The sequence below is a fragment of the Pseudomonas koreensis genome (assembly GCF_025447595.1).
Lineage (GTDB): Bacteria > Pseudomonadota > Gammaproteobacteria > Pseudomonadales > Pseudomonadaceae > Aquipseudomonas > Aquipseudomonas koreensis_H.
In genome coordinates this window covers 1-56,913 of sequence record NZ_JAOEJU010000013.1, presented here as the reverse complement: position 1 = coordinate 56,913, position 56,913 = coordinate 1, and the positions used below count along the sequence as shown (strand labels likewise).

Sequence of the window (56,913 nt, the reverse complement as noted above, 5' to 3'; positions counted from 1 at the left end):
GCTGGGCTTTGGCCTGGCGTTGATGCGTCTGTCGCGCTTCAAGTCGGTCAGCTGGCTGGCCCGCATCTACGTGTCGTTCTTTCGCGGCACGCCGTTGCTGGTGCAACTGTTTGTGATCTATTACGGCTTGCCGCAATTGGGCATGGAACTCGACCCGCTGCCGGCGGCGCTGATCGGCTTCTCGCTGAACATGGCCGCCTACGCCTGCGAAATCCTGCGCGCCGCGATCGGTTCGATCGAACGCGGCCAGTGGGAAGCCGCTGCGAGCATTGGCATGACCCGCGCGCAGACCCTGCGCCGGGCCATCCTGCCGCAGGCGATGCGCACAGCCTTGCCGCCACTGGGCAACAGCTTCATTTCGCTGGTCAAGGACACCGCCCTGGCCGCCACCATTCAGGTGCCGGAGCTGTTCCGTCAGGCACAGCTGATTACCGCCCGGACTTTCGAAGTCTTCACCATGTATCTTGCCGCCGCGCTGATCTACTGGATTCTGGCCACGGTGCTGTCGCACTTCCAGAACAAGTTGGAAGAGCGGGTCAATCGGCACGACCAGGAGTCCTGACCCCATGATTGTCGTGGAAAAACTGACAAAGCAGTTCAAGGGTCAAGTCGTGCTCAACGGCATTGATCTGGAGGTGAAGGAAGGCGAGGTCGTGGCAATCATCGGCCCCAGCGGCTCGGGCAAGACCACGTTCCTGCGCTGCCTGAACTTCCTCGAGCAACCCACCAGCGGCCGGATCAAGGTCGGCGATATCGAAATCGATACCAGCCGCCCGCTGAACCAGCAGCAGAGCCTGGTGCGCAACCTGCGCCAGCATGTGGGCTTCGTGTTTCAGAACTTCAACCTGTTCCCCCACCGCACCGCCCTGGAAAACGTCATCGAAGGCCCGATCGTGGTCAAGAAGACGCCCCGCGATGCAGCCGTTGCCCTGGGCAAGAAGCTGCTGGCCAAGGTCGGCCTGGCGGGCAAGGAAGACGCCTACCCACGGCGCCTGTCCGGTGGCCAGCAACAGCGCGTGGCAATTGCCCGGGCGCTGGCGATGGAGCCGGAAGTGATTCTGTTCGACGAGCCGACCTCGGCCCTCGATCCGGAACTGGTGGGTGAAGTGCTGGCGACCATCCGCGGCCTCGCCGAGGAGAAACGCACCATGGTGATCGTCACCCACGAAATGGCGTTCGCCCGTGACGTGGCCAACCGCGTGGTGTTTTTCGACAAGGGCGTGATCGTCGAACAAGGTGAAGCGAAAGCGTTGTTTGCCAATCCGAAAGAAGAACGCACTCGACAGTTTCTCAGCAAGTTCAGAAACAACGGCTGACCTGCAAACTTCCCCGAATAGAAACTTCCATGGATGGAAGTTTTACTTACACCCTCCCCACCAAAAACTTAATCAATCGATTGCAGTGCATATATATGTCCTGCAACAGAATCGACATGATTAAAGTGCGCCCCATCGAATCTCCAGCTGCACGATCAAATAGACGTCAAAACGAGCAAAGCCCGGCAGATCCCGTGGCTCAATTCGCCGCTCCAGATAGGTAGAGTGCCTTATCGATGTAGGAGCTTTCTGATAAATCCGTAATTCTGCAATTAACTAATCGCATCCATTGACATGTCTTCCGGCGAACTTTTATCTAGTCACTCGCCGCACCCAACTACATCACCAATTCCATATAACGAATGGCAGAAAGGCCCTGTTTTACGACCAGGCAATTCTGGCCATTTGAACTTTCAGAAACGGATTTCGCTGCAAGGCTTCAAGGAGAGGATTTCATGACCCGAACTTCGCACATCCCCGAACTGGCCGCGCCGAGCCTGGCGCCATCCCAAAACCACGGCATCAACCTCGCAGCAGCGGCTCATCTGCTGGTCGATGTGCCGCCCTACCCGGACATGGACACCGGCGATCTGATCGAACTGTTCTGGGACAACTGCTACGTCGCCTCTCACGTGCTGACAGCACAGGACGTCGCAACCCCAGTCAGCCTGCGAGTGCCGGAAAGCTTCATCGCCAGCGGCTCGTCACGCATCCACTATCGGGTCATGCGGGTGGGTCACGGACCATCGCTGTCGGCAGCGGCGCGAATCACGGTCAAACTCGACTGCCCAGGTAGACAGCCTCCAGCGCTGTGTGGCGACGAAAATCAGCAACTCGCCCCCGTGACCCTGCCCGACACCATTCGCCGTCAAGGCGTCAACGCGAGCCAGATCAAACGCGGCGTACCGCTGACCATCGAGCCCTATCTGAACATGGCCGAAGGCGACGCCATCACCCTGCGCTGGGGCGACGTACGGATGGATCTGGCGCGCATCACCCCGGTCGATATCGGCAAGCCGATTCAGGTCTGGGTGCCACCGGCGATCATCACCGAGGCCGGCGAGGACCTGCGGCTGGACGTGACCTATTGCATTCTCGACCGGGTCGGCAACAACTCGCGCTGGGCACCGCCGCGAACGCTGAAGATCGGTTGCGTGAATCCCTATCTCAAGGTGCCGCTCAAAGAAACGCTGAAGGCAGCGGAGCCGCAAAAAAAATGAGCATCGATGGTCGGCGAGGGACGACTTCCTTCGCCGCCGCACGCTTAACCAACCGGACCACGCCCCCCTTCTATACATATTCCTAAAAGTTAGTTTATTTAAATTTTATACGCGCTTAGGGTATATAAACCGGACCACCGGACATTCTTTCGTTCGCCGCACTTTTGCGGCGTTTTTCATGAGATGTGAGGTAGGTAACATGGTCCGGAACACAATCACCCCAGTGCAATTCGCCAGGGCATTGCGTGCAGCCAAGGAGCGGCACTGATGTCCAGTCTGGCAGACGCAAACGTCCAGAGTAACCTGGACATCGCCCCGTTGTTGTTGCCCGCGCAAGTGCTGCGCAACGACACTCAAGCCATCAAGGCCGCCCATGAGCTGGCGCAGGTCGCCCGCGTGCAGGCCGCCAAACGCGATCGCCAGCGCAAGCTGCCGTGGTCGGAAATCGAACAGTTCACCCGCAGCGGCCTCGGCAGCATTGCCATCCCGCGCGAGTACGGCGGCCCGCAGGTTTCCTTTGTAACCCTGGCCGAGGTGTTCGCGATCATTTCCGCAGCCGACCCGGCGTTGGGACAGATCCCGCAGAACCAGTTCGGCATCATCAACCTGATCCTCGGCAGCGCGACCGAACAGCAGAAAAAACAGCTGTTGCAGAGCGTGCTCGAAGGCTGGCGCATCGGTAACGCCGGGCCTGAACGCGGTACCAAAGACACCCTGGAACTGAAAGCGCGCATCACCGCCGACGGCGATGACTACGTGATCAACGGCCAGAAGTTCTACTCCACCGGCGCCCTGTTCGCCCACTGGGTGGCGGTCAAGGCGCTGAATGATGACGGCAAGCAAGTCCTGGCTTTCGTTCGTCGCGGCACGCCAGGTCTGCGCATCGTCGATGATTGGTCGGGTTTCGGCCAGCGCACCACCGCCAGCGGCACGATCCTGTTGAACAACGTGCGGGTCGATGCCGGCCTCGTGGTGGACAACTGGAAGATCAACGAAAAGCCCAATACCCAGGGCGCGGTGTCGCAGCTGATTCAAGCGGCGATCGACGCCGGCATCGCCCGTGGCGCCATCGATGACGCCATCGAATTCGTCAAGACTCGCGCCCGGCCGTGGATCGACGCCAACGTCGAGCGGGCCAGCGATGACCTCTACGTGATCGCTGACATCGGCAAGCTGAAAATCGAACTGCACGCCGCCGAGGCGCTGTTGCGCAAGGCCGGGCAGGTGCTGGATCAGGTGCATGCCGCGCCACTCACCGCCGAATCCGCTGCCCGCGCTTCGATTGCCGTGGCCGAAGCCAAAGTGCTGACCACCGAGATCTCGCTGCTGGCCAGCGAAAAACTCTTCGAACTGGCTGGCAGCCGCGCCACCCTCGCCGAATTCAACCTCGACCGTCACTGGCGCAACGCCCGGGTGCACACCCTGCACGACCCGGTGCGCTGGAAGTACCACGCGGTCGGCGCCTATCGCCTCAACGGCAAGTTGCCGGCTCGCCATTCCTGGATCTGACGACCAGAACACTTTTGACCAGATCTCTGGAGAAACACATGACTCTTTCCCATCCCGTCGCGGTCATCACCAGCGACGAGCAAGCCCTGATCGTCGCCAGCGACCTGGCCGAAGATTTCCAGCGCGACAGCAACCTGCGCGACCGCGAACGCCGCCTGCCGCTGCCGGAACTCGACGTGTTTTCCCGCTCCGGCCTGTGGGGCATCAGCGTGCCCAAGGAGTACGGCGGCGCCGGCGTGTCCAACGTGACCCTGGCCAAAGTCATCGCCCTGATTGCCCGGGCCGATGGCTCGCTCGGGCAGATTCCACAGAATCATTTCTATGCCCTCGAAGTGCTGCGGGTGAACGGCAGCCACGAGCAGAAACAACGCCTGTACGCCGAAGTCCTCGCCGGCCAGCGCTTCGGCAATGCCCTGGCAGAGCTGGGCACCAAGACCGCCCATGACCGTGTCACCGGCCTGAAACGTGAAGGTAGTGGCTATCGCATCAACGGCCGCAAGTTCTACGCGACCGGTGCGATCTACGCCCAACGGATTCCAACGTCCGTGGTCGATGAAAACGGCGTGCAGCAACTGGCGTTCGTCCCGCGCGACAGCAAGGGCCTGACCGTGATCGACGACTGGAGCGGCTTCGGCCAGCGCACCACCGGCAGCGGTTCGGTGGTGTTCGAAGACGTGTACGTCTCTGCCGAAAATGTCATCCCGTTCCAGAGTGCTTTCGAACGCCCGACCCCGGTAGGCCCGCTGGCGCAGATCCTTCACGCCGCCATCGACACCGGCATCGCCCGCGCCGCCTACGAAGATGCGCTGCACTTCGTACGCAGCAAAACCCGGCCATGGATCGATTCGGGCAACGACAAAGCCACCGAAGACCCGCTGACCCTCAAGAGTTTCGGCCACCTGAGCATCCGCCTGCATGCCACCGAAGCCCTGCTCGAACGCGCCGGCGAATTCCTCGACGCGGCCCAGGCCGAGACCAATGCCGAGACGGTTGCGGCGGCGTCGATTGCCGTCGCCGAAGCACGGGCGATCAGCACCGAAATCTCCCTGGCCGCCGGCAGCACCCTGTTCGAACTCGCCGGCAGCCAGGCCACCCTGATCGAGCACGGCCTCGACCGTCACTGGCGCAACGCCCGGGTGCACACCCTGCATGACCCGGTGCGCTGGAAGTATCACGCGGTGGGCAATTACTACCTCAACGATGAAAACCCTCCGCTGCGAGGGACCATCTGATGAGCAAGAAAAAGATCCTGCTCAATGCGTTCAACATGAACTGCATCGGCCACATCAACCACGGGCTGTGGACGCATCCTCGCGACACCTCGACCCGGTACAAGACCATCGAGTACTGGACCGAACTGGCGCAACTGCTGGAGCGCGGGCTGTTCGACGGGCTGTTCATCGCTGACATCGTCGGCGTGTACGACGTCTATCAGAACTCGGTGGACGTCACCCTGAAAGAGTCGATCCAGTTGCCGGTCAACGATCCACTATTGCTGGTATCGGCCATGTCCGCGGTGACCAAAAATCTCGGATTCGGCCTGACCGCCAACCTCACCTACGAGCCGCCGTATCTGTTCGCCCGGCGCATGTCGACCCTCGATCACCTGAGCGGTGGACGGGTGGGCTGGAACATCGTCACCGGTTATCTGGACAGCGCCGCCAAGGCCATGGGCCTCAGTGAACAGGTCGAGCACGACCGGCGTTACGACCAGGCCGACGAGTACCTCGAAGTGCTCTACAAACTCTGGGAAGGCAGCTGGGAAAACGGCGCGGTACTCAACGATCCGCAACAGCGGATCTACGCGCAGCCAGACAAGGTGCACAAGGTCGAACACAAGGGCGAGTTCTATCAGGTCGAGGGTTATCACCTGTGCGAGCCGTCGCCGCAGCGTACGCCGGTGCTGTTCCAGGCCGGCAGTTCGGATCGCGGACTGCTGTTCGCCGGGCGTCATGCCGAGTGCGTGTTCATCAGCGGCCAGAACAAGCCGTCGACCAAGGTGCAGGTGGACAAGGTCCGCGCCAGCGCCGTCGAAGCGGGTCGCAACCCCGAGGACATCAAGGTGTTCATGGGCCTGAACGTGATCGTCGGCGAGACCGAGGAAGCGGCCTGGGCCAAGCACGCCGAATACCTGAGCTACGCCAGCGCCGAAGCCGGCGTGGCGCATTTTTCGGCGTCCACCGGGATCGATTTTTCCCAGTACGAAATCGACGAACCGATCCAGTACGTGAAGAGCAACGCGATCCAGTCCGCCACCAAAAACCTGCAGAACAACGACTGGACCCGGCGCAAGCTGCTCGACCAGCACGCCCTCGGCGGGCGCTACATCACCGTGGTCGGCTCGCCGCAGCAAGTGGCAGATGAACTGGAATCGTGGATCGCTGAAACCGGCCTCGACGGCTTCAACCTGACCCGCATCGTCACCCCGGAAAGCTATGTGGATTTCATCGATCTGGTGATTCCCGAACTGCAACGGCGCGGCTCGTACAAGACCGCGTACGACACCGGCAGCCTGCGGGAAAAACTGTTTCAAGGCGAAGCGCATCTGCCGCAGCAACACACCGGCGCAGCGTTCCGCCGCTAAGAGCATCGCCAGCAGGCTGGCTCCCACAAGTTGGAATGCATTTCCCTGTGGGAGCCAGCCTGCTGGCGATGAGGCCCGACCAGACACTAAAAAATCAATGCACTGACTGGACAACTTCCATGACCAAGAAACGACTCTCCCACCCAGTCAAAGCACTGGCCCTGGCCTTCGGCCTGTTCAGCTCGGCGGTGTTCGCCGCCGATGCCCCGTTGAAAATCGGCACCACCGCCGCCTTCGCGATTCCGCTGGAAGCCGCCGTCGAAGAGGCCTCCAAACAAGGCTTGAAAGTCGAGCTGGTGGAATTCACCGACTGGATCGCACCGAACGTCAGCCTCGCCGCCGGTGACATCGACGTGAACTACTTCCAGCACATCCCGTTCCTGGAAAACGCCAAGGCGGCTTCCGGTTTCGACCTGGTGCCGTTCGCTCCAGGCATCATCAACAACGTCGGCCTGTACTCGAAGAAATACAAAAGCTTCGACGAGCTGCCGGAAGGCGCCAGCGTCGCCATCGCCAACGACCCGATCAACAGCGGACGCGGCCTGCAACTGCTGGCCAAGGCCGGTCTGATCACCCTGAAACCGGGCGTCGGCTACAAGGCCACCGAAGACGACATTGTCGCCAACCCGAAGAAGATCAAGATCCTGCAGGTCGAAGCCGTGCAACTGGTGCGCGCCTACGATGACGCCGATCTGGTCCAGGGCTATCCGGCCTACATCCGTCTGGCGAAGACTTTCGACGCTGGCTCCGCGCTGCTGTTCGACGGCCTCGATCACAAGGAATACGTGATCCAGTTCGTGATCCAGCCGAAGAGCAAAACCGACCCGCGCCTGATCAAGTTCGTCGACATCTACCAGCATTCGCCGGCCGTTCGCGCCGCACTGGATAAGGCCCACGGCAAGCTGTACCAGGCCGGTTGGGAAAGCTGAGGATGACGGCAGCCATTCAACGGCGACTGGATCTTCCAGAGCCACCCGCGCTTGCGCAACGCACCGAACTGCATCCCGAACTGAACCGCGCCCATGTGCGCTTCGTCGGGCTCGGCAAAACCTACGACGGCAAACAAGGCCCGGTCGCCGCCCTGCAAGGCATCGACCTGGCGATCCAGCGCGGTGAAGTGTTCGGCATCATCGGTCGCAGCGGCGCCGGCAAGTCGTCGCTGATCCGCACCATCAACCGCCTCGAACAACCGACTTCGGGCCGGGTGCTGATCGATCAGGTGGACATCGGCGAGTACGACGAGGATCGCCTCGTCGCCCTGCGCCGGCGGATCGGCATGATCTTCCAGCACTTCAATCTGATGTCGGCGAAAACGGTGTGGCAGAACGTCGAACTGCCGCTGAAAGTCGCCGGTGTCCCGAAAGAACAACGGGAGAAAAAGGTTCGCGAACTGCTGGAACTGGTGGGCCTGCAAGCCAAGCACAAGGCGTATCCGGCGCAGTTGTCCGGCGGGCAGAAACAGCGTGTCGGCATCGCCCGCGCGCTGGTGCACGACCCGGACATTTTGCTCTGCGACGAAGCCACTTCCGCTCTTGATCCGGAAACCACCCAGTCGATCCTCGGCCTGCTGCGCGAGATCAACAAACGCCTGGGCCTGACCATCGTGCTGATCACTCACGAGATGGCGGTGATCCGCGAAATCTGCGACCGCGTCGTCGTGCTGGAACATGGCCACATCGTCGAACAAGGCCCGGTGTGGGAAGTGTTCGGCAACCCGCAGCACGAGGTCAGCCAGACGTTGCTTGCACCGTTGCAGCACGCTTTGCCCGAAGAATTGCAGAGCCGTTTGCAGGCGCAGCCGTCGTCGTCCGATGCGTCAGTTGTGCTGCGTTTGCAGTTCACCGGCAGCCAGCAGGATGAACCGGATCTGGCCGCGCTGTTCGCCGCACTCGGTGGTCGGGTGAAATTGCTGCAGGGCGGCGTGGAACGGATCCAGGGCCACGCGCTCGGTCAATTACTGCTGGCGGTGGCGGGATCAAAGCTGAACGCCGAGCAATTGCGTGAGCGTGCCGGCCAGTGGGCACAACGCACGGAGGTGCTGGGCTATGTGGTTTGATCGATTGCTGCAGGGTTTTATCGATACGTTTCTGATGGTCGGCGTTTCGTCGCTGATCGCTCTGCTGGCAGGTATTCCGATGGCAGTGATTCTGGTCACCAGCGACAAGGGCGGAATCTACGAAGCGCCGGTGCTCAATCGCGCCTTGGGTGCATTCGTGAACCTGTTTCGCTCGATCCCGTTTCTGATCCTGATGGTCGCGCTGATTCCGTTCACCCGCCTGATCGTCGGCACCACCTACGGCGTGTGGGCGGCAGTCGTGCCGTTGACCATTGCGGCCACGCCGTTCTTTGCGCGGATCGCCGAAGTGAGCCTGCGTGAAGTCGACTACGGCCTGATCGAAGCCGCGCAGGCCATGGGCTGCCGGCGCTGGCACATCGTCTGGCATGTGCTGTTGCCCGAAGCGCTGCCGGGGATTGTCGGCGGTTTCACCATCACCCTGGTGACGATGATCAACTCCTCGGCCATGGCCGGCGCAATTGGCGCCGGCGGTCTGGGCGACATCGCTTATCGCTACGGCTATCAGCGCTTCGACAGCCAGATCATGCTGACTGTGATCGTGCTGCTGGTAGCGCTGGTGGCGGTGATTCAGCTGGGCGGCGATCGCCTGGCACGAGGGTTGAACAAGCGCTGAATGGCATGGCGTATAGTCGGCAGATTCCTTTGCCGGCGCGGTTCGACCATGAAGCAGACCCCCACCGATCTTGAACAGATCACCTCTACTACCCTCGGCCACTACAACTCGGTGGCCGAGGACTTTCGTGAAGGCACCCGCGATCACGATGTCAGCCAGAACATCGACGCCCTGTTGCGGCACATCCAGGGTGACGCGCCGTTTTCCATCCTCGATTTCGGCTGCGGGCCGGGGCGGGATTTGCAGACGTTCACCCGGATGGGTCACGTCGCCGTCGGCCTCGACGGCGCGGAGAAGTTCGCGCAGATGGCTCGGGAAGACAGTGGCTGTGAGGTTTGGTGCCAGGACTTTCTGAAGCTGGATCTGCCGGCAGAGCGCTTCGACGGCATCTTCGCCAATGCGGTGCTGTTTCATGTGCCGTTGCAGGAATTGCCACGGGTCTTGAAGCAATTGCACGGGACATTGAAACCGGGCGGCGTGCTGTTCAGTTCCAATCCGCGCGGGGATAACCGTGAGGGCTGGAACGGGCCGCGTTATGGCTCGTATCACGACCTGGAAGCGTGGCGCGCGTTGTTGACCGCTGCCGGGTTTGTCGAGCTGGAGCATTACTACCGGCCGGCGGGGCTGCCGCGTGAGCAGCAGCCCTGGCTGGCGAGTGTCTGGCGCAAAACGGTGTAATGCATTCAGACGTCATCGCCAGCAGGCTGGCCCCCACAGGGGAACGCATTCCAAATGTGGGAGCCAGCCTGCTGGCGATGAGCGCAAGGCGCTCGACTTACTGCACCTCTTTCTTCGGCTCGCGAATCTTGTACCAGGCCACATACAGCGCCGGCAGAAACAGCAGTGTCAGCAGGGTCGCAATCACGATCCCGCCGATCATCGCGTAAGCCATCGGGCCCCAAAACACTTCCCGGGCAATCGGAATCATACCCATGCTCGCCGCTGCGGCGGTCAGAAGGATCGGGCGACGCCGGTGTTCGGTGGCTTCCACCACGGCATCCCACGGCGCGTAGCCTTTGCGCTCGAACTCGTCGATCTGGGTCACAAGAATCACCGAGTTGCGGATGATGATGCCGATCAACGCCAGAATCCCCAGGATCGCCACGAAGCCCATCGGCGTACCGGTCGGCACCAGCGCCAGCACCACGCCAATCAACCCCAGCGGCGCGACACTCGCTACCAGGAACAGCTTCTGCACGCTGTGCAACTGGATCATCAGGAAAGTCGCCATCAAGAACAGCATCAGTGGCAACACCTTGGCAATCGGCCCCTGCGCCTTGCCACTTTCCTCGACCGTACCACCGGTGGCGACCTTGTAGCCGACCGGCAGTTTTGCCGCAAACTCATCAATCGATGGCTTGAGGATTTTCACCAGATCGGTCGGCTGTATCTCGTCACGCACCGACGCCTTGATGGTGATGGTCGGCAAGCGGTCGCGACGCCACACCAACGGCTGCTCCAGCTCATAACGAACCGTGGCGAAGGCCAGCAGCGGAATCGACGTGCCGTTTGGCGTGACGATCTGCAGGTTTTGCAGGGTTTCCGGCGTACCGCGTTCCGAGCTCACCGCACGACCGACCACGTTGATCAGGTAGATGTCGTCGTTGACCTGGGTCAGCGGCGCGCCGCTGACGATGCTGTTCATCAGGTTCGCCACGTCTTCGGACGACAGCCCGAGCTGGCGCGCCTTGTCCTGGGCGATGTCGATACGCAGGACTTTTCCCGGCTCGTTCCAGTCGTAAATGATCTCGCCGATGTGTTCGTTCTTGTCCAGTTCAGTCGCCAGGTCGATGGCGTGTTTGCGCACCTGGTCGATGTCCTTGCCGCTGACCCGGTACTGGATCGGACGCCCCACCGGCGGGCCCATCTCCAGCGCCTGCACGTAACTGCCGATACCGACGAAATCCTTGTGCAGACGTTCGCGCAGGCGCTGACTCAGAGCCTCGCGGGCTTCGAAGTCCTTACTGACGATCACCAGTTGCGCGTAGTACGGGTTCTGCAATTGCTGGTCGAGTGGCAGGTAGAAACGGATCGCACCCTGACCGATGTAGGTGCTCCAGCGAACGATGTCCGCGTCGCCCTTGAGCGTGGCTTCGAGCTTGTCGACGGCCTTGCGCGTCTCGTCGATCGAGGCGTTTTGCGGCAGGTTGAGGTCGACCAGAATTTCCGGTCGATCGGAGGACGGGAAAAACTGATTCTGTACAAAGCGCATGCAGAACACCGCCAACACAAACATCAGTACCGTGAAGCCGATGGCCCACCAGCGATTGCGCATGCACCACAGCAAACCGCTGTTGAATGCGCGGCCGACACGCCCCGGCTCGGCCTCGTGGGGCTTTACGTTGGTGCTGAGGATGTGCACGCCGATCACCGGGGCGAAGAACACCGCCACGATCCAGGACACGATCATCGCCACGGCAATCACCGCGAACAGCGTGTAGGTGTACTCGCCGGCAGAACTGGCATTGAGACCGATGGGGACGAAACCGGCGACCGTCACCAGCGTACCGGTGAGCATCGGGAACGCGGTCGAGGTGTAGGCGAACGTCGCCGCCTGCTCCTTGCTCTCGCCCATTTCCAAGCGCGTGACCATCATTTCCACGGTGATCATCGCGTCGTCCACCAACAGGCCGAGGGCGATGATCAGAGCACCGAGGGAAATCCGCTGCATGGTGATGCCGCTGTATTCCATGAACACAAACACCATCGCCAGCACCAGCGGGATCGAGCACGCCACCACGAGCCCGGCGCGCACGCCGAGGCTGATGAAGCTGACCACCAGCACAATCACCACCGCCTCGAACAACGCGCTGGTGAAACCACCGACGGCCTCCTCCACCACCACGGCCTGATCGGACACCGTGTGCACGCCGACGCCGACCGGCAGATCCGCGGTCAGTTCGTCGATGCGCTGATGCAGGGCCTTGCCGAACGCCTGGACGTTACCGCCCTTCTGCATGGCAATCGCCAGACCGATCGCCGGTTTGCCGTCGAAACGGAATTCCGGCGTGGCCGGGTCGACGTAGCCACGGGTGATGTCGGCCACGTCCGCCAGACGATAGAAACGGTCGTTAAGTTTGAGGTTGACCTCGGCCAGGTCTTTCTCCGAAGCGAACTGCCCCGAAGTCCGCACGGAAATCCGCTCGGGGCCCGCCTCGATGACACCGGCCGGCGTCACGGCGTTCTGCGATTGCAGGCTCTGCACCACCTGACGCTGGTCGATGCCCAGCGCCGCGAGTTTGCGGGTAGAGAAGTTCAGGTAGAGCACTTCGTCCTGCTGACCGATCATCTCGATCTTGCCCAGCCCGGGCACATTGCGAATCTCGGCCCGCGCCTGTTCCACGTAATCGCGCAACTGGCGCATGGTCAGGCCGTCGGCGGTAAAGGCGTACACCGAGCCGAACACGTCACCGAATTCGTCGTTGAATCCCGGCCCCTGAATGCCTTGAGGAAACTGCCCGCGAATGTCGTTGATCTTCTTGCGCACCTGATACCAGATTTCCGGTATGTCCTTGGCACTGGTGGTGTCGCGCAGGTACACGTACACCGTCGATTCGCCGGGGCGCGTGTAGCTTTTCACGTAGTCGAGGGAGTCGAGTTCTTCGAGTTTTTTCTCGATGCGGTCGGTGACCTGCTTGAGGGTTTCTTCCTGGGTCGCGCCCGGCCATTTGCTCTGGATCACCATGGTCTTGATGGTGAACGACGGGTCTTCCTCGCGCCCCAGATTGAAGTAGGAGAACACCCCCATGAGCAATCCGACGAACATCAGATACCAGACGAACGACTGATGCTTGAGGGCCCATTCGGAGAGATTGAAAGAGCCTTTCATTGACTGTCCTCGTCAAGTTTCACGGTTTGTCCGGGTTTGAGACTGTTGACGCCGGCGCTGACCACGCGCTCGCCGTTCTTCACGCCCCCCGCGAGCACCACACTGTTTTCGGTGCGGCTGATCACGCTGACGTCGCGCGGGTTGACGGTTTTGCTTTGAGTGTCAATGACCCAGATCCGCGGTTTGCCGTCGACCTCCTGCAACGCTGTGACGGGCAATTCGATACGCGGCTTGATCGCCGAGCTGAGGGTGACGCTGATCGCGGTGCCGAGGCGGAAGCCGTCAGGCGTATTGGCCAGGGTCAACCGTGCGCGTCGGGTGCGCGTGGCACTTTGTGCCTGCGGTTCGATCTCGCGCAGGGTCGCTGTGGTGTTGATGCTCGGGTCGAGTTGCCCGGCCACCAGAAACACCACGTCGGAGGGGATCTCATCGACCAGGGTGTCCGGCAGATCGATCACGGCCTCCTTGATGTCCGGTTGCGCCAAGGTCACCACTTGCTGGCCCGCCGTCACCACTTGTCCGGCTTCGGCGTTCCACGCGGTCACCACGGCTTTGTGATCAGAGCGCAGCTCGGTGTAATCGAGTTGATCCTTGCTTTGATTGACCGCCGCCCGCGCCTGATCCAGCGAAGCCTGGGTGGTTTTCAGGTCCGTCATGGCAATGTCCAGCTGCGCTTGTGCCCCGACGCCACGATCAAATAGCGCTTGCTGACGGCGGGCATTGGCCTGGGCGTTGATCAGTTGTGCCTGTACCTTCGCCAGGTCGCCCTGGGCCGAACGCAGCTGGTTCTGCTGGTCTGACGGATCGAGGGTGGCGAGCAGCGTGCCCTTCTGCACCTCGGTACCGACATCGACGTTGCGGCTGGCAATGCGCCCGCCGACACGAAAACCGGTGTTGCTTTCATAGCGCGCCTGAATGCTGCCGGCGAAACGCCCGAGGTTTTCTTCGCTCAACGCTTCGACCTTGACCGACAACACCGGCCGTACCGGTTCCGGCGGTGGCTCGCTTTTCGAGCAGGCGGCCAGCAACACGCCAATGGATAACAGCACCAGACGCTTCATGGCTGTGCTCCCGGTTGCAGATCCTTGTAGGTGTTTTCGGCAATTTCGACCTTCATGCCCGGATGCAGCAATTGCCCTCCCGCGACAATGACTTTTTCCCCGCCCTTGAGGCCCTCGCTGATGATGACCTTGCCGATCAGGTAGCGGCTGACGGTGACGTTATACAACTGCGCTTCACCTTTATCGTCGACCATCCACACCGCCGGATCGCTGACGTTCTTGGTCAGCGCCGACCACGGCAATTCAACGGCCGACTTGCCGGTGCCCTTGGCCGTGGCGCTCACCACCGAGCCCAGTTGCATCCCTTGCGGCAGGCTGTCGAGGCTGACCTTGACCTGCACCGTGCCGGACTGCGCGGACACCGCCGGGGTGATTTCGCGCACGGTGCCGGTGGTCTTGATGGCGGGGTTGTCGAGCAGGCTGACGACGATCGACCGCTCCGCCGGCCGTTCAGCCAGCAGGGATTCGTAAACGTTGAATACGGCGTCGCGGTCACCGTCCCGGGCCAGGCTGAAAATCGGCGCCGTGGCCTGAACCACCTGGCCGACTTCGGCCTGACGCTCAGTGATGACCCCGGGCGCATCGGCGATCAGCGAGGTGTAGCTCAGTTGATCCTTGGCGTTGGCCAACTGCGCCTGAGCCGCGCTCAAGGCACTCTGGCTGCTGCGCAAGGCGGCCTGCGCCGAATCGTATTCGCTCTGGCTGGTGTAGCCCTTGGGCAACAGTTTCTGCTGGCGGACGAACGCGGCGGCGCTCTGTTTGACCCGAGCCTGCTCGGCCAGCACCTGGGCCTGGGCGGAATCGACATTGGTCTGCAAATCCTTCGGATCGAGCTTGGCCAACACTTGTTTGGCCGAGACGCGGTCACCGACATCGACCATGCGCTGGATGATCTTGCCCCCGACACGGAACGACAGTTCGGTCTGCACCCGCGCCTGAACGTCGCCGGTGAGGGTCACGGCGGCAGCGTAATTGGCGGGGTTCACCTCCTGCACAAAGACCCGGGGCAGGTATTCCTCCGGGGCCTTTTTCTCGCCGCATGCGCTCAGCAAAGCGAACAGACTCAGCATGAACGCTGTTTTCAATCCGGGACTCGCCATGCAGACTCCTTCCTGTGTACGAACGTGCAAGTGACGATACGACTGTGAGCTTAGAACAGGGTTCAACCTTCGTCCGGGCGATATATGCATTTCTGTGCAGCGAGTATCCTGACCCGGATTTCGGGGCACCCAAGAAGGATTTTCATGCTCAAGACTCTCGCGGTGGCCAATTACCGCTCGATCAATAAATTGGTAATCCCGCTGGGCCGCCTGAACCTGATCACCGGTCCCAACGGCAGCGGCAAGTCCAACCTGTACCGGGCGCTGCGGCTGCTGGCGGAAACCGCTCAGGGCGGCGTGGTCAATGCGCTGGCCCGTGAGGGCGGGCTGGACTCGACGTTCTGGGCCGGGCCGGAAACCATCAGCCGGCGCATGCGCAACGGTGAAGTGCCTATCCAGTCCACCGTGCGCCAAGGCGTGAAGCGCCTGCGCCTGGGCTTTGCCGGGGAAGACTTCAGCTATTCGATCGCCCTGGGATTGCCGGAACCGAGCCTCTCGTTCTTTTCCCTCGACCCGGAAATCAAAAAGGAATGCATCTGGGCCGGACCGCTCTATCGTCCGGCCAGCCTGCTGGTGGATCGCGACGGGCCGATGATCCGCACCCGTGAGGGTCGTGGCTGGGACGTACTGGCCCAGCACACGCCGAACTTCGACAGCCTGTTCGATCAGGTCGGCAGCCTGCGCACCTCGCCGGAAGTGTTCCAGATGCGCGAGTTCATCCGCCGCTGGCGCTTCTACGATCACTTTCGCAGCGACGCCGACGCCCCGGTGCGCCAGCCACAACTGGGCACGCGCACGCCGGTGCTGCATCACGACGGGCGGGATCTGGCGGCTGCGTTGCAGACCATCCGCGAGATCGGCGATCCCGAGGCGTTGCAGGCGGCGATCAGTGATGCGTTTCCCGGTGCACGGCTGAACATTGCACCGTTGGCGGGCGGACGCTTTGCCATCGAGTTTTTTCAGGAAGGATTGCTGCGGCCATTGTCGGCGGCGGAACTGTCGGATGGCACGTTGCGTTATCTGCTGCTGGTCGCCGCGTTGCTGACGCCGCGCCCGCCGTCGCTGATGGTGCTGAACGAGCCGGAAACCAGCCTGCATCCGGATCTGCTGCCGGCGCTGGCACGCTTGATCATCCGGGTGTCGGAGCAGTGTCAGGTGTGGGTGGTGTCCCATGCCCGACGATTGATTTCGGCGTTGCAGGAAGACCCGGAATGCAATTGCATCGTGCTGGAAAAAACCCTCGGCCAGACGGGGATCGTCGGGCAGAGGGTTCTGGATGAGCCGGCGTGGAACTGGCCTGATTAGCCCTGCCACTTCCCGCCTTCGACAATCACGCTCTCAGGCTTGGTGTCATCGCTCAGCTCTTTGCGCACATATTGGTCATACAGCTTGAGCAGGTATTTCTCTTCGCCCAGCTTGGCCAACTCCGCGTTCACCCAATCGCGCAATTCGATATTGCCCTTCTTCACCGCCGGCGCAATCGGTGCTTCGGCACCGAGCTTTTCATCCAGCACACGGTAGCCCGGGTTCTGCTTGGCCCAGCTGAACAGCACCAGATTGTCCTGCGCGTAAGCGTCGCCACGGCCGTTGGCCAAGGCTTGGAGGGACTCGGAGTTTTTCTCGAACTTCAGCAGTTTCCAGTCCGGGTGGTTCTTGGTCAGCCAGATATCGGCGGTAGTGCCGGTGGTGACGATGGTGGTGCGGGTCGCCAGATCATCCAGCTTTTTCACTTCGCTGCCCTGCGGCACCAGCGCCTGCACCGCGACCTTGAGGTTCGGGTTGGTGAATTCCACCGCCTCCTTGCGCTCCGGGGTCACGGTCATATTGGCGAGGATCAGGTCGACCTTGTCGCTTTGCAGGAATGGAATGCGACTCGCCGGTTCCACGGCCACGAACTCGACCTTGTTTTCATCGCCCAGCAGATCCTTGGCGAATTGACGGCCGATGTCGGTATCGAAGCCGACGTAGCGTCCCGCTTCGTTGACGAAACCGAACGGCGGCTTGTCGGTAAACACGCCGACGATCAGTTTGTCGCGGGCCTTGATCTTGTCCAGGTAACCGGCCGGCGCGGTGCTTTCGCTGGCGACTTTCGGCTTGGCCGGTTCTTCGGTCTTGTTGCAGCCGGCCAGCAGCGCGAGGCTGATCAGCGGGAGTGCGAATAGGGCTTTGGCAGTTTTCATGGCAGTTCCAGTTCCTTTGTTTGAGTCGTTGTAGGCGAAGTCGTTGAAGTCAGCGCTTCGACGTAGGAGAACTTCTCCAGGAACTGCTGCGCGCGTGCGGTTTGCGGGTTCGTAAAGAAAAGCTCGGGCGGGTTCTGTTCAAGGATGCGCCCGCCATCCATGAACACGATGCGATCGGCCACCGCGCGGGCGAAGGCCATTTCGTGGGTGACGATCAACAGGGTCATGCCTTCGCGAGCCAGGCCCTGAATCACTTCCAGCACTTCCTTGACCATCTCCGGATCCAGGGCGGCAGTGACTTCGTCGAAGAGCATGACCCGCGGGTTCATACACAACGAACGGACGATGGCGATGCGTTGCTGCTGGCCACCGGAGAGCTGGCGCGGGAAGGCGTCGCGCTTGTCCGACAGGCCCACGCGCTCAAGCAACGCTTCGGCTTGTTGCTGTGCTTCGCGGCGTTCGCGTTTCTGCACCTTGAGCGGGCCGAGCAGCAAATTGTCGAGCACGCTCATGTGCGGAAACAGGTGATAACTCTGAAACACCATGCCGATCTGCTGACGCACTTCGCGCCAGTCGGTGGCCTTGTCCAGCAATTCACGGCCGGCAAATTTCAGGTGGCCGCTGTGGGCGGTTTCCAGACCATTGAGGCAACGCAGCAGGGTGCTTTTGCCGCAGCCGCTGGGGCCGAGGATGACGATGACTTCACCGGATTTCACTTGCAGGTCGATGCCCTTGAGCACCTGCTGTTCGCCGAAGAATTTGTTGAAACCCTGAAACTCGATCAATGCGCTCATGCTTGCGTCCAGCGCCGCTCCAGCACGCGCGAGGCGGCCGACAGCGGGTAGCAGATGAAAAAGAAAAACAGGAACAGCGCGCCGTAGATCAGCACCGATTCGTAGGTGCGTTCGATGATCTGCTGGCCGACCTTGATCACATCGACAACGCCGATCAGCACCGCCAGCGAACTGGTCTTGATGATCCGCGTGTAGACGTTGATGGTCGGCGGCGTCATGCGTTTCAGCGCCTGGGGCAACAGCACGTAGCCGTAGAGCTGCGCCGCGTTCAGGCCGATCGACAGCCCCGCCTCACGCTGCCCGCGCGGCAACGAATGCAACGCACCGCGCGCCACTTCGCCAACCTCGCTGGCGCCCCACAGCGACAGCACCAACACCGCGCACCAGAAGCTCGGCAGGCTCAGACCGAAGAAAATCGGCAGACCGAAAAACAGCAGGTACAACCAGACCAGCACCGGGATCGCCCGGAACAGCTCCAGATAGATTCGCAGCAGCGCGTTCAGCCACCGCACGTTGAGCGTGCGCAGCACGCCGTAGAGCACGCCGCCGACGGTGCTGATGGCGATACTGAGGAACGAGATCGACAGGGTTTGCCCGGCGCCTTTGGCCAGTTGCGGCAACGACACCCAGAGCAGTTCAAGACCCGAACTGGCCATGCTGGAGCCTCCTTTCCAGACGGCTCAACAGCAGCGACAGCGGCAGGAACAGCAGCACGCAGATCAGCGTCAGCACGGCGAGCATTTCGTAGGTTTTGTAGTAGAGCGCGATGTAGCTTTTGGTGGTGTAGAGAATCTCCGGCACCGCCACGGCCGAGACCACGGTGGTCTCCTTGAGCAGGAAAATGAAATTGGCGAACAGCGAAGGCAGGCTGAGGATCCCCGCTTGCGGCAGGATCACGTAGCGCAGCAACTGGCCGTGGGACAAACCGATGGAGCGCCCGGATTCCAGTTGCGCCTGGGGCACCGCATCGACGCCGGCGCGCAGCACTTCGGTGAGGTAGGCGCCGCCGAGGAAAGTCATGGTGATGATCGCCGCAGTGAATCCGGAAACCTTGATCCCGAGGGCCGGCAGCGCGAAGTAGACGAAGAACAGCTGGATCAGCAGCGGCGTGTTGCGCGCCAGCTCCACATACAGCCCGACCAGTTTTTGCAGGTAAGGCGTGCGGAACACCAGAATCGTCGCATTGAGCAGCGCCACCAGCAGCGAGGTGCCAATGGCGATCAAACCGACCTGCAGCGTCACGCCCACGGCCTTGAGAAACGCCGGCAGGGTGCTGAGGATAAATGCGTAATCGAAGGTCATGAAACATCCTGACGCCGCTCGGTAAGCGACGGTGGTGCAGTCCATGGACAGCGGGTAATTGTCCGGCAGGCACCGACTTTAAAGGTATAAGAAAAAGAATTTAAATACCGTTAAAGCATATTGATATCACGCAAAAAACTATCCTGCGGGTTTGCCCCGACAGAATAAGAAGGCTATTTTTCCTTTCGCTGTAGGACGGATCTTTTTTTCATATAAGCCCTCCAAGGACGAACAGCTTTTGGCCAGACTCCCCCGGCCAACCCCATAACAAGGAAGAGAACATGGACGTAAAAGTGCCGCAGCGACCGGACCCGCAGGATTTCGTGAAATGGCTGGTGGCCTTGCGCAGGGCGCTGAAAACCAGCGCTGCCTGAGTTATCCACACGCAAGAAAAAACGCCGATAACCATCGCTGGTCATCGGCGTTTTTTTCAACCTTGAAGGGGGTTGCTGTTGCGTCGGATCAGAACGCCGGCAGTACCGCGCCGTTGTATTTCTTCTCGATGAACGCTTTGACTTCAGGGCTGGTCAGGGCAGCGGCCAGTTTCTTGATGGCGTCGCTGTTCTTGTTGTCTTCACGGGCAACCAGGAAGTTCACGTAAGGCGAATCAGCGCCTTCGATCACCAGGGCGTCCTTGGTCGGGTTCAGCTTGGCTTCCAGAGCGTAGTTGGTGTTGATCATGTCCAGATCGACTTCTTTCAGAACACGCGGCAACAGGGCCGACTCCAGTTCCTTGAACTTGAAGTTGTGCGGGTTCTTGGCGATGTCTTTTGGCGTCGCCAGGGCGTTCTTCGGATCTTTCAGTTCGATCAGGCCGGCCTTCTGCAGCAGGATCAGTGCGCGACCGCTGTTGCTGCCTTCGTTCGGAATGGCGATGGTGGCGCCGTCCGGCAGTTCGGCCAGGGTCTTGTACTTGCTCGAGTAGCCACCGAACGGTTCAACGTGAACACCTTGCACGGTCACCAGGTACTTGGCCTTGTCGTCCTTGTATTTGCCCTGGTTGAAGCTGTTCAGGTACGGCAGGGTCTGGAAGTAGTTGGCGTCCAGACGCTTCTCGCCCACCTGTACGTTTGGCTGTACGTAGTCGGTGAAGACCTTGATTTCCAGATCCACGCCTTCTTTGGCGAGGGTCGGCTTGATCAGTTCGAGGATTTCGGCGTGCGGCACCGGCGTCGCGGCAACCACCAGTTTCTCGCCGGCCTGGGCCAGGGAAGCAGTCAGAGCAGCCGCCAATGCGGTAAACAACAGAACCTTTTTCATGCAGTGTCCTTATCGAAAATCGGTCGTCATCGACGACGGCATTAATACGTGTGCCAGCGATGTGCTACTGCTGGCGTGAAGCGGACAATACCGGGATTTTTTATTCCCGGACAATAACGTTTATTCAGCTTCATATTCCATTTTGTTCATGCTGAACAAAATGGTTACAACGCCTCGCTCAGGCTCAACAGCAATTCTTTCAATGCCTTACGTTCTTCGACGGTGCCGTTGAGGCTCACGCTCGCCACCTGACGCTCGATCTGAACCTGCGGCCCAGACACCTCCGGCAGGTTCAGGTGCTCCGGCAGGATTTCGTCGCCGGTGCTCACCAGCAGCGCAAAATGAATGACGTTTTCCAGTTCCCGGGTGTTGCCCGGCCAGCTGTGCTGTTCCAGCACCTGTTGCGCCGCTTCGCTGATCAGCGGCACCGGCAGATCCAGGCGCTGGCTGTAGATGCCGAGGAAGTACTCGGCCAGCGACAGAATATCGCCGACCCGCGCGCGCAATGCCGGCAGTTCCAGATGCCCTTCGCTGAGATAGTGATAAAGCCGCTCATGGAATTTCCCCGCCGCCACCGCTTGCGCCAGATCGATGCTGGTCGCCGCCACCAGACGCACGTCCACCGGGCTCGGTTGATGCGCACCCACGCGGGTGACTTCGTGATTTTCCAGTGCGGATAGCAACTTGATCTGGATCGGCAGCGGCAGGTCGCCGATCTCGTCCAGGTACAAGGTGCCGCCATTGGCGGAACCGAACCAGCCGGCGCGACTGCTGGCCGAACCGCTGTAACTGCCGGCGGCGTAGCCGAACAATTCGGCATCTGCGTAGGTCGGGCTGATCGCGCCGCAATTGACCGAGACAAATAGCCCGCTGCGATCACTGGCACGGTGGATGTGGCGGGCGAGCAATTCCTTGCCGGTGCCGGTCTCGCCGCGAATCAACACCGAGATCGAGCGCGGTGCGAGCTGGGCCATTTCCTCGCGCAACTGGCGCGAACGTGGATCGACGAACACCAGCGCCTTGGCGCGAATGCTCAGGGGACTTTTTTCCGCATCGGGAAAGGTCAGCAACGGCTGACCGAAGGTTTCAAAACTCATGGCAGACTCCCGCCCCAAATCGCCGGGAGACGGGGGCGTTGAAAAAATAAAAATGGTCAGGCACGGCGCCGGGCGTGGTGTTCCATGCGGTTTTGCAGGCGATACAGATAAGCGAATCCCTGCTCCCAGCGTTGATGCCCGGACTTCACGTTGATATGGCCAGCGCCTGCGAGAATCCCCGCCTCGGCGCCCCAGTTGCGCGCCAGTTCCAGCGCACGCGGCGCACTGACGGCGGCGTCGTTGTCGGAACTGACGACCTGGCTCGGGAAGGGCAGCAGATCGGTCGGGATCGGCGCGAAATTGCGCAGTGCCGGCACGCAAGCCGGGCGCTCGACATCCGCCGGCGCAACCAGCAGCGCCCCGCGCACCTGACGCAAGTGGTGCAGCGGCGCGGTGGCCGCCCAGTGCGCCACGGTGATGCAGCCCAGGCTGTGCGCGATAAGAATCACCGGCGAGCTGTCGGCGGCAATCGCCTCGGCCAGTGCCGCGACCCAGTCTTCACGACGCGGCGTCAGCCAGTCGGCCTGCTCCACCCGCGCGCTGTTGGGCAGGCTGTTCTGCCAGTGGGTTTGCCAATGATCTTCTGGCGATCCTTGCCAGCCCGGCACAATCAGATAACGGATTGATTCGTTGCGCATGGGGGAGCTCTCCTGCGTCGTGTCTGTTCCTGAACGAGTATAGGGACGGGATTTATATTCGTTAAGGAATAAGAAGCTATTTATTAAGACCTGAAAAGAATATTAAGCAACGAACAAAAAAGGGGCCGCACCCTGCCAAGGAGACGGCCCCGGAAAAACGTGAAACCCTTATCGTGCAGTGATCACCGACAGCTTGGTGATGCCCGCCCGCTCAATCGAAGCCATGGCTCGCGCCACTTCGCCGTAGTTCACCCCGTCGTCTGCCTGCAATTGCACGCGCACTTCCGGGTCCTTGGCCTTGGCCGACTTGAGGTTGAACTCCAGCAGGTCCGGCTGGATTTCGTCCTTGTTGATAAACAGTTTTCCAGCACCGTCGATGCTCACCACCAACGGGTCTTTCTGCTCGACCGGCGCCACCGCTTCGGTCTTCGGCAGGTTGATCGGTATCGCGTTGGTCAGCAGCGGCGCGGTGACGATGAACACCACCAGCAGCACCAGCATCACGTCCACCAGCGGCGTCACGTTGATCTCGCTCAGCACCTCGTCGCTGTCTTGCGTGGAGAAGGCCATATCAGGACGCCTCCTTCACTTTCGTTGCGTTGCCCTGGGCGGCAGTCTTGTGCGCGGTCGGGTGGACCAGCACGCGGAACGCGCTCTTTTGCGCCAGGCTGTAGAAGTCGTGGGCAAAGTCGTCCAGGTCCGCCGCCGTCAGTTTCAGACGACGCAAAAAGTAGTTGTAAACCAGCACCGCCGGCACCGCGACCGCGATCCCCACACCGGTGGCGACCAGCGCTGCACCGATGGGCCCTGCGACCGTTTCCAGGCTCGCCGAGCCCGCCGCGCTGATGCCTTTCAACGCTTCCATGATTCCCCACACCGTGCCGAACAGACCAATGAACGGCGAGGTGCTGCCAATACTCGCGACCACCGCCAGACCGGTTTCCAGCGAACGGCGTTCGCGGACGATCTGCTGGCGCAAGGCACGTTCGAGGCGATCCTGATGGTTGATCGCCTGGCTCAGGTCATTGGCCTGCGGCGCCTCGCCCACTTGAATCGCCGCATAACCGGCCTGTGCCACCCGCGCTGCCGCGCCGGGCTGGGTTTCGCTCAACTCGGCGGCGGAGTCCAGACTCGACGCCGCCCAGAAGCGCTTGTGAAATTTGCGGTCCTGCGCCTTCAACCGGCCGAACTGCACAGCCTTGAGCAGTGCCAGGCCCCAGGTGGCGACAGAGAAGACCACCAGCAGCCAGATCACCGCGCTTTCAATGGATTCCAGTGGAGATGCCAGTAACGTCATGATGTGTTCCCTCGTGTGTGGGAGCCGAGCTTGCTCGCGATGACGGTTACAGACACACCGCGAGAATAAAGCCGGCTGATTACCAATTAATGAATCTTGAAATCGATGGGCACGCTGACCCAGCCGTCCTGGGCGACATCACCCTGCTTGGCCGGCACGAAACTCCAGCGCTTCACGGCGTCCAGCGCCGCGTCGTCGAGCTGTTGCCGGCCACTGCTTTTCTGAATCTGGATCTCGCCCGGTTTGCCGCTGGCCAACACGTGCACCCGCAGCAACACCGTGCCTTCCCAACCGCGACGCTGGGCTAGCGACGGATATTCCGGCGCCGGGTTCTTCAGGTACGCCGCGTTGGCCGAGGCCGGCGTCACCGGAGCAGGTGCCGGTGGTGCAGGTGGCGCCGGCGCGGCGACCGGAGCGGCCGGTTGTGGCGGAGCCGGTGGTTGCTCGACCGCTTTTGGCGCTGGTTTCGGTACAGGTTTGGCGACCGGTTTCGGTTTGGGGATCGGCTTCGGTTTCGGTGGTGGCTTGGTTGCCAGTTCGTCTTCCACTGGCGGCGGTGGCTCGACCACAGGTGCCGGTGGCGGCGGTACAACCACAGGTGGTGCCGGTGGTGCCGGGCGCGAAAACTCAATGGTCATCGGTGGAATTTCCGGCGGCACGATCGGCAGCGCCGGTGTCGGATGCTGGTTGATCCAGTAGATCACTGCGCCGTGCACCACCAGCGCCAGAACGCCGAGCAGAATCGTTTCGCGGCGGCTCAGAATGCCCTTGGGCGCGCGCTGCAAACGCAGCTGCCCCAACGGCACGCGATGGGGCCGGCCGAGATCGACCAACTCGCCGCTCGGCGCCTGGCGCCACAGCACCTCCTGTGCACTGGCGGCGGTCTGGACATTGCCCATTGATTTACTCCCTGCGGTCTCTTTGCGTTTTTTCGCGTAGCCGATTCGCCGCTTGTTGAATCCCCCACGGCAAGATCGATGGGTCAATCATTGGGCTAGACGCTTATCTCCGAAAGTAATCTTTTATGTTATGAATAGAGTTTTATGGAATATATAAAACGGTCATTTCCGCCAAAGCCACGGCCCGCAAGGCTTCCAGCGATTCGCCGAAATCGACATGCTTTGCCGGCATAAAAAGTATTCATCCAAGGCATCGGGTTATCGATGACCCGGGATTCAGTGACAACTAATACCAAGGTGATAGTTGACGAACTTTTTAAAAGACAAACAAAAAGGCCGATGCATGTTTAATACATCGGCCTTCGATTTACGGAATTTCTTATTGCTTCAGAAACTCACCACCCAAGTTCACAACTTCACCATCGAAGTTCACGCGCGAGCCGGTAGCCCGGAGTTTCGCGTAGTTGTGATCAGGCGAAAACAGCGTCCAGGTCTGATAACCACTATTTCCGTTCTGAGCCAGCACCGCGATTGTGGTCGGGTTGCCGGTACTGTTCTGGAAGTGGTAGTTCCCGTAACGGATGTCGTAATTCACGCCACCCTGGCTGAGGGTGCCGCTGAAGCTGCCATTGGAATCATTACCGTCGGTGATAACCAGCTTGGCGCCAGAGTTGGCATTTACATAAGTGCCATTAATGCTCGACATAACGAGATTTCCTTTATCGTTGGATAAGTGTCTTCCGATGAGAGCAAGTTTCCTCCTGGAAACTCACGACACACAGGATGGTTGGACATTCATTTGTTGTCCACGCGACTTTTCAACGAAATTGCTATATGCACTATTCAAGTCATTCATAACTTATTTCGATTGTGAACAGTCTTGATAACTAACGACTGGCATTGGTTTGTTGCACACCGATGGCCGGCGCAATCACTGCCGTTTCCGAGCGCGGCGTACCTGCCGGCACCCAGTCATAACTCACAGGAAGGGCCCGATAGACCCAGTTGCTGATCGCGTCGCTGCCCGGTGCCTTGCCCAGATAAGGGCTGACGTATTCCCAGACGTTTTCACCGCTGGCTGTCACCTGGAAGAACCGCCCGTTCATGCCTTCATCGATCAGCGTATTGCCGTTGGGCAAGCGCCGCGCGCTGCTGATGAACGAGCTGTAAAACGCCCACCCCGGCTGCTTTGAATTCGCCGCGCTGTACTGCCAGACGATTTCATTTTTCACCGGGTCGATCTCCAGCACCCGCGAACCGGAAATCAGCCCCAGCGTGACGTTCGGGTAACCCGCCGAACCCTGGTTGTCGAACACCAGCAGATTGCCCGCACCGGGCAGTCCGGCCGGGATAATGTGCGCGTCATGCTGGCCGACGAACTGGTCCACCGGGCGCGGGATTTTTTGCGCGGTTTTCGGATTGGCCAACGGCAGATTCGGCCCCAGGCGCCAGACCACTTTGCCGTTCTGCCTGTCGATGATCGCGATGAAGTTGGCGTTGCGCGAATCGATCAGCAGGTTGTCCGGATTGAAGCGCTTGTCGCCGGCATCGAACCACTTGTTCGGCCCGACCAGGCTGAGGTTGTTGATGTGCAGGTAATCCGGATTTTCACTGGCGCGCACCAGCTTCAACTGCTCGGCGGTGAAGCCGAATTCGTCCAAGTGATCCGACGCCAGCCACTGCCATTTCACCTCGCCACCGGGGCTGACTTCATAGATCGCATCGTCGATCACCTCGGGCACTTTGAAGCCTTTGACCTTGTGCACCTTGTTCGCCAGCACCACGGTGTTGCCGTTGCTCAGGCGACGCTGATCGTGATGCTGTTGCGCGGCGCCACCGGGGGCCTTGTCGCCCCACTGCCAGACGACTTTGCCATTCCAGTCCAGCTCGCCGACGCTCTGATTGCCGAGGCCATTGCCGGCGGAGCCGAGCTTGCCCGGATCCTTTTCGCTCAGTTGCAGCAACACATGGCCGCGCTCGCCACCGACCAGTTGCGGGTCGATGATCGCCGACGGGAAACCCGACTGCGGCCAGTTCTTGACCTCGTTGCCGTTCATGTCGATCAGGTGCGTCTGCTTGTCAGCACCGCTGAAGATCACATATTGATTGAAGGCCTTGGCCGGGTCGTAACGGGTAACGCCCGTGGGGTAGACGCTGGGTGCGGCAAGCGCCCCGGCACTGAGCACTGCGCCGGACAACAACACCGGTAAAGCGGTTTTGATGCGCAACATGATGCAGCTCCTTGAAGGATCGATCAGAAGTCGTAGCGACCGGTGACGCCGAGGGTACGCGGCGTACCGAGCAGGCCTTCATAGCCGCCGTTACCGCCAGTCCACAGGGTCGTGTAGTAGGTTTTGTCGAAGGCGTTTTTCAGCCACAGCGAGATGTCCCACTGACCCTGATTGAAATCGCCGCGCAGGCCGGTGGAGAGGTTGACCACGGCGTAACTCGGGATCTGGCCGTAGTCGGAATCCTCGACCGTGCCTACTGCTTTGGAGCGGAAGGCGTAGCTGCCGGTGACATAAGGTTGCAGACCGTTATCCAGATTCCATTCGTACTTGCCGTTGGCGTTGCCGATCCATTTCGAGGCGCCGACCACCTGATGACCGCTGAGGTCGCAAGAGGCTGGAGCACCCGGTGCCTGGCTGACTTCCGGCGGGCATGGGGCGTCCTTGTACGAGAGGTAACTGACGTCGTTGTACGAGCCGTTGAAGTTCAGCGTCAGGCCGCGCAACGGGATCACGGTGCTCTCGAACTCCACGCCGCGCGAGCGCACTGAACCGGCGTTGGTCAGGTATTGCACCCGGTTGACGTCGTCGTAGGCGTTGGTCTGGTAGGCGTTGACCTGAGTCCAGAACACGTTGGCGTTGAGCTGCAAACGCCGATCCCACAGCGTGCTCTTGAAGCCGAGTTCGGCGTTGTTGGCGCGCTCGGTGCCGATCAGCAGCGAGTCGGCGCCAGCGGTCGGGGCCGAGCCGACCACAAGGTTGACCCCACCGGATTTTTCGCCGTGGGACAACGTGGCGTAGCCGAGCAGGTCATCGGTGAAGCGATAGCTCAGGTTGAGCAATCCGGACGGGCTGGAGCTGTACTGGTTCAGGTCGCCGGAATCGTAGGCGCCGGTACGGCCGCGCCGCGCGGTGGCTGCGGCACCCGTGACAGCGGCGCCACCGACCGGCGCATCACGATTGACCCAGGCGTTCTTCTCTTCATAGGTGCCACGCACCCCGGCGGTGAAATCCAGACGCGGGGTCAGATGCCAGGTGCCTTGGGCGAACAGCGCGAAGCTGTCGGTCTTGATGTGGCCATGGCCGACGCTGTTGACGTTGGCCAGCGCGCCCCGTGGCGTGCCGTTCCAGATGTCCGCCTGCGGGCCGTAATAGGCGAAGGATTTGTTGTCCAGGTCCGAGCCGAAATAGTAGGCACCGAGGACGTAATCGAAGAACTCGCCCTTGGGCGACGCGAGACGAAATTCCTGGGAATACTGTTTGTCCTCCACCGACACCCCGGCGTTGTAGGTGGCCGGCACATTGAGGCCATCGTCGTTGCGCGGAGTGAAATTCCAGAAGCGGTACGAACTGACCGAGGTCAGGGTGAAGTCGCTCGGCAGGGCCCAATTGGCCTCCACCGACGTGCCGCCCTGATGCACGGTGACGTGCTGGTCGCTGTCCAGATTGACCTTGCGGTGCGAGCCGTTGACCAGCGTCGCGCCGGCAGCGGCGGCGCGGGCCGAGTAGAGATTGACGCCATTGATGGTCGGACCGGTGTTGTACAACACGCGGGTGCCGGCGCTGGAATCCTCTTCGTTGTAATCACCGATCCAACGCAGATTGAAGTTTTCGTTGGGCTTGAACAGCAACTGCGCACGGAAGCCGTCGCGGGAGCCGCCGTTCAAGTCATGGCCGTTGAATTCGTTCTTGATGTCGCCGTCGCTGCGGGTGCGATAGGCCGACAAACGCCCGGCCAGCACATCGTTGAGCGGCCCGGAAATTGTGCCCTTGGTCTGGAAATAACCGTCCTCGCCGACCGAGGTTTCGATGCTGCGTTCCGGGGTGAAACTCGGCGCGCGGGTGCTGATGTTGATCACCCCGGCGGTGGTGTTCTTGCCGAACAACGTCCCTTGCGGCCCGCGCAGGACTTCGAGTTGTTCGATGTCCATCAGGTCGAACACCGCCATCCCCGGGCGACCCAGATAAACGTTGTCGATGTACAGCCCGACGCTACCTTCCAGACCGTCACTGGCCGGGTTGTTGCCCAGGCCCCGGATCGACACGCTGGACTGGCGCGCATGCATGTAGGCGACGTTGACGCTGGGCACCAGTTGCTGCAGATCCTGGATTCGGTAGACCCGTTGCGTCTCCAAAGTCGTGCCGCTGACCACGCTCATGGGCGTTGGCACGTCCTGAGAACTTTCTTCGCGACGGCGGGTGGTGACGGTCACGGTTTCCAGTTGCGAAGTGGCGGTTGCGGTCTTGCCTGCCGGTGCCGGCACAGGGGTTTCCGTTTCAGCAGCGTAGCCGTGGGTCCAACTGGCACTCCCCGCCAGCAACAGGGCCAGAGGCAGACGTTTGAGCCGTCGTGGCGGCGGCGGTGAAGCGAGGTTCAACGGACTCATGGGGCTGCTCCTGGTCAAAAAACACGCAGACATCTTCCGTGCCGCATATTCCTTTAAGTTATTTATTTATGTTTTTACAAAGATTTACTGCATAAGAGATTGCCTTTATAAGGAGTCGACCTAATGCATATCCAATGCATTTCCCGGATATTTTTTATGTGAAAAATGCATATCGACTTGCGCCAACTCAGACACTTCATCGCCCTCGCCGAACAACGCAGCTTCGTCGCGGGCGCGCAGGCGGTGAACCTGTCGCAGTCGGCATTCAGCCGCAGCATTCAGGCGCTGGAACACAGCGTCGGTTGCCAGTTGGTGGATCGCGGGCGCAAGGAATTGCCGCCGACCAAACAGGGCCAGGTGCTGCTTGAACACGCGCGGCGGCTGGTCAGCGGTGCGCAGCAGATGGCCAACGAGATCAGCCAGTTCAACGGGCTGGAAGCGGGGGAATTGCGCTTCGGTTGCGGCCCGGCGCCGGCGGCAGGATTGATCCCGCGAGCGATCGGCAGCTTCATCGGCCGCTACCCGAAAGCGCGGGTGCATTACCAGGTTGATGACTGGCAGAGCCTGAGCAAAAGACTCTTTAGCGAGGAGTTCGAATTCTTCGTCGCCGACACTCGGCACTTCGAGGCAGATCCGGATTATCTGACCCACCGCTTGCGGCCGCGTAAATGGCATTTCTGCTGCCGCGCCGGGCATCCGCTCGCCGCATCGGATCGGGTCACGACCGAGCAATTGATGAGTTATCCACTGGCCGTGAGCATTCGTCCGCCGAACCTGCGCAAGGTCATCGTCGACCTCAGTGGCCGGCCGGATTTCGTCCCGAATGTGGAATGTGAAAACAGCGCCAGCCTGCTCGGTGTGGTGCTGCGCTCCGATGCAATCGGCATCGTCGGCGCCTATTCGGATGCGCTGCATCAGGCCCGGGGTGAGCTGGTGTGCTTGAAGATCGAAGGGTTGGCGGATGATCTGGAGGAGCTTTACACCCGTTACGGAATCGTCAGCCGCGCCGGGTATCGGCTGTCACCGTTGGCCGAGGCGATGATCGAGCAGATCAAGGCAATTGATGCGGCGGAAGAAGAGGTGTGTTCACTGGCGAACCTCGCCGTCTGACTTGACCTCTTCGCGAGCAAGCTCGCTCCCACAGGATCGATGTCGATCACAAATTCTCTATCCGCCAAAAAACCACAGTGGGAGCGAGCTTGCTCGCGAAGAGACCTGTGCAGGCGCCGATGCATTTCTTGCATGAAGCACATTCCCCGAATGCACTTGCCGAACACCCTTGCCGAAAGCGAAAAACCTCGCCTGTCTTTCTGACTGGTGAACCCCATGTCCAACCCGCAAAACCCCGTGCGCAACGTGCTGTACATCATGTGCGATCAACTGCGCCGCGATTACCTGTCCTGCTACGGCCACCCGCACCTGCACACCCCGAACATTGATCGCCTGGCCACCGCCGGCGTGCGCTTCAGCCGCGCCTATACACAGGGCACGATCTGCGGGCCGTCGCGGATGTCGGCCTACACCGGGCGCTATGTCAGCAGCCATCAAGTGGCGTGGAACGCCGTGCCGCTGCCGTTGGAAGAACTGACCATCGGCGATTACCTGCGCCCCCACGGCATTCGTACTGCGCTGGTCGGCAAGACCCACGCCACGGCCAACGTGGACGCCTTGCAGCGATTGGCGATCAACCCTGAAAGCGCCCAGGCCGAAGTGCTCAACGAAGTCGGCTTCGAGCCGTACTTTCGTCACGACGGCATCTTCCCCGACGATCCGCTGTTCGATGACAAACGCGAATCCGCGCCTTACACCCATTACCTGCGCGAGCAGGGTTTCGAAGGGCGCAACCCCTGGCACGACTGGGCCAACGCGGCCGAAGGCGACAACGGCGAAATCCTCAGTGGCTGGAAAATGCGCAATGCCCATTTGCCAGCGCGAATTCCCGAGCAACATTCAGAGACTGTCTACACTACAAATCGAGCCATCGACTTCATCGGTGAGCAAGGTGAAAAACCGTGGTTTTTACACCTGTCCTATATCAAACCCCACTGGCCTTACATCGTACCGGCTCCGTACCACACTTTGTACAGTACGAAATCGATTCTCGAACCGGTACGTAATGCCTCTCCAAGCGACCATCCGGTCTATCAGGCCTTTCGCCAGCATGAGGAAAGCCTGAATTTCTCCAAAGATCCGGTACGACTGAACGTGATCCCGACATACATGGGCCTGGTCAAACAGGTCGATGATCAGTTGGGGCGACTGTTCGATTTCCTGCAAAGCAACGGACGCTGGGAAGACACGCTGATCGTGTTCACCAGCGATCACGGCGACTTTCTGGGCGATCACTGGCTGGGCGAGAAGGAGTTTTTGCTGGAGCAGGCGGTGGGCGTCCCCTTGATCGTGCGCGACCCGCGTGCGGCGGCGGATGTCACGCGGGGCACGGTGGACGAACGCCTGGCGGAAACCATCGACGGCGTGCCGACCTTTCTCGAAGCCCTGGGTGTGAGGGGTGCCGAGCATCGACTGGAAGGTCGCTCGTTGATTCCGCTGCTACACGGCGAGAATCCCGACTGGCGCCGCTATGCGATCAGCGAATACGACTACGCCTTTCAGGCCCCGGCACGTGAGCGACTGGGCCAGCCGATCGACCGCTGCCGCATGACCATGGTGCGCAGCGAGCGCTGGAAATACCTGGCGTACGACGGCTTCCGGCCGCAGCTTTTCGATCTGTTGGATGATCCGCAGGAGCTGCAGGATCTGGGCGCGCATCCGGCGTATGCGGCAGTGCGCGAGGAGCATGCGGGGTATCTGTTCGAGTGGGTGCGCGGGTTGAAGCGCCGCACGACGATCAGTCATCAAGAGATTGATTTGCGGGGGCAGCGGTTTCGTTATGGGGAGCCGGAGACCGAGAAGATGGTGCAGATTGGCGTTTGGTGATTAAAAGCATCGCGAGCAAGCTCGCTCCCACAGGATTTGCGTGCGCCGTAAACCTGTGGGAACAAGCCTGCTCGCGATAAGGCCCGATCAGACGCCGACGATTTCAGCGCCTTTGATGGTCTGACTACGCTGTCCATTCGCCCCGACCGGCACTTCCCCTTTGAGCGTTACCCGACGCACCACCCGATCCTGAGTACCGTAGTCATCAATCGCATAATGCTGGGTCGAGCGGTTATCCCAGATCGCCACATCACCGGCCTTCCAGCGCCAGCGCACGACGTTTTCCTGGCGGATCACATGACTTTGCAGCAAGCCGAACAGGTGCGCCGAATCAGCCTGGGAATAGCCCTTGATGCGTTTGACGAAATGCCCCAGCAGCAAGCTCTTTTCGCCGCTGATCGGGTGCACACGGACCACCGGGTGCTCGGTCTCGTAAACCGTCGAGGTGAAGATCTTGCGATAGCGCTCGAGTTTCTCCGCCGACACGTCCGGCTTCACGGCGGCGTAGTCGTACTCGTTGCTGTGCACGGCCACCAGCTTGTCCGCCAGTTCGCGCAATTCAGTCGGCAGTTCGTTGTACGCGGTCGCGGTGTTCGCCCACAGCGTGTCGCCACCGAACGCCGGAGCCACCACCGAGCGCAGGATCGAGGCTTTCGGGTAGGCATCGACGAAGGTCACGTCGGTGTGCCAGGAGTTGGCGCGCTGCCCTTCGGCGCCGTCCAGTTCCAGCAGGTAACGGGTGCCCTCGCGGGACGGCACGGTCGGGTGCGCCACGGGCTCGCCGAGCAGATGCGCGAAGGCTTCCTGACGCTGATCGTCGAGTTGGGTCTGCTCGCGGAAGAACACGACCTTGTATTGGATCAGCGCCTGTTGAATGGCTTCAACCGTCGCGGCATCCAGCTCACCGGACAGGTGCACGCCACGGATTTCGGCGCCGATACGGCCAGCCACCGGATGAATGTCCAGCGCGTGGACAGCGGGTTTTACAGCGAGTGCGGCATTGCTCATGGGTAGACCCTCATCGACTGCTTGCGGTTGGACGGCAGCGAAACAACGCTCTATCTATATTCCATTTACATCTAATAGATATTCACATGCTTCGTTGACGGAATAAGAGCTTGCATTTAAAACCTCAAGCAACCCTCGTCGCAAATGCCTTCGAGCTATTTTTAGGATGCCGGAAAAGCATATGGATCTTCGCCAGTTGCGCTACTTCATCGCCCTCAACGAACACCGCAGTTTTGTCCGCGCGGCCGACGCCATGGGCATCACTCAACCGGCGTTCAGCCGCAGCATTCAAGGGCTGGAGCAGGAGTTCGGCTGTGTGCTGGTGGATCGCGGCAACAAGGATCTGCGCCCCACGCCCGAAGGCCAGGTGGTGCTGCAGCACGCCCTGACCCTGGTGCAGGGCGCCGCATTGCTCAGCGCCGAAGTGACGCAGATGACCAAGCTCGATGCCGGCGAACTGCACTTTGGTTGCGGCCCGGCGCCGGCGGTGAAACTGGTGCCGGACGCGGTGGCGCAATTCATCAATGCGCACCCGAAAGTGCGCACCTGTTTTCAGGTGGATAACTGGGAAAAACTCAGCCGCGCCCTGAGCCGCGAAGAGATCGAATTCTTCATCGCCGACATCCGCCATTTCGAGTCCGACCCGAACTTCCAGACCCAGCCGCTGACGCCCAAGCGCGGTGTATTTTTCTGCCGGCCGGGGCACCCGCTGCTGGCCAAGGAAAGCCTGTCGACCAACGACATGTTCGACTACCCGCTGGCGACCACGCTCATTCCGCCGGGCATTCGCAAACTGCTGGCGAATCTCAGCGGGCGGATCGATTTTTCACCGACCATCGAGACCGAGCACTTTCCGGCGCTGGTGAAAGTGGTGCTGCAATCCAACGCGATTGGCGTCGGCACTGAAGAGGCGTTTGTCGAGGACATCTCCCAAGGCTCGCTGGCGCTGCTGCACTGGCGCAATCTGCCGCAGAACCTGGAGAGCATGAATGCGCGGTGCGGGATTGTGAGCCGCACAGGATTCCGGCTGTCACCGGCGGCGCGGGCGATGATCGAGACGCTGGTGGCGGTGGATAAACAGGCGGTCAGCGTCGCGGTTTGAGGTCGTCATCGCCAGCAGGCTGGCGATGAGGTTTGTTCTGACGCTAAAAATTCAGAGCTTCGCAGCCGCCAGCTCAGGCGCCACCCACTCGTTTACCTTGAACGGCTTGCGGATCAGCTTCTGCTGCGCCGCCAGATCCACCTTGCCCTGCAGGTTTTCGAGGAACAGCGGATCCAGTGTCGACGGGAACACTTCACTCAGGTTCTGATCCTTCAGATCCTGTGTGAGGATTACCGGCGGATAGCTCGCCAGCCCCGAGACCAGTTGCACGTAGGCGTCCTTGTTGCTGTCCTGAGTCAGCCATTCCACAGCCTGCTGCTGCGCCTTGAGCAGTTTTGCCACGACATCCGGGTGCGCATCGACAAATTTGCCAGTGCCCAGGAGAACGGCCTGCACGCTGCCGGCACCACCGAGATCCTTGGTATTCAGAGGCAACTCGGCCAGGCCTTTGGCCTGCAATGCAGTCAACCCGGAGCTACCCCACGACGCATCGATCTGCTTCGCCGCCAGCGCGGCAACCGCTGCATTGAAATCGAGGTTGATCACTTTCACGTCCTTCTCGCTCAAGCCCACACTGGCCAGCGCGGCATCGAACGACAACTGGGTCGCGGTGCCGCGGAAGATCGCCACGCGCTTGCCTTTCAGATCCTGCAACGTCTTGATCCCCGACCCCGGCACCACGCCGAGGTATTGCTTCACACCCCGGGCGCTGGCGCTGAGCAGGCGCGTATCGAGACCGTTGGACTTGCCGATGATGGCCGCCAGATCCCCCAGATAAGCCAAATCGACCTGGCCGTTGGCAAACGCCTCGTTGATCACAGGTCCGGCGCCCTTGAAGAAGCTCCACTGAATCTTGATGCCCTGATCGGCGAAGGCCTTTTCGAAGATCTGCTGATCGCGCAGTACGTCCACGATGCCCCCGCCGCTGTGTTGAGTACCCGCGCTCAGATCAGGCACGGCAATCCTGATTTCCTTGAGCTCGTCGGCCTGGGCAGAGAACGCCAGCAGACCCGCCAGTGCCGGCGCGGCAAACAGACTGATGACACGTTTGAAGGGAAGGTTCATGGGTGCGGCTCCTGATCACGGCGGGCATTGAGGAGCCGAAAGTAGGCGCAATCCGTATCAGCGCTTAAATACTTAAAAAGCACATTTTTATAGCTTTTCAAGCTAAGCCAGCAAAGTCGGGACATGCAGAGCCGTATGCATGGAGAGCATCGAAAATATTCTTCGAATGCATTGGATGCGTGAAGGGCTGGAGGCCTTAAATGGCGCTGCTTATCTCCAAAATGATTATTTTCAAACTTGCTTATAACAATTGGTTTTTAGCTAATTCCGCTGACTCGATCCAACCCGACAACGGAGGTTACCATGGCCCGTGAATCCCTGCTCAGTCTGCCACTGGCCGCACCGCCGTTGAAAAGCCGGCGCACCTGGCCAAGCCTGAGCCACCGCGTTTTACCCTGGATATTACCGCTCGGACTGTTCGCGCTGTGGTGGCTGGCGGCGCGCAATCAATGGATGAGCGAACAGATTCTGCCGGCGCCATCGCTGGTGTGGAACAGCGCGATCGAGTTGTCTCAGGGCGAGTTGTGGGGTCACTTGTGGATCAGCCTGCAACGGCTGTTCTGGGGCTTGCTGGCGGGCGTTACCGCCGGCGCGGTACTCGGTGCGGCGTTGGGCTTCAGCCGTCGCCTCGAACGCCTGATCTTCCCGACCTTCGCCGGCCAGGCCCAGGTGCCGACGCTGGCGTGGATTCCGCTGTTCATGGTGTTTTTCGGCATCGGCGAAACGCTGAAACTGGTGGTGCTGATCAAGGCCATCGTGGTGCCGGTGACCCTGCACACGCTGGTCGGCGTGCGTGACGCACAACCGAAACTGCGCGAAGCCGCCGCCGTGTTGCGCCTGCCGCCACACCTGTTGATCCGCCGACTGGTGCTGCCCGCCGCCCTCCCCGCATTCATGGCCGGCGTACGTCTCGCGCTGGCCGCTGGCTGGACTTCGTTGCTTGCCGTCGAGCTGCTGGCCTCCAGCGAAGGTATCGGTTACCTGATGGTCTGGGCGCGTCAGTTGTTCATGCTCGACATCGTCTTTGTGTGCATCGTGGTGATCGGTCTGATCGGCGTGGCGATGGATCGCGGCATCGGCCTGCTGGACAAAAAACTGGTGCACTGGCCGCACCCAGCCACGGCGGAGATTCGTCGCGGCCCACGCTACGAAGGCTGGCAACGCGTGCAGCCTTGGCTGCTGCCGCTGGCGCTGTTTGCGCTGTGGCAACTGGCGGTCGATCAGCAATGGATCGATGCCAACATTCTGGTCAGTCCGTGGGTGGTGCTTGAGGCAACCAAAAACGGATTGCTCGACGGCACGTTGATTTCGGGTATGGCCCTGAGCCTGGGCCGCACCCTCGGCGGTCTGTTGATCGGCGGCGGCCTCGGCCTCGTACTGGGTCTGCTGCTGGGGCTGTCGCGTACCAGCGAACGTGTGCTCGGCCCGACCCTCGCCGCCCTGCGCCAGATCGCGATTTTCGCCTGGGTGCCGCTGCTGACCGCATGGTTCGGTCTGGGCGAACTGGCGAAGTGGGTGTTCGTCGCCCTCGCCGCTTTCTTTCCGTTGTTTGTCGCGACCCAACGCAGCGTCGCCAATCTCTCGCCGCAACTCAATGAAGCCGCGCAGGTGCTGCGCCTGAGCCTCACTCAGCGCCTGCGTCGACTGGTATTGCCGGGCGCTGCGCCGGGGATTTTTGCCGGTCTGCGCCTGAGCCTGATCTACGCCTGGCTCGGCACCATCGGCGCCGAATATTTCATGCCGTCCAACGGCGGCATCGGCAGCCAGATGATCGGCGCCCAACAACTGCTGCGCATGGATCTGATCATGGCCGGGATGCTGCTGGTCGGCCTCACCGGCGCCCTGCTCAACCTCATTGGCCAACGCCTGGAAATCCGCGCCACCCGCTGGAGACACGCATGAACGCACCGATTGTCAGCTTCAACCATGTAGGCAAATCCTTCGACGTCGACGGTTTCGAACTGGAGGCGATTCGCGAATTCAACCTCGACATCGCCGAGGGCGAATTCGTCGCCATTGTCGGCTCCAGCGGCTGTGGCAAATCCACCTTGCTGCGCTTGCTGGTGGGCCTCGATACGCAATTTCGCGGGCAGATCAGCGTCGATGGCAAAGCCATCAGCGGCATTGGCGGCGAGCGCGGCATCGTGTTTCAGGAACACCGTTTGTTCCCGTGGCTGACGGTCGCCGACAACATTGGCCTGGGTCTGGTCAACGAGCCGCTGGCTGCCTCCGAAAAGCAGCAACGCATCAACGATTTCATCGAACTGGTAGGCCTGCGCGACTTCACCCGCGCCTACCCGCATCAACTGTCCGGCGGCATGGCCCAGCGCGTGGCGATTGCTCGCGGGCTGGTGGCGAGCCCACGAATCCTGCTGCTCGACGAACCCTTCGGCGCCCTCGACGCACTGACCCGCCAGCAGATGCAGGACGAGCTGCTGGCGATTCGCGAACGGGCAAAGATCACCACGATTCTGGTCACCCACGATGTCGAGGAAGCGATTTTCCTCGCCGACCGCGTGGTGGTCATGGAACCGCGCCCCGGCCGGATCAAACAGGTGGTGGACATCGCCCTGCCCCATCCACGCCAGCGCAGCAGTTTCGACTTCCACCAGTTACGCGAAGAACTGCTGCACGAACTGACCAGTGACGACCATTACCAACCGAGCGCACCGGTGCAGATCCGCGATCTGCCGCTGTCGTTCATTGCCTGCTGAACAGGAGCCTGTTGATGCCGCAACGTCCCAACTTTCTGGTGATTCTGGCCGATGACCTCGGCTTCTCCGACATCGGTGCCTTCGGCGGCGAAATCGCCACGCCGAACCTCGATGCCTTGGCCAACAATGGCCTGCGCCTGACCGACTTTCACACTGCACCGACCTGCTCGCCGACCCGCTCGATGCTGCTCACCGGCACCGATCACCACATCGCCGGCATCGGCACCATGGCCGAAACTCTGACCCCGGAGCTGATCGGCAAACCGGGTTACGAAGGCTATCTCAACGACCGTGTCGTCGCGTTGCAGGAGTTGCTGCGCGAGGCCGGTTACCAGACCTTGATGAGCGGCAAATGGCACCTGGGCCTGACCGCCGAACTGGCGCCCCACGCCCGTGGTTTCGAACGCTCGTTCTCGCTGCTGCCCGGCGCGGCCAACCACTACGGATTCGAACCGACCTACGATGAACACACGCCCGGTCTGCTGAAATCCACCCCGGCGCTGTACATCGAGGACGACACGTTCATCGACGAATTGCCCAAGGATTTCTATTCCTCCGACGCCTTCGGCGACAAGCTGTTGCAGTACCTCAAGGAGCGTGATCAGAGCCGGCCGTTCTTCGCATACCTGCCGTTTTCTGCACCGCACTGGCCGTTACAGGCGCCCGCCGACATCGTCGAAAAATACCGTGGTCGATACGACGCGGGACCGGAAGTGCTGCGTCTCGAGCGTCTGGAAAAACTCAAATCGCTGGGGCTGATCGAGCCGGATATCGAGCCGCATCCGCTGATCCAGCTGACCGCGCAATGGGACGCGCTGAGCGATGAACAAAAACGCATTTCCGCCCGGGCGATGGAAGTCTACGCAGCAATGGTCGAGCGCATGGACTGGAACATCGGCCGCGTCGTCGACTACCTGCGTCAGCAAGGCCAGCTCGACAACACCTTCATTCTGTTCATGTCCGACAACGGTGCCGAAGGCGCGCTGCTGGAAGCCTTCCCGAAATTCGGTCCGGAGCTGGTGACCTATCTGAGCCAGCATTACGACAACAGCCTCGACAACATCGGCCGCGCCAATTCCTACGTCTGGTACGGGCCGAACTGGGCGCAGGTGGCGACCGCGCCGTCACGCCTGTTCAAGGCCTTCACCACCGAGGGCGGGATTCGCGTTCCGGCGCTGCTGCACTATCCGCAACTGCCGCTGAAGGGGCAGATCAGCCATGGTTTCGGCACGGTGATGGACATCACGCCGACCCTCCTCGATCTGGCCGGCGTGCGCCATCCGGGCAAGCTGTGGCACGGTAAACCGGTGGCACCGTTGCGCGGCAAATCGTGGCTGGGTTTCCTGTCCGGCGAGACGGCGCAGGTGCATGACGAACACACTGTCACCGGTTGGGAATTGTTCGGGCGCCGGGCGATTCGGCAGGGGCAGTGGAAGGCGGTGTGGATCCCCGGGCCGGTGGGGCCGGCGACCTGGCAGCTTTATGACCTGGGGAGTGATCCTGGGGAGATTCATGATCTGGCGTCGAGTCAGCCGCAGAGGCTTGAGGCGCTGATCGAGCATTGGCAGCGGTATGTGGAGGAGACTGGAGTGATTTTGAGTGAGTCGCCGTTTCAGCCGGATTGAGGGTGGTTGAAAAATTGCCATCGCGAGCAGGCTCGCTCCCACATTGGATCGTATTCACAATTCAATTGTGGGAGCGAGCCTGCTCGCGATGAGGACGTTGCAATCACCCGTCAAGCCTGAGCTGTACGAGCCTCTTCGGCCGATACCTTCACTTGCCGAACAAACCGGTTCGCTCTTCCGAACGTCCCGAAATCATTGAACCGAACCCCCATCTCCCGCATCACCTTATGCGCCACCGGCACCGTCAACTGGCGAATGTAAAACGGCTCCTTCACCACAAAATGATGAATCCCGTGACTGCTGCCGAAGTTGAAACAGAACGCCTGCAACGGCCACAGCCACCACGGGTTCAACACCTGACACTGCTGAAGCACATTACCCGGCTCCACATCCCCGTAGTAATGCATGTTCGAGCTGATGAAGTGCAGGCAGAAGGTGCGCAATACGTTCGGGCCAATGATCACCACAGCGGCGACGTCGATCACTTGCATCACCGACAACGTGGTCGCCGACCATTCAATCGGTGAGCCCATCAAGTAAGCGATTCCATTGGCCACATGGAACCCGAGAAACACATACCACGCCCCCCAATGCACCAGCGCCAGCGGCGCGTAGACCTTCAAAGTGCGTTTGATGATGCTGAATTTATGCGCCCAGGTCTTGGCCCGCAGCATGCGGATGAACGCCGACATCACGTTGTCCCCGACCATCAGCAACCGCGCGAAACCCCAGGGCTCGCCGTTGGTGATCGCCCGTTCTTCCATGTCGGTTTCAGTGCCGGACACCTTGTGATGATTGAGGTGCAAATGGCGGCGGATCCACGGGTTGATCGTGCTCGGCCGCGCCAGCCACACCAGGCCCATCATCAGGTTGTGCGGCACGCGCTGTTTGCGGAAATACATGCTGTGGATCAGGTCGTGTTCGAGTTCGTGGGTCAGTGAGGCGAAAAACGCGTTGAGCAACAAGCACGCCCACCACGCCATGTGCCCGGTGATGTAGAGCGCCGCCGAACCGATCATTCCGGCCAAAGCAAACGCCAGAATCCCCGCGCCGAGGGCGTCCTGACGGTTGAGAATCGGGTAGCGCTCGCGCAGCTCGACGCCCTTGGCCAGCACCACTTCGCGAATATGCGCTGATCGCTGGGCAGCATTGTGTCGCTGGGGACTTGCAGAAGTACGGTCCATGCTTCCATCCTCTGGTTATTGATGTTCGCATCCTGCCCCGCGCAGGGTCCGGACGCGGTAGCCGAGAACGCCAACCTGTTGACCGGAAGCGCCAATCAGCATGAAGGAACCGACTTCTCTCGCCAGCTGGACCCGTGCCCTGCGCAAGCAACTCGACGCGCTGGGGCTGGACAGCACTGCCCTGTGCCAGCAGGCCGGGCTCGATCCGCAACTGATGGACGACCCGAACGCCCGCTATCCGTTGTCCGCGACCACACGTCTTTGGGAAATCGCGGTGCAGGTCAGCGGTGATCCGGCGATCGGTTTGCGGGTGTCGCGATTCGTCAGCCCTACGACGTTTCACGCGCTGGGCTACGCATTGGTGGCCAGCGGCAGCCTGCGGGAAGTGTTCGAGCGGATCGTGCGTTATCACCAGGTGGTCAGCGATGCGCTGGAGCTGGAGCTGACCCGCACCGAAGACCGCTATCGGTTTTGCCTGAAAATTCCGGCCGACAACCCCGCCCCGGCCTTCGAAGCCATCGACGCCTTCGCCGCGATCTACGTGCGCACCTGCCGCAATCGCCTGGGCCGCGACTACGCACCACTGGCGGTTTATCTACGTCGTCCGGAACCGGCCGATGCACATCAATGGCACAAGGTGTTCCGCTCGCCAGTGCATTTTTCCGCCGAAGAAGACCGCATCGAATTCGCCCTCACCGACTTCGACAGCCACCTCGACGATGCCAACCCGGAACTGGCCGAGCACAACGAAGCAGTGCTCAAACGCACCCTCGCCCAGCTCAAGCCGCTGACCTGGGAGCGCAAGGTGCGCGACGCCATCGAAGAACAACTGCCGGAAGGCGAACCCAGCGCCGAACGCATCGCCCAGGCCCTGCACCTGAGCCTGCGCAGCCTGCAACGGCACCTGGCGGACGAGGGTTGTCGTTTCGACACCCTGCTGAATGAAAGCCGCGAAAACCTCGCGCTGCTGCACCTGCGCGATCCGCAATGTTCGCTGAGCGAGGTGAGTTATCTGTTGGGATTTGCCGACACCAGCAGCTTCAGTCGCGCGTTCAAACGCTGGACGGGGATGACACCGGGGCAGTTTCGGGATCAGTTACGCTGAGCGCACATGGGCATTCAACCCTTGGTCAGACTTCGTTCAATCCCGGATTTCCACTGCTCGATCATTGCCGTACCCACCTCGGCAAACGACTGATGAGTTCGGCAATGCTTGAGCATTTCCTCCATCGCCTTCTGCATGCCATGAACAACCTGCTGCAGTAGTTCATTGCAGCGACCTTCAGTGAGATTGCACGCCGTACGACCGAAGCGGATTAGCGCCTTGTGCTTGGGCCATGCCTTCGACCCGCCCAACAGCAAGGCCAGGCTGTCGTTCCTGATGTAAACCGATGTGGTGATGATGTCGTAAGCCGGGGCCAGCCGGATCGAGGCCTGCGCGCCGCAATGGTCATACAGCACACCGAAGTTCTTCAGGTGCGCATCGCCGTTTTTCAGTCCCGCTGACAGCGCTACGATCTTGAAAAAAGCTTCCAGCGCCTGACTCAACAGCGCAGGCGAAACAAAGGCTTTGATCTGTCGGGCGGCGCCTTCGTAAGAACCATCGTATTTGGCTCTGGAAGGCCAGCCATTGAGTACGCAAAAGTCCTCGAAACCCAGATAGCCATGCTCAATCAGGTCAAAACGCTCGACTACCAGAAACTTGCCCTGCTCACTCAATTCAAACTTTGGCACTTCAAGTCCGCTAAGCGCGGCGGCGCGCATACAGAAGTACTCGTTAGTCGCAAGCTCGGGAAACTCTTCGGGACGGAAGGCTTTGACAAGATGTGTGGAGCCTCGGTGAATCGGGTAAAGAGCGGCTGTCACACCATCGCGTACCAGCACCTTAGGCTGCACGCCTGAAACACCGGAATACTGGCCATGTTTGTGCAACAGATCGTCAAACAAGCCATGAACGCCGTCATGTATCAAAAGATCGGACAATAACGTTTCGGGCTGATGATCTGTGACCGATTCGCAGGCTACTGCCAGCCGTCCTAGCTGACTTGAACCCACTATTGCCAGCAACGAAAAAGCATCGAAGTCACAAACTGCTTCGCCGAAGCGTCGAATCAATTCATCGCGCAACGCCCCTTCTGGCAAATTCATCTCGAAAATCGGATGAACACCTCGCTCCCAGCCGTAGTTTTCCATTCGATCTGACATCGTTAGCGAAACAGCATTCTCAGCGTTGACGCCCTCACAGTATCTGAACACGCTCTCCATGCCGGACTGCCCACGACCGAGTGTCCCTACGGAGCTATCGGCGACGGTGATTTCCAAACCCCGAATCAAATCAATCATGAGAATTCACCCTTCTCAGTGCCTCAAGAGGGAAACAAAGCTCAAAAACTGTTCCCTTAACTTCACTGCTCACCCGCACCTGCCCCCCATGCAACTGCATGATCGACTGCACGATCGCCAGTCCCAAGCCGCCGGAATCTCCCGGCTCCGCGCGGGACGGGTCGACGCGGTAGAAGCGGTCGAACAGTTTGCCCAAATGTTCATCCGCGATGACCGGGCCGAGGTTGTGGACTTGCAGCCAGCACATGCCCGGCTCATTGCGCTGGCGCAGGCTGATGATCGAACCGGCGTCGGCGTGGCGTACGGCGTTGGCCAACAGGTTGCCCAAGGCGCGTTGCAGCAGTTGCTGATCCGCCAGCAATTCTCCGCTGAAGGTGTTTTCGAGGCGGATTTCCCGGTCATCGGCCAGGGCTTCGAAGTAGTCGCACAACTCATCGCCGATTTCGTGCAGTTCCAGCGTGCGCAGATCGAGCGCTCGTTCCGCTTGCTCTGCGCGGGCGAGAAACATCAGGTTTTCGGCCATGCGCTTGAGCCGTTCGAACTCTTCCATGTTCGACGCCAGCACTTCCTGATACTCGGTGCTGCTGCGCGGGTAATTCAGTGCCTGGCCATTGCTGGCGAGCAAGGTGTGCAGGGGCGTGCGGATTTCGTGGGCAAGGTCGGCGGAAAACTGTGAGAGGCGCTGGAAGCCGTCGTCCAGCCGCCCGAGCATGCCGTTCAGCGCGTGCACCGGTTCCAGCAACTCCGCTGGCGTGCCGGTGGTGGGAACCCGTTGGTCGAGGCTGCGCAGGTCGATGCCGCGCAGCGCTTCACTCAGTTTGCGCAGAGGCCGCAAGCCTCGGCGCAACAGCACCAGGCCCAGCGTGAAAGCGAGTACGGCACCCAGTCCGACGGCCAGATACAAGCGCAGGCGATAGCTGCCGAGCATCTGCTCACGCTCGCTCAAGACCTTGCCAGCGATCACGGTCAGCGCTTCGCCGTTCGGCCCTTGGGCCTGACCTGACAACAGGGCCAGCTCGACACCGTCCGCCGCCTGCCAGGTCAGCACATCGCGGCGTTGCGGCGGTTGATCCCGGGGGATGGCCTGCACCGGCGGCAGTGCGCGTTGGCGAGGGTTGATCGTGATCAAATTCGAGCCGTCCGCGCGTTGCACCAGCAGCAGACTGTCGAGATTGCCGAGCATGTTCTGGTACAGCCGTGGCCGAGCCTGCAAGGCGTCGAGGCTGTCGCTGTCGGCGAGCAATGCGCGTACCTGCTCCAGACGACCGAGCAACGCCATGTCATCGCGCCAGGCGATTTCCGAGGCCAGCGAGCGATACAGGAACACGCCGATCGCGCTGAGTACCAGCGCACAGACGGCGGCGAACGCCAGGGCCAGGCGCCAGGCGATGGATCTAGCGCGCATCGTCGGGCGCTTCGAGTTGATAGCCGACCCCGCGCACGGTGTGGATCAGCTTAGGCATGTACGGATCATCGACTTTCGAACGCAGCCGGCGCACCGCGACTTCGACCATGTTGGTGTCGCTGTCGAAATTCAGGTTCCACACTTGCGAAGCAATCAGCGTACGCGACAGCACTTCACCCTGTCGGCTGGCAAGTAGATGCAGCAGGGCGAATTCCTTGTTGGTCAGGGCGATGCGCTGGCCGCCACGGCTGACCCGGCGGCGCAGCACGTCGATTTCCAGGTCGGCGATGCTGTACGACTCGGCTTCGCGCATCGGCCCGCGCCGCAACAACGTGCGCACCCGAGCGAGCAGTTCGGCGAAGGCGAACGGCTTGAGCAAATAGTCATCGGCCCCCAGTTCGAGGCCGCGCACGCGGTCTTCGATCGCATCCTTCGCCGTCAGGAACAGCACTGGCGTGGCGCCACGCTGACGGATCAGCTGCAGCAGTTGCCAGCCGTTGAGGCCCGGCAACATCACGTCGAGGATAATCAGGTCATATTCCTGCTGCTCGATGAAGTAACGCCCGTCGAGGCCATTCAGCGCCACATCCACGGCAAAACCCGACTCGCCCAGCCCTTTGGCGAGGAAATTCGCGGTTTTGGCTTCATCCTCTACGACCAGCAAACGCATGGCACACCTCGATTGATCAGAGGCACAGGCTAGGCCCCTTCGCCCGCGTTGCCCATTACAAACTTGTAATCCGACTGACGAGGTTTCGACGGGGGCCGGCGGATAAGGTGGCGGCCTTCGCTTTTTGGAGCCTGCCCATGACCGTCAAATACTTGGTTGCCTGCCTGGCAATCGGCCTCGGCACTGCCGCGTTTGCTGCGCCTGAGTTGCCCCGTCACGCCGATCTCGATCTGAAAACCGCACGGCTGCTGGCCGATGCAGCGTTGGAAAACTGCACCGCCACGGTGTCTGTGCTCGACCGAGGCGGCAACCTGTTGGTGACCTTGCGCGGCGACGGCATCGGCCCGCACAACACCGTCGCCAGTCAACGCAAGGCCTACACAGCGCTATCGACGAAAACCCCGACCCGGTTGTTCGCCGAGCGCGCCCGAAGCAACCCGGAAACCGCCAACCTCAACACCCTCGATGAGCTTTTGTTGCTCGGTGGCGGCATCCCTTTGTTTGCCGGCAAAGAACTGGTCGGTGCCATGGGCGTGGCCGGTTCCGGCGGTGGCGAGCAGGACGAAAACTGCGCGATCAAGGCTGCCGAAATCGTCGGCATGTCCCTCAACCGTACTTGAACCCAGGAGCATCACCATGACCCCACTGCGCATGACTTTCGCCGCACTTGGCCTGAGCGCTATTTCGAGTCTGGCGCTGGCCGCCGGCAACCCGCTGAGCGTACACGTGCTCAATCTGGAAAACGGCCTGCCGTCACCGGGTATCAACGTGACGCTGGAACGCCACGTGGGCCAGGACTGGCAGCCGCTGGCGCAGGGCACCACCAATGAACAAGGGCGGATCGCCGAATTGTTCCCGGCGAACAAACCGTTCGAGGCGGGTGAATATCGGGTGGTGTTCAAGACGGAGGAGTACTTCGAGAAGGCGAAACACGAGACGTTCTTTCCAGAGATTCCGGTGATTTTTAAAGTGAAGCAGACGGATCAGCACTACCACATTCCGTTGCTGCTCAGCCCGTATGGTTTCTCCACTTATCGCGGTTCGTAAGAAGATCGCAAGACTCCTTGTGGGAGCTAGCCTGCTAGCGATCAGATCTGTCAGCCACCTCGACGTTGACCAATCGATCGCTATCGCTAGCAGGCTAGCTCCCACAGGAAATTGTCGGTGTCTTTCAGAGGGTCGCCAGCGCGCGCAATCGTGCGGCGTCGAGAATTTCGATTTCGCCATAACTCAAGCCGATAATGCCCTGCCCCTGCAACTCCTTGAGAATCTGGTTGGTGGTCTGCCGCGACAGCGACAGCATCGACGCCAGTTGCTCCTGAGGCAGTTGCAGCACCCGGCGCGGTGGATCGAGTTCGCCGTAGCCTTCGGCGATCATCAGCAAGCGATGGGCCAGCCGCGCCGGGGCCGGCAGCAGGCTCAGCTGTTCGAGATTGATGAAGGTCAGGCGCAGTTTGTGGCTCATCAGCAGCGCCAGATGTCGCCAGTACACAGGGTGTTCGTCGAGCAGTTTCAGCAGTGTGGCTTGCGGGATATTCAACAACACACACGGGCCTACGGCGTAGGCATCATGGGTACGGGGCTGGCCGTCGAACAGGCAGATTTCGCCGAACCAGTGCGGCGCCTCCACCAGGCTCAGCAACGCCTCCTTGCCCTGCTCGCTGACTGCGCCGATGCGCACCGCGCCGTCGAGCACCGCGTACAGCCCGCACGGCGCATCGCCGCGCTGGAACAGCCGCTGCCCCGCCGCCAGCCGCCGCTCCCGGGCCGCCGCCAGCAGACTATCCTGAAAGGACACCGGCAGATGACTGAACCATTGCCCGGTCAGCAGGCGCTCGCGCCAGACCTTATCCATGCGTTCTCCTAAAGATTGTCGCCTGCCTGACAGAGCGAGCCGTGAACCCGGGGCATGATTCGATCACCCTACAGGAGGAACAACAATGAAAAGCCTCGTCGATCATTTGAGTCAATACGCCGCTTACCACCGTGACCCGCGCAATATCGCCAGCCACTTTATCGGGATTCCGCTGATTGTGGTGGCGGTGGCCGTGCTGTTGTCGCGACCGGAATGGTCGGTGGGCGGATTGTGGATTTCCCCGGCGGTGATTGCCGCCCTCGCTTCGGCGTGGTTTTACCTGCGCCTGGAGCTGAAGCTAGGGGTTCTGATGACCGTGTTGATGGGGCTATCGGTCTGGGCCGGGCATGTTCTGGCGCAGCAGAGCACCATGGTCTGGCTCAGCAGCGGTCTGGCGATGTTCGTGATCGGCTGGGTGATCCAGTTTGTCGGGCACCATTACGAGGGGCGCAAACCGGCGTTCGTCGATGACTTGAGCGGGTTGATTGTCGGGCCGCTGTTTGTGGTGGCCGAACTGGCGTTCATGCTCGGGATGCGGCATGAGCTGAAAGAGCAGATCGAGGCGCGGGCAGGTGTGGTGCGGGTCAATCCGAACAGGGCCGCTGTGTAGGCCGCTTTCGCGAGCAAGCTCGCTCCCACATTTGGAATGCATTCCATTGTGGGAGCGAGCTTGCTCCGGGCGGCGATCCGACGAAGCTTTTGGCTTTAAAGGTTGGCGACTTTCTGCCAGACCTTCGGCTTGAAGAACAACGTCTCACCCTTCGCCAACCCGGTCAGGCTGTCGTGGTCTTTCACCACTTCCGCCTCGATCAGATCAGGCTGACCTTCAACCTTCAACGTCACCCGCGTGGTCGCGCCCAGCGGCCGGATATCGCGGACTTCGGCAGCGTGGTGATCCTCCAGCTCATGCCGCGACAGCGAAACTTCGTGCGGGCGGAACAGCACGTGGTTGTCATCACCCAGATGCAGACGGTTCGAATCGCCGAGGAAGTGATAGACGAAATCGCTGGCCGGGTTTTCGTAGACGTCGCCCGGTGAGCCGATCTGCTCGATCACACCCTTGTTCATCACTACGATGCGGTCGGCCACTTCCATCGCCTCTTCCTGGTCATGGGTCACGAACACCGACGTCAGGTTGATGTCTTCGTGCAGGCGCGCCAGCCAGCGGCGCAGCTCTTTGCGCACCTTGGCGTCGAGGGCGCCGAACGGCTCGTCGAGCAGCAGCACTTTCGGCTCTACCGCCAAGGCGCGGGCCAGGGCGATACGCTGACGCTGGCCGCCGGACAGTTGCTCCGGATAACGATCCGATAGCCAGTCCAGTTGCACCATGTTCAGCAGCTCGTGAACCTTGGTCGCGATCTGGCTTTCAGTCGGGCGCTGGTTTTTCGGCTTCATGCGCAGACCGAATGCGACGTTGTCGAATACGGTCATGTGGCGGAACAGGGCGTAGTGCTGGAACACGAAACCGACGTTGCGATCCCGCACGTCATGGCCGGACACGTCTTCACCGTGGAACACGATGTTGCCGTTATCCGGGGTTTCCAGACCGGCAATAATGCGCAGCAGGGTGGTCTTGCCGCAGCCGGACGGGCCGAGGAGTGCCACCAGCTCACCGCTGTGGATGTCCAGGCTGATGTTGTCCAGCGCCTTGAACGCATTGAAATTCTTGCTGACGTTACGCACTTCGATCGACATGAATTATTCCTCCGCGGCGCTGGCGCGCAGGCGGTTGATACGGTTTTCGCTCCACTGCTTGAGCAGCAGGATGAAGAGCGCCAGGATCAGCAACAGGCTCGCCACGGCGAACGCGGCCACGTGGTTGTATTCGTTGTAGAGGATCTCGACGTGCAGCGGCAAGGTGTTGGTCACCCCGCGAATGTGCCCGGAGACCACCGACACCGCACCGAACTCACCCATGGCCCGCGCAGTACACAGCACCACGCCATAGATCAGGCCCCATTTGATGTTGGGGACGGTCACGTGCCAGAACATCTGCCAGCCGTTGGCGCCGAGCAGGCGCGCGGCTTCCTCTTCCTGAGTGCCTTGTTCCTGCATCAGCGGGATCAGCTCACGGGCCACGAACGGCACGGTGACGAAGATCGTCGCCAGCACGATGCCCGGCAGGGCGAAGACGATCTGGATGTCATGATCCTGCAGCCACGGCCCGAACAGGCCCTGGGCGCCGAACATCAACACGTAGACCAGACCTGCGATCACCGGCGACACCGAGAACGGCAGGTCGATCAGCGTCACCAGCATACTCTTGCCGCGGAACGAGTATTTGCTCACGCACCACGCGGCGCTGACGCCAAACACCAGGTTCAGCGGCACCGAAATCAGCACCGCGATCACGGTGAGTTTCAGGGCCGACAAGGCATCCGGTTCAAAGATCGCGGTGAAGAACGCGCCGAGGCCGTTCTTCAATCCCTGCGACACCACGATGAACAGCGGCAACACCAGAAACAGGAAGAAAATCAGCCAGCCGAGGCCGATCAGGATCCGCCGCGAAGTGGCGCTGCCACGGCGGGCGGCGTTGGCCGAGGAAGCGGCCGCAATAGACGATTGGGACATGGTTCGCGCCTCCTTATGGGGTTTCGATGCGCCGCTGCAGCAAGTTGATCAGCAGCAACAGGACGAAGGAAACCACCAGCATCAGCACGCCGATAGAAGTGGCGCCGGTGTAGTCGTATTGGTCGAGCTTGACCATGATCAGCAGCGGCAGGATCTCGGTTTTCATCGGCATGTTGCCGGCGATGAAAATCACCGAACCGTACTCGCCGACGCCCCGGGCGAACGCCAGGGCAAAACCGGTCAGCCAGGCCGGTAACAGCGCCGGCAGCAGGATGTGGCGAAACACCTGCAAAGGTTTCGCGCCGAGGCACGCCGCGGCTTCTTCGACTTCACGCGGGATGTCGGCCAGCACCGGCTGCACCGTGCGCACCACGAACGGCAACGTCACGAAGGTCAGCGCCAGGGTGATCCCGAGCGGGGTGTAGGCGATCTTGAAACCGAGGTCGGCGGCGAACTGCCCGACCAGCCCGGTAGGCGTGTACAGCGCCGTCAGCGCGATACCGGCCACTGCGGTCGGCAAGGCGAACGGCAGATCGATCATCGCGTCGATCACCTTGCGTCCCGGGAACGTGTAGCGCACCAGCACCCAGGCCAGCAACGTGCCGATGATGCCGTTGATGATCGCGGCGCACAGCGCAGTGCCGAAACTCAGCTTCAGTGCGGCGAGAACGCGGGGCGCGGAGATGATCGTCCAGAACTGGTCCCAGGTGAGTTGGGCGGCGTGGACGAACATCGCCGCCAGCGGGATAAGCACAATCAGGCTGAGGTACACCAAGGTGTAGCCCAGCGTCAGCCCGAAGCCGGGTATGACGGGGGAGATACGACGCGACATAAAAGTCCTTGGTTAAAAAACGTTCCGCTGAACGCACTAATGTGGGAGCGAGCTTGCTCGCGAAGAGGGAGCATCATTCAACACTTACGTTGTCTGACACACCGCCTTCGCGAGCAAGCTCGCTCCCACATGGGGTGTCCGGCACTGAAGCTCGGTTGCAGCTTATTTCAGATTACTGCGCCTGATAGATCTGGTCGAACACGCCACCGTCGTTGAAGAATTTCGGCTGGGCGGTTTTCCAGCCGCCGAAGTCCTTGTCGATGGTCACCAGTTCCAGTTTCGGGAACTGCTGGGCGTACTTGGCGGCCACGTCCTTGTCACGCGGACGGTAAAAGTTCTTCGCTGCGATTTCCTGACCGGCCGGGCTGTACAGGTGCTTGAGGTAGGCTTCGGCGATCTGCTCGTTGCCCTTCTTCTCGGCGTTCTTGTCGACCACGGCCACCGGTGGTTCGGCGAGGATCGACAGCGAAGGCACGACGATGTCGAACTTGTCCTTGCCGCCGTCTTCTTTCAGCGCCAGGAAGGCTTCGTTTTCCCAGGCCAGCAACACGTCACCCTGACCGTTGTTGACGAAGGTGATGGTCGAGCCACGGGCGCCGGTGTCCAGAACCGGAACGTGCTTGAACAGGGTCTGTACGTATTCCTTGGCTTTGGCTTCGTTGCCGCCGTTGGCTTTCAGGCCGTAGGCCCATGCCGCGAGGAAGTTCCAGCGCGCACCGCCGGAGGTTTTCGGGTTCGGGGTAATCACCGAGACGTCGTTCTTGATCAGGTCGCCCCAATCCTTGATGCCTTTCGGGTTGCCCTTGCGCACCAGAAACACGATGGTCGAAGTGTACGGAGTGCTGGCTTCCGGCAGACGCTTCTGCCAGTCAGCCGGCAGGGTCTTGCCAAGCTTGGCGATTTCGTCGATATCGCCGGCCAAGGCCAGGGTCACGACGTCGGCGCGCAGACCATCGATCACCGCACGGCCCTGCTTGCCCGAACCGCCGTGGGATTGCTGGATTTTCACGGTGTCGCCGGCGTGCTCCGACTGCCAGTACTTCACGAACTCGGCGTTGTAATCCTGATACAGCTCGCGCGTCGGGTCATACGACACGTTGAGCAGTTCGTAATCCTTGGCAACCGCGGAACCGGCAAACACAGCGCTGGCCAGGGCGGCCAAAGCGTAACGGCGAATCGACGACATGGTGAAAGCTCCTGGAATTCTTGGTGGTGGCTTTTTCTTATGAATTTCGAAAATCGGGTTGCCTGTAAAGATCACCGCCTGCGCCCACTCTTGCATTGATCCCCGGCAAGAGCGGGCGCAGGCTGTAATCTTTTTGGATTCAGCTCGGTTTGTTGCCCGGTTGCTGCAAGCGGAATTTTTCTTTGCGTTCGATCTGGACCACCTGGGCGTTATGCACAGTGATTTCCACCGCGCCGAAACGCAGGTCGCGCAAGGCGCTCTGGATTTCGCGCAAAATGGTGCTTTCGTCCTGACCGTCAACGCTACGCAGGGATGCGCTCATGGTGCTGCTCCTTTGTATGGGATATGCCTGGCAGTGGGCGGCACTGCGTTCGGCGTGGGAGCAATATAAGAGAGGCGCGGATATTCTTAAAAAGACTATTTAAGAATGTTTATATAACTGGAAAACATTATGTGATGCAGCAAGGGTTTGCGGCGGATTTGCCCGTGGGTAAACCCGCCGTACACAGCGCTCAACCAATCAAGGGCGCCCGGTTCCAGTCGATTTGCGCTTCCGGAACCGGCCGCCCAAACCAGTAGCCCTGCCCCAGATCACAGGCCTGGCCCAGCAGGAACGCCGCCTGTTCCGCCTGCTCGATGCCCTCGGCGTGCACCTGCATACCCATACTGCGGGCCAGGGCGATGATCACCCGGACGATCGCCGCGTCGTCCTCGTCCCAAGGCAGGCCGGCGACGAAACCCTGATCGATCTTGAGTTTCTGCACCGGCAGGCGCTTGAGCCGCAGCAACGACGAATAACCGGTGCCAAAATCATCGATGGCCAGACGAATACCCAGCTCGCGCAGACGATGCATCTGTTCCAGCGCGACTTCCGGATCGTCCATCACCGCGCTTTCGGTGACTTCCAGTTCCAGATAAGCCGGATCCAGGCCAGTCTCGTGCAGCACCTGCGCAACCTGCTCGTACAACTCGCGGCGGGCGAACAGGCGTGACGACACGTTCACCGCGACAAACGACAGCACCACCCCGGCCTGCTGCCATTGGCACATCTGCCGGCAGGCCTGCTGCATGACCCAGGCGTCGATTTCCGAGATCAGCCCGGTGCGCTCGGCAATAGGAATAAACTCCGCCGGCGACACCAGGCCCCGTTGCGGATGTTCCCAGCGCACCAAGGCTTCGACGCCGATCAGGCGACTGGTTTTCAGGTCATGCACCGGTTGGTAGTAGACCCGCAGCTCCTGCTGCTCCAGCGCGCGGCGCAACTCGAAGGCGATTTCGACCCGTTGCTGGGCGTGGGCCGTGAGTTCTTCGGTGTACAGCGCGTAGCCATTGCGGCCACTGCTCTTGGCCTTGAACAGCGCCGCGTCGGCGTTACGCAACAGTTGTTCGGCGCTCAGTGCATCGCTGGGAAACAGGCTGATGCCGAGGCTGGCGTTGATGAACAGCTCATGGCCATCGAGGCAGAACGGCTCCTTGAGCGCATCGAGAATACGCTGAGCCAGCGCCGCCGCCTGCGCTGGCTGTGGACAACTTTCCAACAGGACCGCGAACTCGTCGCCACCCAGCCGTGCCAGGGTGACGCCCGTCCCGAACAACGCCTGCAAACGCACGGCGACCGCCTTGAGCAAACGGTCACCAATGTTGTGGCCGAGGCTGTCGTTGATCAGTTTGAAATGGTCCAGATCGATCATCAGCAGCGCGCAGCCGCGCTTGTGGGTCTGGGCCGATGCCAGCGCCTGTTCTGCACGGTCGCTGAACAGCAGGCGATTGGGCAGGTCGGTCAGCGGATCGTGGTGGGCCAGGTGCTTGAGCTCGTGCTCGGAGTCCTTGATCGCGCTGATGTCCGAAAACACCGCGACGTAATGACTGAGCCGACCGTCCTCGTCGCGGATCACCCGGATCGTCTGCCATTGCGGGTAGATCTCGCCGCTTTTACGGCGATTCCAGATCTCGCCGCTCCACTCGTCCTTCGTCTGCAAGGTGGCGAACATCGCCTGATAGAACCCCGGCGGATGGTGCCCGGACTTGAACAGGCTGGGCTGCTGACCAAGCACTTCTTCGCGCTGATAGCCGGTGATTTCCATGAACGCGCGGTTGACGTGCACGATAAGCCCCTGCCGGTCCGTGACCAGCACGCCCTCGCGGGTGCAATCGAACACTGCAGCAGCCTGACGCAGACGTTCGCGATCCGCCTGGCGCTCACGCAATCGGGCGCCGATGCCCAGGCATTCGAACAGGCGCGCCCGGGCCAGAAAGATCAAGCCGGCGCTGAGCGCTACGAACAGGTAGCCGTTGATCAGTTGCCAGCGCAGCAGTTCGTCAGAGTTATCGAAGAAACTGTTCAATAAATAACCAGTGCCTTGCAGCCAGACAACGGCAAGGACCAGGTAAAGCAGCGCTGCACGCAAGGCATCGCGGTAAGTGGCAGACATTCGGCCGTCCATGTCCCTACAAAAATGTCGGGATTATAGGTCAAGAAACATCCAGCCATCTCTTATCTGAAAGGGCGACTGGTTTTATCTGTGTGCTTGGTGATAATGCAACGGCTGTTTTTTCTTTATCGAGGGCCCTATAGCCTATGTGGTACGAAGGTTTTCTTGGCTTGTCGGCCTGGTCACTGGTTGCCGTCACCCTGGTGATGACCCACGTGACGATCGTTGCCGTCACGGTCTACTTGCACCGCTACTCGGCCCATCGCTCCCTGGAGCTGAATGCCGGCCTCAAGCATTTCTTCCGTTTCTGGCTGTGGCTGACCACGGCGCAGAACACCCGCGAGTGGACCGCCATCCACCGCAAACACCACGCCAAATGCGAAACCGAAGATGACCCGCACAGTCCGGTCGTCAAGGGTCTGTCCACTGTCCTGCGCAAAGGTGCCGAGCTGTACCGCGAAGAAGCGCAGAACCCGGAAACCCTGCGCATCTACGGCAAGAACTGCCCCGAAGACTGGATCGAGCGCAACCTCTACAGCCGCTACCGGTTGCTGGGTGTGGCGATCATGGCCGTCGTCGACCTGCTGCTGTTCGGCACCATCGGCATCACCATCTGGGCGATCCAGATGATGTGGATCCCGGTCTGGGCCGCTGGCGTTGTCAACGGTCTGGGCCATGCCGTCGGCTACCGCAACTTCGAGTGCCGCGACGCGGCGACCAATCTGGTGCCTTGGGGCATCCTGATCGGCGGCGAAGAACTGCACAACAACCATCACACCTACCCCAACTCGGCCAAGCTGTCGGTCAAGAAGTGGGAATTCGACCTCGGCTGGGCCTGGATCCAGGTCTTCAGCTTCCTGCGTCTGGCCAAGGTGCAGCGGGTTGCCCCGATCGCCCACCGCGTCGAAGGCAAGGGCAGCCTGGACATGGACACCGCCATGGCGATCCTCAACAACCGCTTCCAGATCATGGCCCAGTACCGCAAGCTGGTGATCGGCCCGCTGGTGAAGCAGGAACTGGCCAAGGTCGATCATTCGGTACGCCACCAGTTCCACCGGGCCAAGCGTCTGCTGTCGCGGGAAACCAGCCTGCTGGAAGATCGCCACCACGCGCGCATCCAGAACATGCTCGAGCACAGCCAGGCGCTGAAGGTAATCTACGAGAAACGCCTGGCCCTGCAGCAGATCTGGGTCAAGACCAGCGCAAATGGCCACGACATGCTCGCCGCCATCAAGGAATGGGTACACGAGGCCGAGGCCAGTGGCATCCAATCCCTGCGTGAATTCGCCGACCAGTTGAAAACCTACTCGCTGCGCCCAGCAACCGTCTGATGCCGTTGATCGGTGCGCCCCATTCCCGGGCGCACCCTTCGGAACTTCACCCCCGATCCCCTATCTCAAAGACACTTCGCCACCCCCGGCGGGCTTTCCCGTGGCCGTTGTCGACTTCCCGGCACGCCTTTTGAGATTCGTGTCGATGGTCAACAACAATCAAAAAGACTCATCCCCTCCCCAGTGGCCCGAGGCCGCGCAAACCCTGATGGCATTGATGCACGCTCAAGGCGAAGTCGCCCGGCTGAGTGAGCGCGAGCAGCTGTTCAGCTCGCTGCTGGTCAGCGTCAACGCCGTGCTTTGGGCCTTCAACTGGGAGACCCGTCAGGTGTTGTACGTCAGCCCCGCCTACGAACGGATCTTCGGCCGCTCCGCCGCCCTGCTGCTGGCCGACTACAACCAGTGGCGCGACAGTATCTACCCGGACGATCTGGAATACGCTGAACGCAGCCTCGCCGAAGTGCTGCACAAAGGCGCCGTGGAAGACCGCGAATACCGCATCATCGCAGCCGACGGCCAAGTACGCTGGATCAGCGACAAATGCTTTATCAACCGTCAGGAAGAACCGGGGCAACCGGTAATCATCGTCGGCATCGCCGAAGACATCACCGACAAGAAGCAGATGGAAACCGAGCTGCAACGCCTGGCCACCACCGACGTGCTGACCCAGAGCAGCAATCGCCGGCACTTTTTCGAATGCGCCCACCGTGAATTCGAAGACGCCCGCCTGCAGGGGGCGCCACTGGCGTTCCTGCTGCTGGACATCGATGACTTCAAGGTGATCAACGATTCCTACGGCCACCCGGAAGGCGACAACGTGCTGCAACGAATCGCCGAATGCGGTCGTGCGTCGTTACGCCGGGGAGACCTGTTCGGGCGGATTGGTGGTGAGGAATTTGCTGCGGTCTTTCCCGGCTGTGCGCCGGACATGGCGATGCAGGTGGCCGAACGGCTGCAACGGGAAATCCAGCGCTTGAGCTTCAACCATGGTGAACAGACGTTCGGCATCACCGTCAGCCAGGGCCTGACCAGCCTCGCTCCTGAAGACGAAAGCCTCGACGCCTTGTTCGCTCGCGCGGACGCAGCGATGTACGAGGCCAAACGGCAAGGCAAGAACCGGATCATTTCCGCCTGATTCCATACCTCAGCCCAATACAAGACTACTGTGGGAGCGAGCTTGCTCGCGAAGGCGTCTTGCCAGTCAACATAGCGCTGACTGGCATCTGTCTCTTATACACATCTGACGCTGCCGACGACTAGTC

At 60.8% G+C, this 56,913-nt stretch carries 52 protein-coding genes (1 of these 52 only partly in view); 23 read left to right on the top strand and 29 right to left on the bottom strand.

Features of this window, described 5'->3' with window-relative positions; all coding sequences use genetic code 11:
* The 10 genes from tcyL to N8H71_RS16675 form a co-directional block, all read left to right on the top strand.
* Positions 1-562: the 3' portion of a cystine ABC transporter permease gene (gene tcyL / locus N8H71_RS16720; RefSeq protein WP_011331947.1), read on the top strand. It extends 104 nt beyond the left edge of the window; 562 of the gene's 666 nt are visible here — the last part of the coding sequence; the start codon falls outside the window, past its left edge; its stop codon occupies positions 560-562.
* Positions 563-566: 4 nt separating this feature from the next.
* Positions 567-1,316, top strand: a complete 750-nt coding sequence (tcyN, locus tag N8H71_RS16715; protein WP_262194838.1) for an L-cystine ABC transporter ATP-binding protein TcyN — start codon at positions 567-569, stop codon at positions 1,314-1,316.
* A gap of 455 nt (positions 1,317-1,771) precedes the next feature.
* Positions 1,772-2,536: a hypothetical protein gene (locus tag N8H71_RS16710; RefSeq protein ID WP_262194837.1), complete on the top strand. Its 765-nt coding sequence runs from the start codon at positions 1,772-1,774 to the stop codon at positions 2,534-2,536.
* Positions 2,537-2,803: 267 nt separating this feature from the next.
* A complete protein-coding gene (locus N8H71_RS16705; RefSeq protein ID WP_262194836.1) occupies positions 2,804-4,045 on the top strand; it encodes an SfnB family sulfur acquisition oxidoreductase in 1,242 nt (413 codons plus the stop codon).
* Positions 4,046-4,083: 38 nt separating this feature from the next.
* A complete protein-coding gene (locus N8H71_RS16700; protein WP_262194835.1) occupies positions 4,084-5,277 on the top strand; it encodes an SfnB family sulfur acquisition oxidoreductase in 1,194 nt (397 codons plus the stop codon).
* Positions 5,277-6,629, top strand: a complete 1,353-nt coding sequence (locus N8H71_RS16695; RefSeq protein WP_262194834.1) for an LLM class flavin-dependent oxidoreductase — start codon at positions 5,277-5,279, stop codon at positions 6,627-6,629. Before N8H71_RS16700 ends, N8H71_RS16695 begins: the two co-directional genes overlap by 1 nt.
* A 119-nt stretch (positions 6,630-6,748) precedes the next feature.
* Positions 6,749-7,558 carry a MetQ/NlpA family ABC transporter substrate-binding protein gene (locus N8H71_RS16690; protein WP_085608597.1) on the top strand — a complete coding sequence of 270 codons (810 nt, stop codon included), beginning with the start codon at positions 6,749-6,751 and terminating at the stop codon, positions 7,556-7,558.
* Positions 7,559-7,560: 2 nt separating this feature from the next.
* Positions 7,561-8,685 carry a methionine ABC transporter ATP-binding protein gene (locus N8H71_RS16685; RefSeq protein WP_085684207.1) on the top strand — a complete coding sequence of 375 codons (1,125 nt, stop codon included), beginning with the start codon at positions 7,561-7,563 and terminating at the stop codon, positions 8,683-8,685.
* On the top strand, positions 8,675-9,319 hold the full coding sequence (locus N8H71_RS16680) for a methionine ABC transporter permease (protein ID WP_102718558.1): 645 nt from the start codon (positions 8,675-8,677) through the stop codon (positions 9,317-9,319). Before N8H71_RS16685 ends, N8H71_RS16680 begins: the two co-directional genes overlap by 11 nt.
* A gap of 48 nt (positions 9,320-9,367) precedes the next feature.
* Positions 9,368-9,997, top strand: coding sequence for a class I SAM-dependent methyltransferase (locus N8H71_RS16675; RefSeq protein ID WP_262194832.1), 630 nt, complete (start codon positions 9,368-9,370; stop codon positions 9,995-9,997).
* Between the two features lie 97 nt (positions 9,998-10,094).
* Here N8H71_RS16675 and N8H71_RS16670 read toward each other — a convergent pair whose 3' ends face one another.
* Genes N8H71_RS16670 through N8H71_RS16660 form a run of 3 tightly spaced genes read right to left on the bottom strand, consistent with a single transcriptional unit; the run spans position 10,095 to position 15,309 of the window.
* On the bottom strand, positions 10,095-13,148 hold the full coding sequence (locus N8H71_RS16670) for an efflux RND transporter permease subunit (RefSeq protein ID WP_262194831.1): 3,054 nt from the start codon (positions 13,146-13,148) through the stop codon (positions 10,095-10,097).
* Positions 13,145-14,209: an efflux RND transporter periplasmic adaptor subunit gene (locus N8H71_RS16665; protein ID WP_262194829.1), complete on the bottom strand. Its 1,065-nt coding sequence runs from the start codon at positions 14,207-14,209 to the stop codon at positions 13,145-13,147. The genes N8H71_RS16670 and N8H71_RS16665 overlap by 4 nt, the downstream gene beginning before the upstream one ends.
* On the bottom strand, positions 14,206-15,309 hold the full coding sequence (locus N8H71_RS16660; RefSeq protein WP_262194828.1) for an efflux RND transporter periplasmic adaptor subunit: 1,104 nt from the start codon (positions 15,307-15,309) through the stop codon (positions 14,206-14,208). The genes N8H71_RS16665 and N8H71_RS16660 overlap by 4 nt, the downstream gene beginning before the upstream one ends.
* Positions 15,310-15,453: 144 nt before the next feature.
* Between N8H71_RS16660 and N8H71_RS16655 the strand changes: the two genes are divergently transcribed.
* Complete coding sequence (locus N8H71_RS16655) at positions 15,454-16,614, top strand: AAA family ATPase (protein ID WP_262194826.1); 1,161 nt, start codon at positions 15,454-15,456, stop codon at positions 16,612-16,614.
* On the opposite strand, the gene N8H71_RS16650 is transcribed toward N8H71_RS16655, so the two are convergent.
* The 13 genes from N8H71_RS16650 to N8H71_RS16590 all read right to left on the bottom strand — a co-directional run bounded on the left by N8H71_RS16650 (position 16,611) and on the right by N8H71_RS16590 (position 29,391).
* Positions 16,611-17,489 (bottom strand): transporter substrate-binding domain-containing protein, encoded by an 879-nt coding sequence (locus N8H71_RS16650; RefSeq protein ID WP_011331934.1) that lies wholly within the window; start codon positions 17,487-17,489, stop codon positions 16,611-16,613. The two genes, N8H71_RS16655 and N8H71_RS16650, sit on opposite strands and share 4 nt — an antisense overlap.
* On the bottom strand, positions 17,486-18,283 hold the full coding sequence (locus N8H71_RS16645) for an amino acid ABC transporter ATP-binding protein (protein WP_262194824.1): 798 nt from the start codon (positions 18,281-18,283) through the stop codon (positions 17,486-17,488). Before N8H71_RS16645 ends, N8H71_RS16650 begins: the two co-directional genes overlap by 4 nt.
* Positions 18,280-18,939, bottom strand: coding sequence for an amino acid ABC transporter permease (locus N8H71_RS16640; RefSeq protein ID WP_041475107.1), 660 nt, complete (start codon positions 18,937-18,939; stop codon positions 18,280-18,282). Before N8H71_RS16640 ends, N8H71_RS16645 begins: the two co-directional genes overlap by 4 nt.
* Entirely contained in the window at positions 18,920-19,585 is a 666-nt protein-coding gene (locus tag N8H71_RS16635) for an amino acid ABC transporter permease (protein ID WP_007918712.1), read from the bottom strand. The genes N8H71_RS16640 and N8H71_RS16635 overlap by 20 nt, the downstream gene beginning before the upstream one ends.
* A 462-nt stretch (positions 19,586-20,047) precedes the next feature.
* Entirely contained in the window at positions 20,048-20,845 is a 798-nt protein-coding gene (locus N8H71_RS16630) for a MetQ/NlpA family ABC transporter substrate-binding protein (RefSeq protein ID WP_007952772.1), read from the bottom strand.
* 164 nt (positions 20,846-21,009) lie between these two features.
* Positions 21,010-21,942, bottom strand: coding sequence for a sigma 54-interacting transcriptional regulator (locus N8H71_RS16625; protein WP_262194823.1), 933 nt, complete (start codon positions 21,940-21,942; stop codon positions 21,010-21,012).
* Positions 21,943-21,998: 56 nt separating this feature from the next.
* Positions 21,999-22,580, bottom strand: coding sequence for an alpha/beta hydrolase (locus N8H71_RS16620; protein ID WP_007952774.1), 582 nt, complete (start codon positions 22,578-22,580; stop codon positions 21,999-22,001).
* A gap of 168 nt (positions 22,581-22,748) precedes the next feature.
* Positions 22,749-23,150, bottom strand: a complete 402-nt coding sequence (locus tag N8H71_RS16615; protein ID WP_003220570.1) for an ExbD/TolR family protein — start codon at positions 23,148-23,150, stop codon at positions 22,749-22,751.
* Position 23,151: 1 nt separating this feature from the next.
* Complete coding sequence (locus N8H71_RS16610) at positions 23,152-23,877, bottom strand: MotA/TolQ/ExbB proton channel family protein (RefSeq protein ID WP_262194822.1); 726 nt, start codon at positions 23,875-23,877, stop codon at positions 23,152-23,154.
* Positions 23,878-23,963: 86 nt separating this feature from the next.
* Entirely contained in the window at positions 23,964-24,776 is an 813-nt protein-coding gene (locus N8H71_RS16605) for an energy transducer TonB (RefSeq protein WP_041475106.1), read from the bottom strand.
* A 379-nt stretch (positions 24,777-25,155) separates the two neighbouring features.
* Entirely contained in the window at positions 25,156-25,482 is a 327-nt protein-coding gene (locus N8H71_RS16600) for a hypothetical protein (protein WP_039764506.1), read from the bottom strand.
* 181 nt (positions 25,483-25,663) lie between these two features.
* Complete coding sequence (locus N8H71_RS16595; protein WP_262194820.1) at positions 25,664-27,007, bottom strand: aryl-sulfate sulfotransferase; 1,344 nt, start codon at positions 27,005-27,007, stop codon at positions 25,664-25,666.
* Positions 27,008-27,030: 23 nt separating this feature from the next.
* A complete protein-coding gene (locus tag N8H71_RS16590) occupies positions 27,031-29,391 on the bottom strand; it encodes a TonB-dependent receptor (protein WP_262194818.1) in 2,361 nt (786 codons plus the stop codon).
* Positions 29,392-29,556: 165 nt separating this feature from the next.
* On the opposite strand from N8H71_RS16590, the gene N8H71_RS16585 reads away from it, so the two are divergent.
* Positions 29,557-30,501 (top strand): LysR family transcriptional regulator, encoded by a 945-nt coding sequence (locus N8H71_RS16585; protein WP_262194817.1) that lies wholly within the window; start codon positions 29,557-29,559, stop codon positions 30,499-30,501.
* 216 nt (positions 30,502-30,717) lie between these two features.
* Entirely contained in the window at positions 30,718-32,328 is a 1,611-nt protein-coding gene (locus N8H71_RS16580) for an alkaline phosphatase family protein (protein WP_262194816.1), read from the top strand.
* Between the two features lie 87 nt (positions 32,329-32,415).
* Here the strand turns inward: N8H71_RS16580 and N8H71_RS16575 are convergent, their stop codons facing one another.
* Positions 32,416-33,336, bottom strand: a complete 921-nt coding sequence (locus N8H71_RS16575) for a TauD/TfdA dioxygenase family protein (protein WP_007952791.1) — start codon at positions 33,334-33,336, stop codon at positions 32,416-32,418.
* Between the two features lie 181 nt (positions 33,337-33,517).
* Here N8H71_RS16575 and N8H71_RS16570 point away from each other — a divergent pair, with 181 nt between their 5' ends.
* Complete coding sequence (locus N8H71_RS16570) at positions 33,518-34,438, top strand: LysR family transcriptional regulator (RefSeq protein ID WP_262194814.1); 921 nt, start codon at positions 33,518-33,520, stop codon at positions 34,436-34,438.
* A 51-nt stretch (positions 34,439-34,489) separates the two neighbouring features.
* On the opposite strand, the gene N8H71_RS16565 is transcribed toward N8H71_RS16570, so the two are convergent.
* Complete coding sequence (locus tag N8H71_RS16565; protein WP_262194813.1) at positions 34,490-35,503, bottom strand: ABC transporter substrate-binding protein; 1,014 nt, start codon at positions 35,501-35,503, stop codon at positions 34,490-34,492.
* Positions 35,504-35,806: 303 nt separating this feature from the next.
* Here N8H71_RS16565 and N8H71_RS16560 point away from each other — a divergent pair, with 303 nt between their 5' ends.
* From N8H71_RS16560 to N8H71_RS16550, 3 genes are read left to right on the top strand one after another with little or no spacing between them, the layout of a single operon-like run.
* Positions 35,807-37,405, top strand: coding sequence for an ABC transporter permease (locus tag N8H71_RS16560; protein WP_262194812.1), 1,599 nt, complete (start codon positions 35,807-35,809; stop codon positions 37,403-37,405).
* Positions 37,402-38,217 (top strand): ABC transporter ATP-binding protein, encoded by an 816-nt coding sequence (locus tag N8H71_RS16555; protein WP_262194811.1) that lies wholly within the window; start codon positions 37,402-37,404, stop codon positions 38,215-38,217. Before N8H71_RS16560 ends, N8H71_RS16555 begins: the two co-directional genes overlap by 4 nt.
* A 14-nt stretch (positions 38,218-38,231) precedes the next feature.
* On the top strand, positions 38,232-39,842 hold the full coding sequence (locus N8H71_RS16550) for an arylsulfatase (protein ID WP_262194810.1): 1,611 nt from the start codon (positions 38,232-38,234) through the stop codon (positions 39,840-39,842).
* A 110-nt stretch (positions 39,843-39,952) separates the two neighbouring features.
* On the opposite strand, the gene N8H71_RS16545 is transcribed toward N8H71_RS16550, so the two are convergent.
* The gene (locus N8H71_RS16545) at positions 39,953-41,026 is read right to left on the bottom strand and encodes a fatty acid desaturase (protein ID WP_262194809.1); all 1,074 of its coding nucleotides are present in this window, start codon (positions 41,024-41,026) and stop codon (positions 39,953-39,955) included.
* A gap of 100 nt (positions 41,027-41,126) precedes the next feature.
* On the opposite strand from N8H71_RS16545, the gene N8H71_RS16540 reads away from it, so the two are divergent.
* Positions 41,127-42,131 (top strand): AraC family transcriptional regulator, encoded by a 1,005-nt coding sequence (locus N8H71_RS16540; RefSeq protein WP_262194808.1) that lies wholly within the window; start codon positions 41,127-41,129, stop codon positions 42,129-42,131.
* A 14-nt stretch (positions 42,132-42,145) separates the two neighbouring features.
* Here N8H71_RS16540 and N8H71_RS16535 read toward each other — a convergent pair whose 3' ends face one another.
* Genes N8H71_RS16535 through N8H71_RS16525 form a run of 3 tightly spaced genes read right to left on the bottom strand, consistent with a single transcriptional unit; the run spans position 42,146 to position 45,444 of the window.
* A complete protein-coding gene (locus tag N8H71_RS16535) occupies positions 42,146-43,369 on the bottom strand; it encodes a type II toxin-antitoxin system HipA family toxin (protein WP_262194807.1) in 1,224 nt (407 codons plus the stop codon).
* On the bottom strand, positions 43,362-44,774 hold the full coding sequence (locus N8H71_RS16530) for a heavy metal sensor histidine kinase (RefSeq protein ID WP_262194805.1): 1,413 nt from the start codon (positions 44,772-44,774) through the stop codon (positions 43,362-43,364). Before N8H71_RS16530 ends, N8H71_RS16535 begins: the two co-directional genes overlap by 8 nt.
* A complete protein-coding gene (locus tag N8H71_RS16525; protein ID WP_085697973.1) occupies positions 44,764-45,444 on the bottom strand; it encodes a heavy metal response regulator transcription factor in 681 nt (226 codons plus the stop codon). The genes N8H71_RS16530 and N8H71_RS16525 overlap by 11 nt, the downstream gene beginning before the upstream one ends.
* 137 nt (positions 45,445-45,581) lie before the next feature.
* Here N8H71_RS16525 and N8H71_RS16520 point away from each other — a divergent pair, with 137 nt between their 5' ends.
* Both N8H71_RS16520 and uraH read left to right on the top strand, forming a co-directional pair.
* On the top strand, positions 45,582-46,064 hold the full coding sequence (locus N8H71_RS16520; protein ID WP_262194804.1) for a GlcG/HbpS family heme-binding protein: 483 nt from the start codon (positions 45,582-45,584) through the stop codon (positions 46,062-46,064).
* Positions 46,065-46,080: 16 nt separating this feature from the next.
* On the top strand, positions 46,081-46,491 hold the full coding sequence (gene uraH / locus N8H71_RS16515) for a hydroxyisourate hydrolase (RefSeq protein ID WP_262194802.1): 411 nt from the start codon (positions 46,081-46,083) through the stop codon (positions 46,489-46,491).
* Between the two features lie 124 nt (positions 46,492-46,615).
* Here the strand turns inward: uraH and N8H71_RS16510 are convergent, their stop codons facing one another.
* The gene (locus N8H71_RS16510; protein ID WP_262194801.1) at positions 46,616-47,299 is read right to left on the bottom strand and encodes a Crp/Fnr family transcriptional regulator; all 684 of its coding nucleotides are present in this window, start codon (positions 47,297-47,299) and stop codon (positions 46,616-46,618) included.
* Positions 47,300-47,384: 85 nt separating this feature from the next.
* Here N8H71_RS16510 and N8H71_RS16505 point away from each other — a divergent pair, with 85 nt between their 5' ends.
* On the top strand, positions 47,385-47,909 hold the full coding sequence (locus tag N8H71_RS16505) for a DUF962 domain-containing protein (RefSeq protein ID WP_085684269.1): 525 nt from the start codon (positions 47,385-47,387) through the stop codon (positions 47,907-47,909).
* Positions 47,910-48,004: 95 nt separating this feature from the next.
* Here N8H71_RS16505 and N8H71_RS16500 read toward each other — a convergent pair whose 3' ends face one another.
* From N8H71_RS16500 to dibA, 6 genes are all read right to left on the bottom strand, one after another.
* The gene (locus N8H71_RS16500; RefSeq protein WP_262194800.1) at positions 48,005-48,994 is read right to left on the bottom strand and encodes a sulfate/molybdate ABC transporter ATP-binding protein; all 990 of its coding nucleotides are present in this window, start codon (positions 48,992-48,994) and stop codon (positions 48,005-48,007) included.
* A 3-nt stretch (positions 48,995-48,997) separates the two neighbouring features.
* Entirely contained in the window at positions 48,998-49,870 is an 873-nt protein-coding gene (gene cysW / locus N8H71_RS16495) for a sulfate ABC transporter permease subunit CysW (protein WP_007952817.1), read from the bottom strand.
* Positions 49,871-49,883: 13 nt separating this feature from the next.
* Entirely contained in the window at positions 49,884-50,702 is an 819-nt protein-coding gene (gene cysT / locus N8H71_RS16490) for a sulfate ABC transporter permease subunit CysT (RefSeq protein ID WP_007952818.1), read from the bottom strand.
* Positions 50,703-50,874: 172 nt separating this feature from the next.
* Positions 50,875-51,888 (bottom strand): sulfate ABC transporter substrate-binding protein, encoded by a 1,014-nt coding sequence (locus N8H71_RS16485; RefSeq protein WP_085746296.1) that lies wholly within the window; start codon positions 51,886-51,888, stop codon positions 50,875-50,877.
* 139 nt (positions 51,889-52,027) lie between these two features.
* Positions 52,028-52,210 carry a sulfur starvation response protein OscA gene (oscA, locus tag N8H71_RS16480; RefSeq protein ID WP_039772974.1) on the bottom strand — a complete coding sequence of 61 codons (183 nt, stop codon included), beginning with the start codon at positions 52,208-52,210 and terminating at the stop codon, positions 52,028-52,030.
* Between the two features lie 190 nt (positions 52,211-52,400).
* Positions 52,401-54,320: a phosphodiesterase DibA gene (dibA, locus tag N8H71_RS16475; protein ID WP_262194799.1), complete on the bottom strand. Its 1,920-nt coding sequence runs from the start codon at positions 54,318-54,320 to the stop codon at positions 52,401-52,403.
* Positions 54,321-54,466: 146 nt separating this feature from the next.
* Between dibA and desA the strand changes: the two genes are divergently transcribed.
* Together desA and N8H71_RS16465 are read left to right on the top strand one after the other, a co-directional pair.
* Positions 54,467-55,651 carry a delta-9 fatty acid desaturase DesA gene (desA, locus tag N8H71_RS16470; RefSeq protein WP_262194798.1) on the top strand — a complete coding sequence of 395 codons (1,185 nt, stop codon included), beginning with the start codon at positions 54,467-54,469 and terminating at the stop codon, positions 55,649-55,651.
* A 145-nt stretch (positions 55,652-55,796) separates the two neighbouring features.
* Positions 55,797-56,786: a GGDEF domain-containing protein gene (locus N8H71_RS16465; RefSeq protein ID WP_262194797.1), complete on the top strand. Its 990-nt coding sequence runs from the start codon at positions 55,797-55,799 to the stop codon at positions 56,784-56,786.
* Positions 56,787-56,913 lie beyond the last annotated feature (127 nt).

Coding starts and splice junctions, on each gene's coding strand:
- tcyN (WP_262194838.1), top strand. CDS start 567: ATGATTGTCGTGGAAAAACTGACAAAGCAGTTCAAGGGTCAAGTCGTG.
- N8H71_RS16710 (WP_262194837.1), top strand. CDS start 1,772: ATGACCCGAACTTCGCACATCCCCGAACTGGCCGCGCCGAGCCTGGCG.
- N8H71_RS16705 (WP_262194836.1), top strand. CDS start 2,804: ATGTCCAGTCTGGCAGACGCAAACGTCCAGAGTAACCTGGACATCGCC.
- N8H71_RS16700 (WP_262194835.1), top strand. CDS start 4,084: ATGACTCTTTCCCATCCCGTCGCGGTCATCACCAGCGACGAGCAAGCC.
- N8H71_RS16695 (WP_262194834.1), top strand. CDS start 5,277: ATGAGCAAGAAAAAGATCCTGCTCAATGCGTTCAACATGAACTGCATC.
- N8H71_RS16690 (WP_085608597.1), top strand. CDS start 6,749: ATGACCAAGAAACGACTCTCCCACCCAGTCAAAGCACTGGCCCTGGCC.
- N8H71_RS16685 (WP_085684207.1), top strand. CDS start 7,561: ATGACGGCAGCCATTCAACGGCGACTGGATCTTCCAGAGCCACCCGCG.
- N8H71_RS16680 (WP_102718558.1), top strand. CDS start 8,675: ATGTGGTTTGATCGATTGCTGCAGGGTTTTATCGATACGTTTCTGATG.
- N8H71_RS16675 (WP_262194832.1), top strand. CDS start 9,368: ATGAAGCAGACCCCCACCGATCTTGAACAGATCACCTCTACTACCCTC.
- N8H71_RS16670 (WP_262194831.1), bottom strand. CDS start 13,148: ATGAAAGGCTCTTTCAATCTCTCCGAATGGGCCCTCAAGCATCAGTCG.
- N8H71_RS16665 (WP_262194829.1), bottom strand. CDS start 14,209: ATGAAGCGTCTGGTGCTGTTATCCATTGGCGTGTTGCTGGCCGCCTGC.
- N8H71_RS16660 (WP_262194828.1), bottom strand. CDS start 15,309: ATGGCGAGTCCCGGATTGAAAACAGCGTTCATGCTGAGTCTGTTCGCT.
- N8H71_RS16655 (WP_262194826.1), top strand. CDS start 15,454: ATGCTCAAGACTCTCGCGGTGGCCAATTACCGCTCGATCAATAAATTG.
- N8H71_RS16650 (WP_011331934.1), bottom strand. CDS start 17,489: ATGAAAACTGCCAAAGCCCTATTCGCACTCCCGCTGATCAGCCTCGCG.
- N8H71_RS16645 (WP_262194824.1), bottom strand. CDS start 18,283: ATGAGCGCATTGATCGAGTTTCAGGGTTTCAACAAATTCTTCGGCGAA.
- N8H71_RS16640 (WP_041475107.1), bottom strand. CDS start 18,939: ATGGCCAGTTCGGGTCTTGAACTGCTCTGGGTGTCGTTGCCGCAACTG.
- N8H71_RS16635 (WP_007918712.1), bottom strand. CDS start 19,585: ATGACCTTCGATTACGCATTTATCCTCAGCACCCTGCCGGCGTTTCTC.
- N8H71_RS16630 (WP_007952772.1), bottom strand. CDS start 20,845: ATGAAAAAGGTTCTGTTGTTTACCGCATTGGCGGCTGCTCTGACTGCT.
- N8H71_RS16625 (WP_262194823.1), bottom strand. CDS start 21,942: ATGAGTTTTGAAACCTTCGGTCAGCCGTTGCTGACCTTTCCCGATGCG.
- N8H71_RS16620 (WP_007952774.1), bottom strand. CDS start 22,580: ATGCGCAACGAATCAATCCGTTATCTGATTGTGCCGGGCTGGCAAGGA.
- N8H71_RS16615 (WP_003220570.1), bottom strand. CDS start 23,150: ATGGCCTTCTCCACGCAAGACAGCGACGAGGTGCTGAGCGAGATCAAC.
- N8H71_RS16610 (WP_262194822.1), bottom strand. CDS start 23,877: ATGACGTTACTGGCATCTCCACTGGAATCCATTGAAAGCGCGGTGATC.
- N8H71_RS16605 (WP_041475106.1), bottom strand. CDS start 24,776: ATGGGCAATGTCCAGACCGCCGCCAGTGCACAGGAGGTGCTGTGGCGC.
- N8H71_RS16600 (WP_039764506.1), bottom strand. CDS start 25,482: ATGTCGAGCATTAATGGCACTTATGTAAATGCCAACTCTGGCGCCAAG.
- N8H71_RS16595 (WP_262194820.1), bottom strand. CDS start 27,007: ATGTTGCGCATCAAAACCGCTTTACCGGTGTTGTTGTCCGGCGCAGTG.
- N8H71_RS16590 (WP_262194818.1), bottom strand. CDS start 29,391: ATGAGTCCGTTGAACCTCGCTTCACCGCCGCCGCCACGACGGCTCAAA.
- N8H71_RS16585 (WP_262194817.1), top strand. CDS start 29,557: ATGCATATCGACTTGCGCCAACTCAGACACTTCATCGCCCTCGCCGAA.
- N8H71_RS16580 (WP_262194816.1), top strand. CDS start 30,718: ATGTCCAACCCGCAAAACCCCGTGCGCAACGTGCTGTACATCATGTGC.
- N8H71_RS16575 (WP_007952791.1), bottom strand. CDS start 33,336: ATGAGCAATGCCGCACTCGCTGTAAAACCCGCTGTCCACGCGCTGGAC.
- N8H71_RS16570 (WP_262194814.1), top strand. CDS start 33,518: ATGGATCTTCGCCAGTTGCGCTACTTCATCGCCCTCAACGAACACCGC.
- N8H71_RS16565 (WP_262194813.1), bottom strand. CDS start 35,503: ATGAACCTTCCCTTCAAACGTGTCATCAGTCTGTTTGCCGCGCCGGCA.
- N8H71_RS16560 (WP_262194812.1), top strand. CDS start 35,807: ATGGCCCGTGAATCCCTGCTCAGTCTGCCACTGGCCGCACCGCCGTTG.
- N8H71_RS16555 (WP_262194811.1), top strand. CDS start 37,402: ATGAACGCACCGATTGTCAGCTTCAACCATGTAGGCAAATCCTTCGAC.
- N8H71_RS16550 (WP_262194810.1), top strand. CDS start 38,232: ATGCCGCAACGTCCCAACTTTCTGGTGATTCTGGCCGATGACCTCGGC.
- N8H71_RS16545 (WP_262194809.1), bottom strand. CDS start 41,026: ATGGACCGTACTTCTGCAAGTCCCCAGCGACACAATGCTGCCCAGCGA.
- N8H71_RS16540 (WP_262194808.1), top strand. CDS start 41,127: ATGAAGGAACCGACTTCTCTCGCCAGCTGGACCCGTGCCCTGCGCAAG.
- N8H71_RS16535 (WP_262194807.1), bottom strand. CDS start 43,369: ATGATTGATTTGATTCGGGGTTTGGAAATCACCGTCGCCGATAGCTCC.
- N8H71_RS16530 (WP_262194805.1), bottom strand. CDS start 44,774: ATGCGCGCTAGATCCATCGCCTGGCGCCTGGCCCTGGCGTTCGCCGCC.
- N8H71_RS16525 (WP_085697973.1), bottom strand. CDS start 45,444: ATGCGTTTGCTGGTCGTAGAGGATGAAGCCAAAACCGCGAATTTCCTC.
- N8H71_RS16520 (WP_262194804.1), top strand. CDS start 45,582: ATGACCGTCAAATACTTGGTTGCCTGCCTGGCAATCGGCCTCGGCACT.
- uraH (WP_262194802.1), top strand. CDS start 46,081: ATGACCCCACTGCGCATGACTTTCGCCGCACTTGGCCTGAGCGCTATT.
- N8H71_RS16510 (WP_262194801.1), bottom strand. CDS start 47,299: ATGGATAAGGTCTGGCGCGAGCGCCTGCTGACCGGGCAATGGTTCAGT.
- N8H71_RS16505 (WP_085684269.1), top strand. CDS start 47,385: ATGAAAAGCCTCGTCGATCATTTGAGTCAATACGCCGCTTACCACCGT.
- N8H71_RS16500 (WP_262194800.1), bottom strand. CDS start 48,994: ATGTCGATCGAAGTGCGTAACGTCAGCAAGAATTTCAATGCGTTCAAG.
- cysW (WP_007952817.1), bottom strand. CDS start 49,870: ATGTCCCAATCGTCTATTGCGGCCGCTTCCTCGGCCAACGCCGCCCGC.
- cysT (WP_007952818.1), bottom strand. CDS start 50,702: ATGTCGCGTCGTATCTCCCCCGTCATACCCGGCTTCGGGCTGACGCTG.
- N8H71_RS16485 (WP_085746296.1), bottom strand. CDS start 51,888: ATGTCGTCGATTCGCCGTTACGCTTTGGCCGCCCTGGCCAGCGCTGTG.
- oscA (WP_039772974.1), bottom strand. CDS start 52,210: ATGAGCGCATCCCTGCGTAGCGTTGACGGTCAGGACGAAAGCACCATT.
- dibA (WP_262194799.1), bottom strand. CDS start 54,320: ATGTCTGCCACTTACCGCGATGCCTTGCGTGCAGCGCTGCTTTACCTG.
- desA (WP_262194798.1), top strand. CDS start 54,467: ATGTGGTACGAAGGTTTTCTTGGCTTGTCGGCCTGGTCACTGGTTGCC.
- N8H71_RS16465 (WP_262194797.1), top strand. CDS start 55,797: ATGGTCAACAACAATCAAAAAGACTCATCCCCTCCCCAGTGGCCCGAG.